Here is a 57,450-nt window from a genome sequence, read left to right as displayed (position 1 = left end):
TTTAAAATATGTTCCAAAAGGATTTTTGCATCAACAGTTGAAAGCATCCTGCTCGTCCCCCTAGTCAAATATGATTATATAATATTCAAAATTGACTAAAAATTCAATACAAATAAAAAGGACGGTACTTTTTCCTCAGAAAAAAAGAGCCCCAATTGGGAGCTCCTTATAGATCGCGATGATTAAATTCACGGCATTTAGATTCAATATCGTCAATAATTCTGATTAAACGGTCAATATCATCAACCTCTGTCTCCTCTGGCTCAATCGCATCCAGAAGATCGAGAAACATATTTAAACGCTGTTTTAAAAAATCGACTTGGCTGTTTTTATCTGCAATCGGACTGCCCAAAACGTTCTCTCCTTTCGTTACGATACCATCCTACCGAAAAATTTAGTGCGGTGCAACATCTGGCGGCAAAGGAAACTGAAAAATGAATGAAACTTGGACTGTTTGTTCGCAAAAACTTGCGCCCCTTTTTTAAAAAAACAAGTCAGCCAAAAAGGCTGACTTTGTTACCTTGGACGTTCTGTTGCGACAAAACCGAATGATACATGATCCTGGATTGGAATCCAGGCACCTACACCTTGAGATGTCACATTTTTAATGATGATCATTTTTTTGTTTCCTTTTAACATGAGGAACACTTCACCGTAAGTTACTTTCCCTTTTTCGTTGATTGCTGGAGCGTAACCATATAAATAGCCTAAACGCTTCGCAGGTATATTATATTTGTGATCTTTTTTTGTTCCGCCGCCAATGACTGTTTCAAAAGCAAGAGGCAAACCTGATTTATCCATCGCTTTTAAAAGCATCATTTTTTTAACTTCTTCCGCATTTGGTACTTTCGCAGTTAATCCGCCTCGGACGATTTTTTGTGTTTCTTGAACATAATGAATCTGGTATGGGGCATTTCCACCCCGGTTATCATAATAATTCGTGTTAATTTTTTGATACTCCCAATTTGGAGATGTTTCCGATGACTCATAATTCAGCGGCCACTGGCCAAGGTATATAATAGCCCTGTAACCGATAGCAAAAGGAGTACTATTGATTGTCGTTTCATTTAACATGCGAATAAGGTCTGGATTTTCTATTTTTACCTTTGATGAATTAATTAGCTCCTGTGTCAGCTCGCTTGGCTGCAAGGTTGGCATATCCTGCGCAGGATTTGGATACGTATTTTCCTTGGTAATCTGCAGCACAGAATTTGGTATAGCAATTCCCTTTTTCTCAGGTTCCTGCTGTTTTGCCGGCTCTGCCTGTTTCTTTGTTGTATCAGCTTTTGACTCCGCCCAGGCAGTTTGCTGAATAGGTAATAATAAAATTAGACCTAATAGGAAAATGGACATGTATCTTTTCATGCTGTCGGTCTCCTTTCAACTCACAATCTTTGCTGTTTGTTTATAGTTTTTTCGGAGTTCAGCTTTATTATCCATTCCCTGTCATAAATTCATACCTTAAAATCTGTTTACAAAATGTTCCTAAAGACCTAGCTTTTGTAATATTATTTTAAAACTCAGAATATTTACAAATGTCCATAATCGTTGTATAATAATTTTACTTTAAGAAAAAGGAGGGCCGTTAAGTCAATTCGCTTACAAAATTAAAACAGGAGGATAAAATTATTATTGGAAAGTCATCAATCAAAAAAGCAAGGTTTAGCACTAAATAGTAAAGGTTGGTGATGCGTAAGAAAGCGAGTAGATTTATAATCATCTAATATGGAACGGATAAATACTTATGATATTAAAAAAACGACCCTGACAATCGCTATCAGAGTCGTTTTTTTATTTTTGGCATAGAAAGTGATGCGCCTATAGTTGAAATCAACGGCAATATTGAACAAATCCATTTTTATAAAAGGTAAAAACCAATTCCCATAATGAGATAGGCTGCAAGCAGTGTGCCCCCCTCAAACCAGTTCGTTTCCCCATCATTAGAAAGAATTATCATCAGGAGCGCAGCCGTCACCATTGTAACCAATTCAGGCATGGTAAAGACCAAAGGCATCGATATTGGGAAAAACAGCGAAACGAGAACGAGCAGGGGCGCAACAAACATCGCTACCTGAAGCGTTGATCCGACCGCGATCTCAACCGTAATATCCAGTTTGTTTTTATAGGCCATGATAATTGCCGAAGCATGTTCGGCCGCATTACCGACGATTGCTACAATTACTACCCCGATAAAGAGCTCTGACCAGCCAAAGGTTTCACCGACTGTTTCAAATGTATGCACTAAATGCTCTGATACATAGGCAACGGCAATGGTTGCAACGAAAAGAACAATAACCGATTTCCATTTTCCCCATTCCGGTTCTTCCTCTTCATGGTTTGATTCCTTGGACTCATTTGTAATATAGACACCTCGGTGAGTGACCAGCTTAAACAACAATGCTGCCAAATATAAAGTAATTAAGATGATGGAGATCCCGACACTAAAAGTTAATGTATCCTTTTCAGACATCGTCATGGAGAAAATCTCCGGAATGACAAAAGCGACGATAATGCTAAACATAAGGAGACCAGAATTATGTCTGGCATCATACACATTAAATGTCTGCCGCTTATACTTAAGTCCCCCAATAAAAAAAGACAGTCCTGCTACTAACAGCAGGTTTCCAAGCACAGATCCAGTCAACGAGGCCAATACAACCCCAATTAATCCTTCTTTTAGTGCAAAAATGGATATAATAAGTTCAACCGCATTTCCAAATGTCGCATTCAGCAGCCCGCCGATTCTTGGTCCTGCAATAATAGCTAGACTTTCCGTTGCTCTGCCCATAATGCCGGCAAGCGAGATGATCGTTAGACAGTAGATAATGAACAGGATAATGCTTGACCAGTGAAGCAATGTCCCAATCACTGAAACTGGCACACCGATAAACGCGAGTATCGTTAAGATTTTATTCATAGCCTCAGTTCTTCCTTTCTAAAAAAATGTCACGATTTCCCTCCCAGTTTTGTTTTTCCTATTCTTCCCGATTTCCAAAAAATCATGATTTATCTTGCCAAGAATCAATATTCCAGATACCATCATTTTGAAAGCAAACATCGAGAGGTAATAAAATGTCAAAAGAACGCTTACGATTTTGGATATTAGTCAGCATTGTTGCTATTTCGGGATTCAGTCAGGGAATGCTTCTCCCCTTGATTGCCATTATTTTTGAAAATGAAGGAATTTCCTCAAGCTTGAATGGCTTAAACGCAACAGGCCTATATATTGGGATTTTACTGATTTCGCCTTTTATGGAATATCCTTTAAGAAAATATGGATATAAACCTGTAATTATTTTGGGCGGGCTGCTTGTTGTCGTTTCACTCATCCTATTTCCTTTATGGAAATCTTTCTGGTTTTGGTTTGTCTTGCGGATGCTGATCGGTATTGGCGATCATGCGCTGCATTTTGGGACACAAACATGGATAACCTCTTTTTCGCCGGATCATAAAAGAGGAAGAAACATCTCTCTTTACGGTTTATTCTTTGGTGTCGGGTTTGCAGTTGGACCGCAAATGGCTTCACTTATCAAATTTAGTGAAGCACTGCCATTTATTGTATCCTCATTTCTGTGTTTAATTGCCTGGCTATTTTTATTTTCTTTAAAAAATGAATTTCCAGAGCAGACGGCTGAGGTGAATTCTTTTAAGGAGACAATGAAGCGATTTAAGGATGCTTCCAAATATGCATGGGTGGCGTTTTTGCCTCCTCTGGGCTACGGATTCTTGGAATCATCTTTAAATGGAAGCTTTCCGGTATACGGATTGCGTATCGGCCTTGATGTACCGAGCGTATCCCTGCTCTTAACCTCATTTGCTGTAGGGGGAATTATTTTTCAATTACCGCTTGGGGTGTTAAGTGATAAGTATGGAAGACGCAATATTATGATGGTCATTTTGTTTGCCGGTTTTACCGCTTTCACCGCAGCGAGCTTTTTAGAGGAAACTTTGCTAGCCCTTACCATTTGCATCTTTTTTGCCGGAATGGTGGTCGGATCGACTTTTTCCCTTGGCATAAGCTATATGGCCGATCTTACGCCTAAAAATCTCCTGCCAACTGGCAATCTGCTTTGCGGAATAGCCTTCAGCATCGGAAGCCTAGCCGGCCCATACCTTGGCGGAATCTTTATTCATTACTTCAAATCCATCAGCTTTTTCAACATCATTAGCTTCATGCTGCTAATGATCTTTCTAATCGTCGTCATATTTGGCCAAAAAGAAACCGTCTCTAAACAAAGCGGCTCCTCCGCCTCGGTTTAAAGAGTACTTGGCGACCTTTAACGCTTTACCGCATCGGGGGCCTGTCCCCCATTGCTTTAACACATTACACTATCGGGGGCCTGTCCCCCGGTGCTTTAAAGTGATGATGTGTGGCGGATTTTTGACAATCAGAATTTTCCAAGGAAAACGGCGAACATTTTCCTTTTCATTCAATATGTTATATAGTAAACTAAAGTTACATTAAAATATTTCTAAATTGGTATTTTTTATGCTGTCGCCTATATGGCGGCAGCTTTCGTCGTTTTTTGGGGTAATGATTGTGATTATTTTTCTCAATTAGAAAGAAACAAATGAAAACCAATATCAATTGAGGGAGGGAAAGAAAAATGAATACAGAAGTAAAAGCTTTAGCCAAAAGTCCAATTACTGAAAAAGAAGATTCTCTTATCGAGAAAATTAAGCCGCATGCTGAACTAATTGCTGCCTTACTCAGCGGTGTGCTGATTGCTGCCGGCTGGCTTCTAGATAAGACTGATTTTGGATCTGCCTCCGTAGTTGCATATCTACTAGCCTTTGTGATCGGCGGTTTTGCCAAAGCCAAAGAGGGTATTGAAGAAACCATTGCCAATAAAGAATTAAATGTAGAAATGCTGATGATCTTTGCAGCTATTGGTTCTGCAATTATCGGTTACTGGACAGAAGGCGCGATTCTCATCTTTATTTTCGCAGTAAGCGGTGCCCTTGAAACCTATACAATGAACAAAAGCCATAAGGAGATTTCTGCTTTAATGGAGATCCAGCCTGAAGAGGCATTAAGAATAACCAATGGTTTGGAAGAAAAAGTTCATGTTTCTCTGCTTTCTATCGGTGATCTTATCCTAGTAAAGCCCGGGGAACGCGTGCCTTCTGATGGAAAAATTATAAAAGGACACACAACGATAGATGAAGCAGCGATTACAGGTGAATCACTGCCTGTTTCCAAAGACAGCGGGGATAATGTTTTTGCCAGTACGGTTAATCTGAACGGGTCGATCACTGTAGAAATTACAAAGCCGAACAGTGAGACCCTATTCCAGAAAATTATCCAGCTGGTGCAATCTGCACAAAGCGAGAAGTCCCCTTCACAGCTTTTTATCGAAAAATTTGAAGGGACGTATGTAAAGATCGTTTTAGCTGTTGTTGCTTTAATGATGTTCGCTCCCCACTTCCTTTTGGGCTGGACATGGACAGAAACGTTTTATCGTGCGATGATTCTACTCGTTGTTGCGTCGCCCTGTGCACTTGTCGCATCAATTATGCCAGCCACTTTATCTGCCATATCAAGTGGCGCACGGCACGGGATTCTTTTTAAAGGCGGGGTACATTTAGAAAACCTAAGTCATCTGAAAGCAATTGCCTTTGATAAAACAGGAACGCTGACAAAAGGAAAACCTGAAGTTACGGATTTCATTGTCGCTAGCGGTCTAAATACTGACGAAGTTCTCTTAAAAGCTGCATCAATTGAAAGCCACTCTGGTCATCCATTGGCAAACGCGATTGTCAAATATGCAAAAGAACATTTGCAGCAATCGCTTATCAGTCCTGAAAGCATTGAAGATGTAACTGGATGGGGTGTCCAGGCAACGATTGATCAGGATGAGTGGAAAATTGGTAAAGCAAAGTTTGTTGGTACAGATGCTGCTATGAACTTTTCAGACGGTGCCGCAGGAAAAATGGCAAGCGAAGGAAAGACGGTAGTTTTTGTGCAGAAAAACGCGGAGATTGCCGCAATCATCGCCCTTAAAGATGTGGTTCGCGAGGAAACCAAGCAGGCAATCGATCAGCTGAAAACTCAGGGAATCTACACAATCATGCTGACCGGCGACAGCAAAAATACCGGAATGGCGATTGCTAAAGAATCCCATGTTGATGATTATATTGCCGAGTGCCTGCCGGAGAACAAGGTCGACCATCTTAAGGATTTACAAAAAACCTACGGTACAGTAGGAATGGTTGGTGACGGCATCAACGACGCTCCCGCTCTTGCCACCGCAAATGTGGGGATTGCGATGGGCGAAGGAACAGACGTTGCCCTCGAAACAGCTGATGTTGTCTTGATGAAAAACGATCTGCCGCGGATTGCAGAAGCCATTAATCTGTCTAAGCGAATGAATCGGATTGTTAAGCAGAATATTGTATTTTCTCTTACAGTCATTTCGCTTCTAATCGCTTCAAACTTCCTGCAGTTTGTCGATTTGCCGTTCGGTGTGATTGCGCACGAAGGCAGTACGATTTTAGTTATTTTGAATAGCTTACGGCTGTTAAGATCGCAGAATTAACTTATGAGTCCTTCATCTCTTTTTGGTGAGGGACTTTTTTGGATTAGGTTAACTGCATGGGCTTAGCCTTCATATCATCAATGTAGGACATTCTCTACTGATTTTTGCTCCAACTTGGCCTTCATAACCCCGATGAAGGACTTTCTCTATGAATTTTTGCTTCCAACTTGGCCTTAATGACCCCGATGAAGGACTTTCTCTTCGAAATTTTCCCCCAACTTGGCCTTCATAATCCCGATGCAGGACTTTCTCTACTGATTTTTGCTTCAAATTAGCCTTCATGACCGCAATAAAGGTCTCCCCCGCCAAATTCCCAGCATCATTTAATCCAAATAATACAAAAAACCCCGGGTTCAACCCCGGGGCCCCCATTTAATGATATCCATTCTGTCCATTTGCAGAGCCGGATGTTTTTTGCTTAGGTTTGTTTTTCCCTTTTTGCTTTGTACCGCCATCTTTTTTGACCATTGATATAAGCCTCCTTTTCAAAAGACCAATATTTTTCCCCTTGTCATATTCTTTGATCTAATCCTTTTTTTATCCCGACAAAAAAAGGAAAGCCTCGCTATTCGAAGCAATCCTCCTTTTTCACTTTGCTGAATGCAGCATTGATTTCGCCGCCTATGATGATTATGATCCCTGTCAGATAAAACCAGATCATGAGAATGATAATAGCCCCAATGCTCCCGTAGGTTGCGGAATAATTACTGAAATTGGTCACATAAAAGGAAAAAGCCAAAGATGACAGCTCCCAGCCCACCGTGGCAAAAATCGCCCCGGGAACAACGCTGACGCATTTAAGCTTTTTGTTCGGCGCGATCCAGTACAGACCAGTGAAAACAATGAACAAAATAATCGAACTGAGCAGCCAGCGAAGGGTGTTCCAAATGGTCAAAAATTCATCAGAAAGACCTAATTTCGCAAATAAATAGATCCCAATTAGCCGCCCAAATACAGGTAAGAGCAGTGCCATCACAAAAACAAAAATCATAGCAAAGGTAAATAGTATCGCCATGCCTCTGGCCACTATAAATGACCGGCTTTCCTTCACATCGTACGCCTTATTAAACGCACGAACGATAGCATTGATGCCATTTGAAGCAGACCACATCGTGGCGATAATACCGAACGAAAGCAAATGGCCATTTTTCTGTGAGAGCTGCAGCAAATTCGCTTCAATTAATTCAATACTGTCCTCTGGGGCGAAATCACGTATAACCGCCAAAATATCTTCCGTTGTAATCGGCAGATAGGGCAGCAAAGCCACTAAAAATAGAAGTAATGGAAAAAGCGAGAGCAAGAAGTAGTAAGCCAGCTGCGCCGCGAGGCCAAACAGTTCATCTTCCAAAACCCTTTTCCATAATTGCTTAAGCAAATTTGAAAAGGCCTGCGCCATTCCAACACCTCACATTTAGATTGATTATTTTTCTTCTATAAAAGCTTCCTTCGTATCCTCAACAAGCCCGGCAACATATGGAGTCGTCTCTTTCAGCTCGTCCACTTTTTCTGCAATGAAGGAAACTTCTTCACTTACCTGTTCAATCGCTGTTTTAATTTGGTTCGACATTTCTTTAGCCCGATCAATGGCTTCACCAGGATTCTTTACGTAATGAGTAACCTCTTTCGTTGCCTTTTTACATCCTGAAGCTACTGTTTCTCTTGTGTCTTTATCAAGCAGGCTCAGTGCGCCACCAGCCAAAGCACCGTATAGTACGCCTTTCCAAAATAATGATTTCCCCATGTTTTTTCCACTCGCTTTCCTATATATTATGGTTTGACCTGAGCTCTTTTAACAGCCCCTCACAGCCTTTTTTCACAAGCTCATATGTTTCATCAAAATCCCCTGTAAAATATGGGTCAGGCACATCTTTACTTTCATCATCAGCAAAATCTAGAAGCTTAACAACTTTGGTGTTTGTCTCCCCTTTTCGCCAATTTTCTAAATTTTGGATATTCGATGCATCCATCCCCACTATGTATTGAAACCTTTGAAAATCATCTGCTGAAACTTGCCGGGCCTTTAATCCCTCTGCACCAATGTTATATCTTTTTAAAATTTGTCTAGTCCCTTCGTGCGGCGGACTGCCGACATGCCAATTTCCCGTACCGGCCGAATCAACAGTGATTTCACTTTCCAAGCCTTCCCGTTTTACAAGGTCACGAAACACCGCTTCGGCCATCGGTGACCGGCAGATGTTTCCTAGGCATACAAAAAGAACATTAATCATATATAAAATTCCTCCTTGCCACCATTTTCTTTCAAAATGATATCTTCTGCAACCTTTAACCATAAACCTTTTAAATATGGTTGACAATCTGTGAATAACATGGAAAGATGGGGATACTAGAGAACTGACGGTACATATTTAAGAGGGGGAATTCGGGTGGATTTAGCACAAAAGTCTGTTGAAAATGTTGAATATATGATTGAAAAAATTAAAGAAAAACTAAAAGTATTAAACTTTGGAGCAATCAAACCGTCCCATTTTGATGAAGAAATGTACGAGGAGTTAAAGGATATTTACGATCTTGTCATGAAAAAAAACTCCTTCAGCCCGAATGAAATGCAGGCAATTGCCGAGGAACTGGGCAATCTTAGGAAGAATAAGTAAGCAGACGCAGCCTCTTTTTGGGGGCTGTTTTGTTTTTGTATAAGAATAATTCATTATAAAATTGGACAAACCGGTAATAATTCCAAAAGACAATTTTTCTAGAAAGAGTTACAATAGTATAGTTGTGAGTCGGACGCCTCAGATTTTGCCAAAAATATCTGAGTGCAATCTCCGAGACGGAACTGATAAATGGAGGCACCAAATATGAGAGAAATAAGTGTTGATCAATTCATTCATACGGAAAAGGCTATTCCGGTTGATGTTCGGTCACCTGGCGAGTTTGAAGAATTTCATATTCCGGGTGCAGTCAACGTACCATTATTTACGAATGATGAACGCGCCCTTATTGGGACGATTTATAAACAGGAAGGTTCAGATGTAGCGAAATGGCGGGCAATGGAGATTGTCTCTGCAAAAATCCCAGACATGCTCGGCAAAATTAGGGATTTAATGCAGGATGGCGGACATCCAGTTATTTACTGCTGGCGCGGCGGCATGCGCAGTAAATCGGTTGCTACCTTTTTATCATTCGCAGGCCTTTCAGCCACACGATTAACCGGAGGGTATCGCGCCTACCGGCAGTATATATTAGAAGCAATACCCAATCTTGTTCCGCAAAAGGCGATTTCCATTCATGGAATGACGGGCGTTGGAAAAACAGAAGTGCTTCATAAGCTAGCGGAAAAAGGCATGGCGGTTATCGACCTGGAAGGAATGGCTGCACACCGCGGATCCATCTTCGGTTACTACGGGCAATACCTGGGCCACAGTCAGAAAACCTTCGATGCCCTGCTTTTTGACACTTTACTAAAAATAAAGGACAAACCGTTTTTCTTTATCGAAGCAGAAAGCAAGCGAATCGGAAAGGTTGTTCAGCCGGACGTCCTTCTTGACTTGAAGCAAGATGGAATCAACATCAACCTGCAGGCTTCGCTAAAAACGCGCATTGAGCGAATTCACCGCGACTATGTTGAGCCATATTTAAACGAGGATTGGTTTCTTGACACCATTAAGGAACGGTATGCCTTTATCAGGAAGCGCATGAAAGACAAAGAGGCTATTCAAGCATTAGATGATTCATTAGAAAATCAAGATTTTAGACTCTTTATAAAGGTTTTATTAGAATCCTACTATGATCCGCGATATGCCCACAAACAGCTGGAATATGAAAAGCCATTCCATCATATTGAAGCAGATGATGTGGATGCAGCAACCGAGGAAATCATTAAGCTTGTGGAATCAAAAAGTGCTCTTGCAAACTAAGCGGAGCACTTTTTTATATAAATTGGTTTCAAATCGTACAAAACGGGTAAATAAGGAAATATACTGAACATTTTACATATTATGTTCGTAATATGGAACTTCGTACTGTTTTTTGATATAATAGGAATAATTATTAATAGTAAGGTGTGTGAGATTGGATGATCGGTGAGCGTGTAAAAACTTTGCGTAAAGAAAAGAAAATGTCGTTATCCGAGCTTGCAGAACGGGCTGGCGTAGCCAAATCCTATTTAAGTTCATTAGAACGGAACCTGCAAACAAACCCTTCAATACAATTTCTTGAAAAAATCGCTGGCGTCTTAAATGTACCCGTTGATCATTTAATACACGAGCAGCCAAATAAAGACGAGCTAGATTCAGAGTGGATCAACATTGTCCAGGAAGCAATGAATTCAGGGGTATCAAAAGACCAGTTCCGCGAATTTCTAGAATTTAATAAATGGAGAATTGATCAGAAGAAATAAAACAGGAGCCTATCAATGCTTCTGTTTTTTTATTGTAAAAATAAAAGCATTTCTTTTAGAGACCCCCCTCATAAGAAACACTTCTCATTTCTTATATTTATTTAACTCGTTTTAATGCTAAATTCATTAATCGTACTTTTTAAAAGAAATTCCCTTATTTCGTCTTTTTCAATTCCCATATTCTTTGCTTCGATGATTAACTGGACCCATTCGCTGTCAAGTCCTTCATTTTGTCCATTAAGATTATTCAACCTATTCCCTCCCAAAATACCATTCGTATCCCAGGCAGTCCAGCCATCTTAGTATGTATCTCCTGTACTCCAGAAAATTGCGGTGTATGTATGTAGGACAATTTTCCGATCCAGCTTTCTCTTATACCTTAGATCTGTGACTTTGCGTCCCCATTTTTCAGTGGGTTTGCCATTTTCTGTGTCCTTAAAAACAAGCATAGTATTTTTTGCATAGTTGTATTTTACTAGCTTGCTTACGTTTGAATGTGTTACTTTTTGTCAAATAAATCTATGTTTTAAACCCAAATTTCCCCGATTAATCGACAATTTCCAACATATGGTTGTCATAAAGGTCAAAATTCATTGATTAAATAATGAAAATTATTATAAAAACCTATAAGGTGCCAGAAAAATAGGGAAACAAGTCGTCTATTTTATCAAGGATTACGCAATATACTGAAAAATCCATACCCCATGCAGAAAAATGACAGAGGTATAAAGTACCGAAGCTGCCAAGGATATAACTCTTATAGGCCTATTCGATGGAACCCGGTTAAAAACGACAAATCCTAACAACAAACAAGACAAGCATAGTTTAAAAACAAGAAAAATCACAGGATGTACATCGTAGAGAGAATGCATAAGCGGATTGAATTCGGTTATGATGGATGATTGGAGTCCCCAGAAGGTAACTGCACCATCAAACAAGTTCAAGAAAGCCAGATAAAGGAAAATGATTTTCACGAAAGTCCTCCATTATCAATCGGTTACTGAAATAAGGTAACTCAAAAAAAGTATCCCCGCCCAGGAATTACTATGATTTTTCACTAGCCTCCTCTCCCTGCCCATTATAAAAAAATTTGCGAATTTCCTCTTTTTCAATTCCTTGTTTTTTCGCTTCTAATATAAGCCGCATCCATTCCTTATCTAATTCCTTTGCGATGACCTTTGTCTCCAACCGTCCCATCCCCTTTTGAAAATGTCCACAAGCATAGTGATTTGATTTGTTCTTTATAGCAATCTATCTTCCTTTGAAACGGAATAGCATTTACATGAATTCTCTCAAGTGTCATTGCATCGAGGAAGGGATATTTCGTTAAATCGTTTCCGCATACAGGACAATGCCAGGCCCCATATTCACTGCTGCCGAATGATGGCCGTTGACATTTATCGCAGTTTTTTTGATACATTTTTTCACCACCCTGATTAGGTTGTTCTTTTAAAAGAACTATTAAGATGAGTATAGTCCAAATGTTCTGTTATGATAAAAATCGAAATTCTCACATTCGTTCTTTATATTGAACGTTTTTCATTCATTTACTCTTAATTCCTCTCATTTTCTTAATATTATGTATTATTTATAAAATTTATATAATAAAAGGCTTGGATTTTTTATGTAAACACTTTCAAAAAATCAAGTGAACATTTTTTGAACATTAGTCTAGACAAACTGATCGAAAGTGCATATAATTAGCTAGGTAACTAATTTAAATATAGGTGATTTAATGGAAAGCAACCAAACACAGCTTCTTCACTCCCTCAACCAGTTTTCCAGGCATTTTTCTAAGGCTCTCAACGAAGCACTTATCCCGCTCGGCCTCTATTCTGCTCAATGGACAATCATTTATCTCATAAAAACAAATGGATCCTCTACACAAAAAACGCTAGCACAGTATTTAGGCGTTGAAGCACCGACAATGACAAGAACGATTGCCCGTCTTGAAAAATCAGGGTGGATTACAAAACTGGTCGGTGCTGATAAACGGGAAAAGCAGATCGTTCTAACAGAAGCTGCCATGAATAAATATGAAGAATGGCATCAGGCAGTCAGAGCATGCGAGTCGAGAGTTCTAAAAACGATTGAGGATGAAGAAATTCATTCAATGCTATTATTTATTGAAAAAATGAAGGAAAATTTATAGGAGGAACAGCATGAAGAAACAACCATTATGGACGAAAGACTTTCTAAGTATCTCGTTCACCAGCTTTTTTCTTTTTATTGGGTTTTATATCTTACTGACAACATTGCCCATCTATGTAATGGATGATTTACATGGAGATGAAACACAAGTCGGACTCATCGTTTCCATGTTCTTGATTGCCGCAGTTCTTTGCCGGCCATTTACTGGCAAATGGCTTGATGAATATGGGCGAAAGAAAATCTTGCTGGCTGCTTTAATTATTTTTGCCGTTGCATCCTTACTTTATTTTTGGACGGATTCGATTCCGCTGCTGCTTGCTTTGCGCTTTGTTCACGGAATCGGTTTTGGCATGGCAACAACGGCCACCGGTGCGATTGTCGCAGATATTATTCCTGATGAGCGAAAAGGTGAGGGCCTCGGCTATTACGGAATGTTTATGAACATGGCTATGGTTATCGGTCCTTTCGCCGGCTTGACAATCATTCAATACATGGGCTTTGATATTATTTTCGGATTATGTACGGTCCTTGGCTTTTTAGCCGTTTTATTATCTATCATTGTTCGCGTGCCGAAAAGATCTGGTCATGGTGTTAAAAAACCAGCTCAAAAGCTTTCATTTTCCACCCTTTTTGAAAAAAATGCGATACCTATTTCAATTGTTGCGGGAATTCTTGCTCTTGGCTATGCAGGGCTGCTTTCCTTTATTTCTGTTTATGCGAAAGAACTCGGGCTTCTTACGGCTGCCAGCTTCTTCTTCGTCGTTTATGCTGTGTTTATTTTAATCTCCCGTCCATTTACCGGACGCTGGTTTGACATTCACGGAGAAAATAAAATTATCTACCCAGGGATTATTTTGTTTGCTGTTGGCTTATTACTCTTAAGTCAAGCGCATAACACCTTTGTATTCTTACTTGCGGGGGCTTTAATCGGACTAGGCTTTGGAACCATTCAGCCCTGCCTGCAAACCATTGCCATCCAAAGATCGGACTCATCAAAAAGAGGTTTGGCTACTTCAACCTACTTCACTTTCTTTGATACTGGCATCGGACTTGGCTCTTATGTGCTGGGAGTCATCGTGATTTATACAGGATTTTCATCCCTTTATATGATTCTTGCAGGGATCGTTGCCATATGTTTATTATTTTATTATTTATTGCATGGCAGAAAATCGGCTGCTGTCCGCCAAGTGAAGGAAAAAACGATATAAGCTGCTTAGAGAGGATCCATTTTTGGGTCCTCTTTTTTACTGTTAAGGGAGATTGACGGATGTATAGCGAATAGCGAAATTGGATTATTCACCAAGCTAAAATCTGCAGAGCTAACAGCTAATACATAAACTCGATTTTTGTCAACAACAAATTCCGAAAATTCAGTGAAATTTATTTGTCTATTTTGTGAATTTCAGCATATAATATTAGTAATATTCATACAGTGACAAATTTTTAAAGGAGGGGTTAGATTGACAATTTTCCATGTTATTAATTTTGCCATTCCGATTGGTGCTGCCGTCTTTTTAGGCTATAAGCTAGATCGTATGTGCAAACCTGAAGCGGCTAAAGAAAAAGAAGAATAATATTTTTTCATGGGGGCTGCTGATTTCAGCGGTTTTTTATTTTGTATAGATGTGAACCTTCTGAACAAATAACGCAGTGAACAGATTTGCCATCACTATTAGATAAAGAAAAAACTAAACCCAAAAAGGTTTAGTCAGCTGTTCTTGGCATGATTAAAATTTCAACTCTGCGGTTCTTCGCTCTTCCCTCAACAGTACCATTTGAGGCAATGGGCTGGAATTCACCAAATCCTTTGGCGCTAAACCATCTGGGATCCAGCTTTTCATTTTGCAGTAAAATTTTCATAAATTCAATGGCACGCATGACACTCAATTCCCAGTTTGAATCAAATGGTGCATTGCCAATCGGCACATTGTCCGTGTGGCCGCTAATGATAATGTTCCTTGGCGGATCCATGATCATTAGCTCGCTGATTTCTTCTGCAACTTTTCTATCCTGCGGTCTCACCTCAGCGCTCCCCGGAGCAAATAAAACATTATCCCTTATAGAAACTAACAGTCCTTCGTCTGTTAAAGAGGTTTGCAGCTTATTTGTCAGGTCTTTTTCCTCAATATATGTGTTGACCTTCTGCTGAATGGACGCCAGCTCATGTTGCTCCTCATCCTTGAGCAAAACAGGCTTATTTTGCAGAGTTTCTTTTTCGTCTTTATCTTCTATCACATCTGAAGATTGCATTTGCCCCTCTGGAATAGGACTTGGAAAATCAAAAATCCCTGTTCCACCGGAGAACGCACTATTTAAAGCACGTGACATGGCTTCAAACTTCTGTGCATCAATCGAGCTTGAAGAAAATAAGACGATAAATAATGCAAGAAGCAGTGTTAATAAATCGGCATATGGAAGAAGCCATGATTCGTTAGGATGCTCTTCATCCTTTTTCTTTTTTCTTCTACTCATCCAATGTCACGCTGCCTTTCTCTAGAAAAGTTCTTTTCTCTCTGGAAGGCAAATACGAAGCCAGCTTTTGCTCAATAACTCTTGGTGCCTCACCCTCAAGCACAGATAGTATCCCTTCGATCATCATTGTTTTGATCTTTGCTTCTTGTTTTGACTTTCTGCGCAGCTTGTTGGCAAAAGGGTGCCAAAGAACATAGCCGGTGAATATTCCGAGCATCGTTGCAACGAATGCAGCACTAATGGCATGTCCCAATGTTTGTGTGTCATTGATATTTCCTAGTGCAGCAATTAATCCAACAACCGCTCCAAGCACCCCAAGTGATGGTGCATACGTGCCAGCCTGTGAAAAAATTTGTGCTCCTGCCTCATGCCGTTCTTCCATTGCATCAATTTCCTCATTTAGAACGTCACGTATATAATCAGCACTTTGTCCATCCACAGCTAATGAAAGGCCATTTTTTAAAAATGGATCATTAATTTCATTTGTCTTCACTTCAAGTGCTAAAAGCCCTTCCTTTCGAGCAATCTGGGCCCACTCGGAAATGGTCTGTATAAGCTCTGTTGGATTCATATGATTTTGCTCTTTAAAAAGGACACCAAACAGCTTAGGCACTTTTTTGATTTCACTTGTAGGAAAGGCAATCGTCACTGTAGCAATCGTTCCTAATACTATAATTAACAGGGCAGCTGGGTTTATGATTACGATTGGGCTAACCCCTTTTAAAACCATCCCCACTCCGATAGCAATAACCCCTATAATGAGACCAATAATCGACGTTTTATCCATATGTATTCACCTTTCACTAAAAGATCCTATACTAGTTATTTCGACATATTTCCCAGAAAATGAAGAGCCTTTTACAAATATTGATAAGAAAACTCGACAATTTGAGATAATTTCATCACCAACTCAAAAAGACAGGGAGTCTCCCTGCCTTCTTTGTTCATAATTTCTTCAAAAAGTTGACGTTTATCATTTTTATTAAAACCAAAAAGGTCTTCTACAAAAATCACTTCTACGTCTTCTACAAAAATCACTTCTACGTCTTCTGCAGAAGTCAGTTCTGCGACGTCTGCTGTCGCTTCTGCGGTCGCTTCTTCGATTTTCTCTCACATTAACCCTATTTGCACGAATATCCACTTCATCGGCATTAATTTGTACTCTTCTTCTGCCAGTTGGCTGGTTCATGTTCATGTTGTCCATCATCTTCCCCCCTTTCTGTTTCGCTGATATAGAATATGTTCAAGCTTTAATTTGGAGTGGACAAACAACTAAAACAAACCACCCATTTTTCAAATACGATCAAAACTCCTATGATTCCAGAGTTAAAGAGTGTATTGCACAAAGAGCCGTCACAACAATCATTTTCTTCTACTAATTGAAACCCAGCTTTTTTAATTCATTTTTCATATAGTTATTTCTATCTTTAATGAATTGACAAATGAAGGCTGGTTCTGTATCGAATTGTTCAATAAAATCTTTTTTATATGGATCTTTTAAAACATATGGACGGAGAAGTTGATGCAATTCCAGTATCTTTGGTTCCATAAATTCGACTGTAAATTGATTATTGAGGATTTGAAGGAGGTATTTATAATATAAGTTTCTAAACGAAGGGACATCGAGCATTCTTGCTGATAATGTATTGAATCCATCTAGCCTAACATAGTCATAATCCATAATTTCACCATGGACATCTCTTCCCCAAGTTGCATCATAATCCCATGGTAGAATCTCGAATAAACCTGCGTCTCCATTTCTGCATAAGGCATAGTTTTGAACAAAACCATCAAAATTCTGGGTACAAACAACACCTGCTAGCCAACGCAAATACGTATCAACATTAATGTAATTTCCTATCTCTTGTTCAAATTCTTCCCTTAAGAGTGTATTTACTTTAAAAATAAATTCTTGCAAGAACAAGCATTCTTCATCCAATCCATACTTTATTTCATATCCCATTTCTAATGATTTCTTGGGAGCATCATCATATTCACTCATTAATGAAAAATTCGCGTCTCCATCAACTGCATAAAAAATCGATTGAACAGGAATGTCTCTTTTCTTGAAAAAATATTCGTCTACTGACTCTAATTGCAGATAAACACCTTCTTGTTTTCCATTTAAAACAAGAAATATATGTTCTGCGGAAGGTGCCATTACACCAATATCAGAGAAGAAATCAAAAGAAAGTTTATTTCTTATTAAAGAATGATCTTTATATTCTGCATTTAAGTGCAACTCTTTTGCCCCATTCCAAGTCTTCGGTTTATAGAAATGAATATGATACGATTTCTTATTGAACTCCCGAACATAATAACCTCTGTACATCACATCAATGTCGTACCTTTTATTTTGAATGTTTAATTTCCCAGTAACAGATTCGTTAGACCAAATATTTTTCTTTAACTTGATAAGACTATTAGGATTAATAAATAGATTATAAATAGGTATTTCGGCCATTTTCAAAACAGATCACTCCTAACTAAACCATTATTAAATCGTATGAAAAATCTTTGAGGAGTGACAATCCCTATTCGTCCATTTTTTATAAAAATACGCATTTGTGTAAGTCCCTCCCCATTGATGAGCCATATCCTATTACAAAGAAAAAAAGTGATTTAGTTAAATAGACAATTCGTCTATATTTAATTGCAATGATTTATTAATCTATAAGGAGGACTTACTTTGAGGGGCTACAGTGAAGATGATATCCGCCGTGCAGTTGATGAAGTAATTGCTGCGGGAATGGAAAGATTCCTATATCAAGAACCATTTGCTTCAGAAAGTTCAAGTCAATCTAAATATAGGAATTCTGAAAGAAAATAGACAAAAATTAAAAAGGCATTTGGGAATAAGAGAATTCCCAATGCCTTTTGTCATCAATCTGAGAGCCTTCCGTTCCCAGAAAGGCTCCAACTTTATTTAAAACAGCTTCTTATTAATTTTTTCCTCGTAATTTTTAAAAACGGCAGAGTTAGTTTTTTGCCCTCTTTTCGCCATGACACTATTATAACGCAGCATTTTTTCATTTAGTTTTCTGCGAAGCTCTTCTTTATCATCAGGGTTTTCGGCTTTTCGGATTAAGTCCTCAATGGTCATCATTTCGTGCTTTAGCTTGCTGTCTTCGTCCGTGTAACCTGCGTTTTTCATGATTCGAAAGGCCATGCGCAGATCCTCTGGGACAGATGCTAAATCATCTGCAGGAAGAGGTTTTCCATAACCAGGCAAATTCTGAAATTCTTTATCCTTATAAGCCTTTTTAATGCGCTCTTCAGCAATTATCCAAAAAAGGTCCATTGTTTGCCCCCTTTATCCTTCATTCCTCTATTATAGCATGCTTACATATCAATTTTATTTCGGGGGAAGCTACAGGAAGAAATAAGAAAGGGGTGTAGAATTATGGGCCGTGGCAGAAGTTTTAATAATAAAAATAAGAACCATCCTGGGGAATTCCCCGAAAACTCATTCATTACTAACAAAACAACAGAAGCCCAAGAGGACGAAGAATTTCTTGTTGTCCAGGAGGCCTTCAAAAATCGGATTGAAGGTCATAACGGAACCGAATTTAGAGATAAATAATATTTTATCGCTGTAAAGCGCCGGGGGCCTGTCCCCCGGCGTATTAACGCTTTAAACCATTGGTGGACACCATGGGGGGACAGGCCCCTAATGGTTTAACGTACTAAAGCACACCTAGTGTCAATTTTTTATTATTTCATCGATTTCAAGTTGTTTTAACCAAGCAGCACTGGCGGCTATATCCTTTGAATAGATGCGGTCTTTTTTGATAGACGGAACAATCTTCCTAGCTTCCCTATAAAATTTCCTTGTCTTCATTGCCATTTTCTCAACTCCCTTATACTCCACAGCCTGCAAAGCACAGATCAGTTCAATTGCCAGAACATGAATAAGATTTTGGATGATTTGATAGGCATGCCTTGCCGCTATGGTACCCATGCTGACATGGTCCTCTTGATTTGCCGAAGAAGGGATGGAATCCACGCTTGCCGGATGAGCTAGGGTTTTATTTTCTGATACCAGTGATGCCGCACTATATTGAAGAATCATTGCCCCAGATTGCAATCCAGGCTCCGGGCTTAAAAAAGGCGGCAAATCATTCAGCTGCGGATTGACAAGCCGTTCAATTCTCCGTTCAGAAATATTCGCCAGTTCAGCTGCAGCTATTTTCATAAAATCCATGGCAAGTGCAATCGGCTGTCCGTGAAAATTCCCTCCAGAGATGACATCTTCACCAAAGATAAGCGGATTATCCGTAGCCGCATTCATTTCAATCTCAAGCTTTTCCTTCACATAATCGAGTGCCTGCCATGAAGCCCCGTGAACTTGAGGGATGCAGCGAAGAGAATAGGCGTCCTGAACGTGCACCTCACCTTGCCTTGTGACTAGCCTGCTCCCAGCTAAATATCCTCTAATCCTTCGTGCTGTGTCTGCCTGCTGTCTATACCCGCGGGCCAAATGAATCCTTTCATCAAAAGCATCAATAATTCCATTTAAGCCCTCCATCGTTATCGCAGCAATCACTTCACTTTGCCAAGCAGCTTTTTCCGCCTCGAGGTACGCGACTGTCCCCATCGCAGTCATCGCCTGTGTCCCGTTAATAAGTGCCAGCCCTTCCTTTGCCTCCAGCACCAGCGGACTTAAGCCAACTTCGACAAGAACTTCCTTTGCTGGCCTTATGTTTCCTTGAAAAAACACTTCTCCCTCGCCAATTAGCACCAATGCTAAATGAGACAGCGGCGCCAAATCCCCGCTTGCACCAAGCGATCCCTGCTCGGGAATGGCCGGGTGGATGACCCGATTAACCAATTCGACTAAACGCTCTATTATCAAGGGCCTTACCCCGGAAAATCCCTTTAATAAAGCATTAGCCCGTAATAGAAGCATGGCACGGGAAACTGATTCTGAAAAGTACTCGCCAACCCCGCAGGCGTGCGAGCGAATCAAATTTAACTGCAGCTCCTTGACATCTTTTTGATTGATAAGCACATCACTAAATTTTCCAAAGCCAGTATTAATGCCGTAGACCACTTTTTCTTCGGCAACGATTTCTTTCACCGTTTCATGACTTTCCTTCACTTTAGCCATGCTTTTTTCTGAAACACTCACCTTCTCCTTTTGAAAAATAACCCTTTGCATTTCGTCTAAGGTTAATGTATGCCCTGTTAGAATGACCAACGCTTATCGCCTCCTTACTCCTTACTTCATTAGCAGGACAAAGAAAATAGGCTGTGTTTCAAACATAAGTTTGAAACACAGCCTTATTGTCCAATCGATCTATTATTAATGGCATCATTATCATCAGTCCCATCGCAAATCTTATTGTTATCTTATGCTGGGCATCTGTCTATTGTTCGTTATTTTTTACATATTTTAGCAAATCAGACCGCTAATGCAGTACTGGAAACAAGAGAACGTATGCCTCCCTATGTTATACTTACAATAAGAAATCTATCTAAGGGAGTTTTATATGAAATCATTAGTTTTAGCTGAAAAGCCAAGCGTAGCGCGGGAAATTGCCCGTGTGCTTGGCTGTACGCAATCACATAAAAGTTATATTGAAGGAAATCAGTATGTTGTGACATGGGCGCTCGGCCATTTGGTTGAGCTGAAGATGCCTGAGCATTACGACAATCGCTATAAGACTTGGAATTTGGAGGATTTGCCGATTATCCCAAAGGAAATGGGACTAAAGGTCATGAAGCAAACAAGCCACCAATACAAAGCCATTGAGGGTCTTGTCAAGCGAAAGGATATTAAAGATATTATTATCGCGACCGATGCCGGACGTGAAGGTGAGCTAGTGGCCCGCTGGATTCTCGAAAAAATGCATTCACGCAAGAAAATTTTGCGCTTATGGATTTCATCTGTCACCGACCGGGCAATCCGCGATGGCTTTAAACAGCTGAAGCCCGGAAATCAATTTGATAACCTCTATCAATCTGCCGTTTGCCGTGCAGAAGCTGACTGGCTGATTGGTCTCAACGTAACTAGGGCTCTGACAACCAAATACAAGGATCCCCTTTCAGCCGGCCGCGTGCAAACGCCGACCTTGTCTTTAATCATGGATCGTGAAAAACAAATTCAAACCTTCGTTCCAAAGGAATATTGGACGATTCGAGCGCAAATAGGTCCATTACAGACAGATTGGGAAAAAAATAATGAAAAACGAATTTTTTCAAAAGAAACAGCCGATAGAATCCTGAAAAAAGCCGAAAATCAAAAAGCAGTTCTTCAATCGGTAAACCGGAAAGAAAAGTCAGATCAGCAACCGCTTCCGTATGATTTAACCGAGCTGCAGAGAGATGCAAACAAGCGCTTTGGCTTTTCTGCAAAGAAAACATCCAATGTTTTGCAAAAGCTTTACGAACAGCACAAACTTGTCACCTATCCAAGAACGGATTCCCGCTACTTAACAAGGGATATGGAGGCAACCATGCTTGACCGTCTAAGCGGCATGGCATCCGCATATAAAGACGAGGTTCGCCCTCTTCTTGCTAATAAAGGAAAAGTTATTGCGAAAAGGGTCTTTAATAATGAAAAAGTTACAGACCACCATGCGATTATTCCAACAGAAGAACGCGTTCATTTAGGTGACTTATCCACAGATGAACGAAAGCTATATGATTTGATTGCCCGCCGATTTCTGGCCATTTTTCACCAGCCTTATAAATATGAAACGATTCATGCTGTTTTCGATGTGAATGGCGAAATTTTTACAGCAAAAGAAACCGCGGTAATTGACTTAGGCTATCGGGCGGTTTCCGGTCAGAGTGATGAAGAAAAAACCAGTCATGGCCTGAAAAACCTTAATCAGGGAAAAACATTCACTGTTCAATCCGTAGAGGCAATGAACAAATTTACTGAGCCGCCGCTTCGCTATTCAGAGGCAGATGTATTAACTCAAATGGAAAAGTACGGACTGGGGACACCAGCAACAAGAGCGGATATTATCGAAAGACTGCTTGGAACGGAAGCAGTTGAACGGCAAAATGGAAGACTGTATCCTACTCGAAAAGGCAAGCAGCTTATGGATCTTGTCAATGATAGTCTAAAATCACCGGAACTGACAGCAAAGTGGGAACAAGAGCTGGAACAAATTGCCCGCGGCCAAGCCGATCCGAAGAAGTTTTTACAAAACATTCGCAAACAGACAGAAAATCTTGTTTCTGAAATTAAAAAGAGCGACCAAACTTACCGTGCACATAACCTGACTGGATCCAAATGTCCGGAATGCGGTTCGTTCTTAAAAGAAAGAAACACAAAGGAAGGCAAAATATTAGTCTGTTCCGGTCTGAACTGCAGCTTCCGCAAGCGAAAGGATCCGAAACTATCTAATCGCCGATGCCCGCAATGCCATAAAAAGATGGAAATCCATCAAGGCAAGGCCGGAACCTACTTCCAATGCCGGGGATGTAATGTTGTCGAAAAAGCAGCTGATAAGAAAAAGGCTGTTAACAAACGTGAAGAGAGAAAACTCGTCCAAAAATACACCAAAAATGATGAGAACTTTGGAACAAGTCTTGGAGATCTTCTGAAAGCAGCACTAGAAGATAAGGAATAGCTATTTGGAGAGCAGCTTACAGGCTGCTCTTTTTTCTTTTTCGGATTATTGTCGGCCTTAATCATTGTGTTTGTCGAATTTTTTCGAAAAGAAAGTAGAAGAAACCATCCATGTTTTGTAGTATGATACTTGTTAGTCTGAAAAATGGAGTAATCATCATGAGAATTAGAGATTGGGATTCAAATTTAAAGGTTCGCTTATTTGGGGAAGCAGCAATGAATATTACGTTCTGGATGTTTTTCCCTTTCCTCGCGATTTATTTTGCCGGCGAGTTTGGCAAGGACAAAGCGGGGCTGCTGCTGGTTTTTTCCCAGGTTTTTTCCGTTATTGCCAATTTAATGGGCGGATATTTCGCCGACCGCTATGGCCGCAAAAGGATGATGGTCCTTTCAGCTTTTGGTCAGGGAATTTGCTTTTTAGTCTTTGCTATCGCAAATTCACCTTGGCTTGATTCGCCATGGCTGGCGTTTTTTGCCTTTTCACTTGTCGGAGTCTTTAGCTCGTTTTATTGGCCGGCGAGTCAGGCGATGGTTGCCGATGTCGTCGACGAAAAAGATCGAAGCCATGTGTTTGCGATCTTCTACACTTCTATCAATATTGCGGTTGTCATCGGGCCGATTCTTGGCGCGATTTTTTATGCCAATTACCGATTCCAGCTTCTAATATTTGCTGGATTCATCTGTATGGTGCTGGCTGGAATCCTGAATAAAATGACAAGAGAAACCGTGCCAGCCCAGCTTAATATCGCCAAGGAACGTGTGAAATGGTATTCTGTCCTGGCCAGTCAGGTAAAGGATTATGGCATAATTTTTAAAGATAAGGTGTTTCTCCTCTTTATCATCGCAGGGGTTCTAGCCGCGCAGACTTTTATGCAGCTTGATCTGCTAATCCCTGTCTATACAAACGAATTTGTCCATAATCAAACGCTGATAAGGCTTGGAGATTGGACGTTCACGGTTCGAGGAGAGCAGGCCTTTGGCATTCTTTTATCAGAAAACGGCTTACTTGTTGCTTTATTCACGGTTGTTGTGACTAAATGGATGATGAAGTTTAAGGAAACGAATGTTTTTATTCTTTCCTCTCTAACCTATGCAGCCGCGATTCTGATATTGGGGCATACCGCGTGGATTTGGGGACTAATCTTTGCGATGGCGATTTTCACACTTGGTGAATTAATGGCAGCGGGCCTTCAGCAAAGCTATGTTTCAAAAATTGCCCCCGAGCATATGCGCGGTCAATATTTTGCGGCAGCCAGTTTGCGTTTTACGTTTGGGAAAATGCTTGCTCCTATTTCCATTCCATTAACCGTCTGGGTGGGATATGATTGGACGTTCATCATTCTTGCTGTTCTTTCCGTATTTAGTGCCATTTTGTACTGGGTCATGTCATCGATTTCGGAAAAAGCAAATGAACTGACAATGAAAAAGGGCTCAGTATAAAATTTCCTTTTTAAATCAAAAAAAGATAAAATAGAAAAGAAGATTTTGGTAAAGGAGAATAATGATGAGCGAATTTCAAAAGAATTTAGAGAAGTATGCTGATCTTGCTGTTAAGGTTGGCGTCAACATTCAAAACGGTCAGACACTTGTTGTCAACACAACCCTTGATTCTGCCGAATTAGTGCGCCTGATTGTAAAAAAGGCCTATGAAGCTGGTGCATTTAACGTTATTGTCAACTGGACTGATGATGTGGTCTCACGCACGAAATATGATCTAGCTCCAGACGAAGCATTTAATGAATATCCCCAATGGCGCGCTAAAGAAGTTGAAGACCTGGCGAAAAATGGAGCCGCTTTCATGTCGATTGTTTCTGCAAGCCCGGACCTTTTTAAGGGAGTGAACCCGCAGAGAATTGCTACTTTCCAAAAGGCGGCAGGCAAAGCATTAGCTAATTACAGAAAAATGATGATGTCCGATAAAGTTAGCTGGACAGTAATCGCTGCGCCATCACCTGCTTGGGCAGACAAGGTATTCCCGGATGCATCTGCCGAGGAAAGAGTGTCATTGCTTTGGGATGCCATTTTTAAAGCCATCCGCATTGACGCAGCAGACCCTGTGGATGCATGGAAAAAGCATGATGATACCCTTCATGAAAAAGTTGATTATTTAAATGAAAAACGCTATAAAAAGCTTCACTACCGTGCACCAGGAACAGATTTAACCATTGAACTTCCTGAAAAGCACTTATGGTGCGGTGCTGGCAGCATTAATGAAAAAAGCCATGAATTTATGGCCAATATGCCCACAGAAGAAGTGTTTACAGCTCCTTTAAAAACGGGCGTGAACGGTACGGTCTCCAGTACGAAACCACTAAGCTATGGGGGCAATATTATCAATAACTTCTCACTTACTTTTGAGAACGGACGCATTATAGATGTAAAGGCGGAAGAAGGAGAAGAAATTTTAAAACACTTAGTGGAAACAGACGATGGTTCCCATTATCTTGGTGAGGTCGCTCTTGTGCCATTTAGTTCGCCAATTTCCCAGTCCAATCTGCTTTTCTATAATACTTTGTTTGATGAAAATGCATCAAACCACCTGGCTATCGGAAGTGCCTATCCTTCTGTCTAGACGGAGGCAAGACCATGTCAAGCGAGGAATTAAAAGAAGCTGGACTGAACGAAAGCCTGACACACGTTGATTTCATGATTGGATCTAATCAAATGGATATCGACGGCATTACTGCTGATGGGAATGAAGAACCTATCTTCCGCAAGGGCGAGTGGGCATTTTAATATGATAGACCCAAAAAAATCATGCGATGAATTCTCGCATGATTTTTTTCTTTTACACCTTCTGAGCTGCTCGAAACCTGGTTGCGAAAAGACTTAATCTCTTTCGATTGAACTTATTATCCTTCCGAAAGATTCGAAACTTCCTTTTGAAGGTTTTGCTTCCCTTCCGAATAACTCGGAACTTCCTTTCGAAAAGTAATACACACCTTCTGAAAGATTCGGAATTCCCTTTCGAATGCCCCCCCTCTGAACTGTTCAAAAGCTGGTTGCGAAAGTTTTATATAAAAATAAGAGCCAATTATTCGGCTCTTAACAAGGCTATATATTTTTCTGAAGGCAGATAGCTGTGACCTTCCCTTCTGCATTTCCATCAATTTTAATAATATATTTATCTGCCATATAGATCAGCTGCTGACCGGCATCATTAGGCAAAGAAATGATTTTGGCAGGTTTACCAAATAATTTTTCAATTTCAGCCAGAGTTGTTTTTACCCGCTCACCAGGAATAGAAACAGCTTTAATAATTTCTGTATCCTCTTCGTAATAAAAAGTAATATCTGGATACATAATGTACGGGCTGTTGTTATATATACCCTTTTCCATATAGTCGGGATTAGCCTTTTTGATGTTCTCAATATTTGTGCCTATTGGGTACGGATTTCCTAATGGAATTCCCTGTTTGGCTTTTTCTATAACATCCTTGCTCAGCTGAAGATTTTTAAAAGGAAAATAATGCTCCTTTTTCTCGCTCCAGAGATTGTACCAATACTCGCCAGATTTGACTCCATTGATTTCTTTATCATCCAGCACGGTTTCGTCTGCTTTCATTAAGGTGTAGGTTTGGGCGTCAAACTTCCACGTTGTAAATTTCCAAGTCCCCTCCCCCATGTCATAGGCAGTCTGAATATATTCCTGATCAATAACTTTCATTTCATTATCAGAAATTGGCCCAAAGGCACTATCAGAATGAAGCTGAACAACTTCACCATTTTTTATCGTGAATAAATAGGGATTATAATTTCCGTGCTCATCAGATTGCAGGATAGCAAGAATCGTATGATCCCCCATATTTAAGGAATAGGCCTGCTTAAGCGGCAGTTGGAAAGTAAACGGTCCTAGGTCTTCAAGAGCTCCTTGTTTATACGCGTTTGCGGAATCATTTTCTGCAAGGTAAAAAGCATAATGCCCTTTGTAAGCTGGCTTTTTCCCGGATTCCTTAGAATTTGCAATATTTTGTTCATCCTCTGCATAGACAAACACTTTAAATTTAAAGGTTCCCTCTTTTGCCTCGAATTGGAATAGCGATTTATCTTTTAACCAATCTGTTTCCTTTTCTATCTTACCCTCTTTTGCGACAGCTGCTTCACTTAATAACAGCTGGCTGCTTTGTTCATCAATGGACTTTTCCGATTTACTCAGTGTATGCACTTCATTCTCACATGCTGCCAGCAAACCAGTCAGCAGCACAGCTGAAAAAATATATTTTAAAAGTTTCATTGTCATCTCCTAGAAAACGTTCATTACATGGTTGTTATGTATTAGGATCATAATAAATATATATGTTAGAAGTGTAACAAATTGATGACAATCTTACAAATCTCGTAATATAACAATTTTTTGAAAGATTTCGAGGAAATAGGTAATACCTCCCGCCTGCAGGGGGTATTGATAGTCTTTCTCTGCTGGAAAAACCTTTGGGAAGCGCCTTCATTCGAAAAATGAAGGACTTTCGCGGTAAAATTTTCATTAATTGGGTTTTATCTTTGAAAGTCCAATCAAAAAGAAAAGTCTTTCACAGACAATGCGAAAGACTTTTCCTGCTCATATGGAATGGAGCATTTTTTTTCCCGTCAACAAACTCACTGCGACAAATACAATGAGTGAAAAACTGACTGGAAGAACGACCGTGTGCATGCCAAACGGATCTGGAAAATAGGTATATATAATGATATAAGAGCCTGTCCCAACAAGCATCGAAGCGACCGCGCCAAACTTATTGCCTTTTGCCCAATATAGGCCAAGAACAACTGGCCAGATAAAGGCAGCCTCCAGTCCGCCAAAAGAGAACAGGTTCAGCCATATAATGAGGTCTGGCGGACTCAGGGCCATTAAAAATACGAGAATTCCCAAAATCGTAGTTACTCCAAAGCTCATTTTCTTAATGACGCTCTCTGAGGCATCTGGTTTTATATAGTTAATATAAACATCCTTAACTACAGCCGAGCTGACAAGCAGCAGCAATGAGTCTACCGTAGACATGATGGCGGCCATCGGTGCCGCCAAAACAATTCCCGCTAGCCACGGCGGCAGAACCTCAAGAGCAATCATCGGCATTACCTTGTCTCCTATTTCAATGCCAGGCAATATGGGACGGGCAAACACACCAATTAGATGCATGCCAAGCATGATAAAGCCAACAACAATCGTTCCGATAATAATCGCCCTATGCATGGCTTTTGAATTTTTATAAGACATCGCCCTGACCGTCACCTGCGGCAGGCCAACAACACCGACACCCACCAATACCCAGAAAGAGGAAACATACAACGGGGTAAGTCCTCCATCAAATCCGTAAGGGCGGATCAGATTGGGATTTTCCGCAGCCAGGTCCTGAATAATATTTGGAATTCCTCCGCCCGCGATAATGACTGCGATAAGCAGAATAAGCGTCCCAATAAACATGACCGCTCCCTGGATCGCATCAGTGACAGCTACAGCGCGAAATCCGCCGATAATAACATAAAACATAACTGATACAACAAATACAAATAAGGCCGAAGTATAGCTTAATCCTGTCAAGGACTCAATGAGCCTTGCCCCACCCACCCATTGGGCGGCCATGGATGAGAAAAGAAAAACAATGATGCTGATTGCCGATAACAGCACAACCCACTTGCTCTGGTACCGTTCTTTTAAAAAATCAATAAGGGTTACCGCCTGGTATTGCCGGGCGATGATGGCAAACTTTTTCCCAAGGACCATGAGAACAAAATATCCTGTTACCACCTGGGACATAGCCAGAAGCACCCAGCCAAGACCCTGGGTATAGGCTGCCCCTGGTCCGCCAATAAAGCTGCTTGCACTCCCATAGGTTGCCATCATGGTCATCGCTAAAATGAAACCGCCGAGCTCTCTTCCGCCAAGAAAATATTCCTGCAAAAACGAATTGGACTTATTCATATTCCTGCTGGCCCAAAGCCCTGCAATAAAAATAAGGATTAAAAACACAATTAATGGTGTGACAACTTCCCACTTCATTTCTTTGGCGCTCCCCCTTTCATCTCTTCATCAAAGGGGACTTCCCTGAAGAAAAATTTCACTGCAAATATGACTAGAATGCACATGATAACAAAGCCGGCTACACAGCTGTAAAAAAACCATGCAGGCAAGCCAAATATGTACTGGTACTCATCGGCCGGCTTGGAGCCCATGCCATAGGCAAAGCCAAACCACCAGATGAAATTGATCAGAACGAGACCAACACCGATCCATGCCTCTTTTTCAGCAATCTTAAACCGCGGGTCCTTCTGATTGGTCTTCTTATCCATTTCAACCTCCTGCTAAACACACATGACCTATGCTGAATTAAATAAAAAACTTACCCTTAGTATTCTATCCGAACACCAAAAATTTGCATAGGGGAGCATAAGAAGGTTACCTAAAAATAAAGCACTCACATGCAATTTCATATCTTAAGCTTAAGTACATAAAAAAGAAGCAGGAAACCTCCCTGCTTCACCGCACTAACGCACTGGGGGTCAGGCCCCCAGTAGTTTAAAGCACTAACGCGTCGGGGGACTGTCCCCCACTAGTTTAAAGTGCTGCAGTATTAATTGTTTTTGCTGCTGTTTCTTTTTTGCAAAGTTTAACAAATAAGTATACAAGCGGTGTGTCGAGAAGTGCGACGGTAAATTTAAAGGCGTATTGTGTTAGAATCAGGCCGAACAGCGCGCTGATTGGCATGGTTCCGTAGAAGGCTACAAAGATAAAGACAGTTGTGTCAATCAGCTGACTTGTAACCGTTGAAAGGTTATTTCGCAGCCATAATTTCTTACTGCCATGCTTTTCCTTTAATTTATGGAAGACAAATACGTCTAGGTTCTGACTTATGAAATAAGACAGCAAGCTTGCAATAGTGACACGAAAGCTTCCGCTTAAGATCGTTTCAAATTCTGACTGCGCCTCAAAAAATGGTGCCGCCGGCAGCTGGATGGCCGCATAAATAAAAATTCCGGCAAAAATCTGCGTGATAAATCCAGCAAGAACGGTTTTTCGAGCCGCTTCCTTTCCATATACTTCACCAATAATATCTGTAATTGGGTACGTAAAAACATAAACAATAACGGCTGCCGGGAGCATCGCCCAGCCTCCTAAACTAAAAAGCTTCACAGCTAAGATATTAGATAAAATGAGCAGTCCCGTAAAAGCTGCATTTAAATATAATAGCATTCCCATTCATTCCTCCCCTCAAATTCGGGACAAAGGGCCTATGACGTTCGCGCGGGACAAGGTGCCTGTCCCTCTGTCCTTTTATCGGTTGTCGACGGTTTCTGGGTAGAGATCGTGGTTCATTAGGCGGTTCTCTGCCATTTTTTCATACTTTGTGCCTGGCTTACCGTAATTGCAGTAAGGGTCGATGGAGATTCCTCCTCTTGGGGTAAATTTCCCCCATACCTCAATATATCGCGGATCCATTAGCTCGATGAGGTCATTCATGATGATGTTCATGCAATCCTCATGGAAATCACCATGGTTCCGAAAACTAAATAAATAAAGCTTTAAAGACTTGCTTTCAACCATTTTTTTATCAGGGATATAGCTGATGTAAATCGTTGCAAAATCTGGCTGTCCCGTGATAGGACAAAGACTTGTAAATTCCGGGCAGTTGAATTTCACAAAATAATCACGGTACGGATGCTTATTGTCAAACGACTCCAAAATCTCCGGTGAGTACTCAAACAAATACTTCGTCCCTTGATTGCCCAATAAGGTAATATCCTTAAGCTCCTCTTCTTTTCTTCCAGACATAAAAAAATCCTCCTTTATATGACCGCGCCAATAAAAGAGGTTCACTAAAAGCTCCATAAAAATATAAAAACCATATCCTCTTTGGATATGGTTGATTATTTTTAATCAAAGCCATAGTTTTTTATAGAGGGTGAAGCTATGAACCTCTCCCGCTGGACACGGGAAGTTATGAAGTTTTTCAGGTAGACTAAAACACAGTCTCGTGTACCTGCCGAAAAACATAATAGTGGATAAACAACTTTCTGTCAATAGGACGTTTAAGAGGAATAGACCTTTCCACTATTTACATAGTATAATTAGCAGGATATTTTTAAAGAAAGGTGTTATTACTATATGTGGAATGAATTTAAAAAATTCGCACTCAAAGGAAATGTACTAGATCTTGCTGTCGGGGTAATTATCGGGGCTGCGTTCGGAAAAATTGTTTCCTCTCTTGTTGAAGACATCATCATGCCTCTTGTTGGTCTTCTTGTTGGGGGAATTGATTTAAAAGAATTAGCTTTTACGGTTGGGTCAGCTGAAGTCAAATACGGGATGTTTGTACAAAATGTGGTTGACTTCCTAATTGTGGCCTTCTCAATCTTTATGTTTGTCCGTCTAGTCAATAAATGGTTTAAAAAGAAAGAGGAACCGAAACGTGAAGCACCAAAGGTAGATACAAAAGAGGCTTTGTTAACAGAAATCAGAGATTTATTAAAAGAAAGATAATTTTTTATGAAACTCTTTTTATGGACAAACGTATATTTAGGTAAGAAATATGATGAGGTGAATTAAATGTACTATCAACAAACAGCTAATAATAGTTATATGCCGTCAGTATTAAGAGCATTTGCCCTATCGCTTGCTGTTGCTTTCGCGGGTACAATGGCGGGTGTATTTGTGCCGCCGGCGTTGTTTTTGCCGCTGATTATCTTAGAATTCGTTATGTTAATCTTTGCGTTCTTTATTCGCAGGAAAAAAGCGATGTCCTATACCTTTTTATACGCATTTACATTTATATCCGGTGTAACGACCTACCCAATTGTTTCTCATTATTTAACAGCCATCGGGCCAAATCCAGTGCTGCTTGCACTCGCGACAACCACAACTGTATTTACCGGCTTAGCAATTTATGCATCAACAACAAAGCGTGACTTAAGCTTTTTGGGCGGCATGCTAATGGCAGCATTGCTGGCTCTCATTGCGATATCTATTTTTAATATCTTCTGGCCGTTAAGCTCCACAGGCATGCTTGCCTTTTCATTCATTGGTGTACTGGTATTCAGCGGATACATTTTATTCGATTTCAATCGGATGAAGCACCACGGAGTTTCCGCAGAAGAGGTTCCGCTTATGGCACTAAACCTATACCTGGACTTTATCAACCTGTTCATCAGCATCCTTCGTATCTTCGGGATTCTTGGAAGCAGGGACTAATCTAGACTAGCACCAAAAAGCAGGGGAATTCATTCCCCTGCTTTTTTGCATTCGCCACATTCGGATCACCTTGCCGCTTTAACGCTTTACTCCTGCGGGGGCCTGTCCCCCGATGCTTTAACGCTTTACTCTCGCGGGGGCCTGTCCCCCGGCGCTTTAAAGCACTCCAGAAAAGAGTCTGGCGAAGGATTCTTTGGTTCGTTCGGCGAAGCCTCTTTTGTAGTATTGGACTGAGTTGATTTTTTCGCTTTCTTTCATGTCTTCTTCGTAGTGAGCAACGAGGTCGCGGATGGAGCTTGTACCATACAATAGTACATTGACCTCAAAGTTCAGGTGGAAGCTGCGCATGTCCATATTGGCCGTTCCCAATGAGGCGAGGTTCCCATCAATAATAATAACCTTTTGATGCAGGAATCCCTTTTTATAAGAATATATCTCTGCTCCGTATCGCAGCAGCTCGGAAAAATAAGACCGGCTTGCGTATTGTGTCAGGAAACCGTCATTGACTTCCGGAACCATGATTTTAACCTCAATCCCTTTTGCAGCCGCTACCCTTAATGCCGTTCGAATGGCTTCATCTGGAACCAGATATGGAGTTGCAATCCAAATCGACTTCATAGCTGACGAAATCATCGAAAAGTAAAAATCGCTCATAATCCCCTGCTGTGTATCCGGACCGCTTACAACCACCTGCACAGCCCCATCAAGCACGCCGTCATCCACCTTAGGCTTATTGTCTGTATATCTTTGAATCATTTTCTCATTGCTCACATACTCCCAATCAAGCAAAAACACCATATGTAAAGTATAAACCGCTTCCCCCAAAAGGAGCATATGGGTATCCCGCCAAAAACCGACCTTTTTATCCCTTCCAAGGTACTCTATGCCAACATTCAGCCCGCCAACAAAACCAATCTCCCCATCAATAACAATGATCTTTCGATGGTTTCGAAAATTAATTTTCTGATTGAAAAATCCATACTTTAAAGGCGAAAACATCTGAACCTTAATACCGGCCCCTTCCATGGCCTTAAGGTCATTAGGATCCATCTTTCTGCTTCCAACGGCATCTGCCATGAACAGCACCTCAACGCCTTCAAGCGCTTTTTCAATTAAAATTGAAATCAATTCCTTGCCAAGTTCATCTGTGCGATAAATATAATATTCCATATGGATAAAGGTTTTGGCTTCTTTCAGCCTTCTTTTGATTTCCGAAAAAGTTTCCTCGCCATTTTTTAAAATTGCCGCACGGGATTCCGTACTGATCGGTGTTGGCGATGCGTTTTGGGCAAATTTAACAAACATATGCTGGTTATCCTGCAAAAAAGAAAGATCATCAGGGATATCCTTCTGAAGCAGCTTCCTCCATTCGTCCCTGTTGTATTTGCGCTTGCTTTTAAACAGATATCCTTTTAAGTAAAGCTGACCGGAAAATAAGTAAAACAAATAGCCAAACACTGGGAAAAATACGAGGACATATATCCATAACAATGTCGCTTGCGGTGAGCGATTTTCTAGCATTAATGAAAAAATGCTGACAGCGAGTGTTGAAAAGTATAACAGAGTAAGCCCATACTTAACGGGAGGACTTACTGGATAAAACAAAAGCAGAATTAAAGAAGTAATTAATATAAAGGCAATAACAAATTCTCCCCGGCGCTTTCTCATTTTATCGCTCTCCATGTCTAGTTGTCGTAAGCATATCCTTTCCAAATTGCTCATTTTTCATTTGGCTATATTAAATTAGGCCGTTGTTTTCCTCTCCAGGCGCTTAAAATTACATTAAACTTTAACACAGCTTTCATTTAGAAAGGCCCCTTTCTTACTTTCATTCCTTTTTTTACGCCATGTAAAACCTTATCCTATTATCAAATTAGCCTCTAATTTGTTAAGATAGGGAAGATGTAATTTTTAAAGATAAAACGAACACAGGAATCTTGGGTGTTTGGAAGGAGTATTTAGATGAGCAAGTCAAAACTTTGCAAAGAATCATTTGTTGTAAAAACAAGTATTGTGCTTCCGCCGGATACAAATGCACACGGAACCCTGTTTGGCGGAAAACTGATGGCCTATATTGATGATGCTGCAGGGATTTCTGCGATGCGCCATTCACGCTGCAACGTAGTAACGGCATCCACAGACTCGGTTGATTTCCTGCATCCAATCTACCAGGGAAATGCCGTTTGTCTGGAATCATTTGTTACATACACAGGAAGAACCTCTATGGAGGTGTTTGTAAAAGTAACGGCTGAGGATTTAATAACAGGGGAACGAAATATATGCGCAATGTCCTTCATTACAATGGTAGCTATTGATGAAAATGGCAAGCCAACAGCAGTTCCCCAGGTGATTCCAGAAACAGATGAGGAAAAAAATCTCCATGAATCAGCAAAAGAGCGGGCAGAAATCCGTAAAAAAAGAAAAATTGACAGTGAACACCGGGCAAAAACATTTGGATATTAAATAAAAGCTGCAAGGCGGCTTTGAGATTCTTAGTTGAAAACTATAAAAGGAGGGGCCTTTATGCTCCTCCTGTTTTCATTCAAAAATGTATCTCCTTTTGCGGTGAAAGAAAAATACTGACGCCAATCTTTTTACAGATGGTTAAATAATGCATAAGGAACAGGACAACCGCGCCAGCATTCATCCCGATAATGATTCCGTCCATTTGAAAGCTGTGCATGGAACCAAGGAGATACATAACCGCAAACGAAACCACGGTTGACCAGACAAAATGATAAAACGCTTCTTTCATTAGGCCAAGGCCTATCAAGAAAGCCTGCATCGGAATGATAAAATAATGCAGCAGGAAAAATGGCCAGAGCAATTGTAAGTAAAGCGCCGCATCATACGAGTGGAAAAAATTCATTGTGATTGGTTTAGCGAAGAAGTAGAAAAAAGTGACCGCTGGAATCCCATAAATGAGCGTAATGACCAGCACCTGCTGAAGAAGCTTTTGCAGTTTGTCTATATTCTTTTCCGCGTAGGCTTCAGAAACCGTTGGAATCAGCATGATTAGAAAAGAATGGGCAATAAAGGCTGGGAAAAACCCAATCGTCATCGCAATTCCCGCAAGCATTCCAAAATGCTCTGTAGCAACGGCACCGCTCACACCTGCCTGTAAAAGGGCAGCCTTAATCAGGAATGGCTCGACTGCATGTGTCAACGCATGAAAAACCCGTAAAGCCGTCGTAGGAATCGAAACCGCAAGCAGGTTCTTCCTTACCGATTTCCCGCTTAACTTCTCGCCGGGCTCACGCTTTGCCTGCTGGTATTGAATGATAAACATATGAAGCAAATATAGAAAAACAACAACCTCACTGCCTATGAAACTGCAAAAGGCAATAAACACAGCTGTACCTGTTTCAAACTGAAAAAATTGAAACAGAAAGACTAATAGCAGAAGCTGAAAAACTTTTCTCAATAAATTGTAAGTGGCAATCTTCCCCATCTGCTGCTTGCCCATAAAATATCCTCTTGTTATCGAGGAAAATGAGACAATCGGAATAAACGCTACAACAACCCATCGCAAATAAGGGTGGTATTGATCAAATACTGTAATAAATGGCATGATAAACATAGCAATTGGCAGCAGAACGGCTGTGAAAAGAATAGTCCATTTAATCACGTGATTTAGCATGCTTTGATGGTACTTGCTGTCCTTTTCTGCAATAAACTTGGAAATCGAAACAGGGAGCTCAAAGCTCGCCAGCAGAACGATTAAAAAAATGGTTGGAAGAATAGACATATACATGCCAAGCCCTCTTTCCCCCAGTTCCCGTGCCAGCACCATATTGACCAAAAACTCGATGCACTCGCCGGCAAAAGCGGCAACAGCAAGTAGCAGTGTTCCCCTAAAAAATTTATTCATTGTAACTCTCCTTATACTTTGCCAATACAAGCTCTATATAAGATATGAGACAAGTTCTAATAATATTTAGCTGATTTCTTAAAAATGAAGGATTTTCCCTAAACCAGCAAAAGCGATCTTTTTATGGATAAATTTAACACCCAGAATCAATATTAATAGGTGAAAATAAAATTGGAAGAGGACCGTATTCATATGAGTTTATCAGAATTAACCATTGACCTGATTGCCGGCTTCTTTTTCTTATTTATTATCGTAAAATTTGTCGGAAGAAAAATTATTAACCAAATTTCCCCTTTTACATTTACTGCGTCCATTGTGTTAAGTGAAATACTTGGAAATGCCATTTATGAGAAGAGAGTTGGTACTTTATATATTATTTACGCCATGAGCCTGTGGGGTGCTCTATTATTCATCGTTGAATATCTGGATCGAAAGTTTTTATTTTTTCGCGGGATTGTTCAAGGAAAGCCGATTGCTCTTATTAAAAACGGTGTAGTTGACCGGGAGGCACTGAAAAAGAGCCGGATGAATCTCAATCAGCTGCAAAGCCTGCTCCGCCAAAGCGAAACTTTTTCTATCCGTGAGGTTGCCTTTTGCTACTTAGAGGGAAATGGCTCAATTAGTATTCTTAAAAAGTCTCCCTATCAGAAAACGACACAGGAAGACTTTAATATGACACCGAGTGCTGTATATGTTCCAGTTACTCTTATTCGCGATGGAGTAGTACTGTGGGATGAAGTGAAGGATTTCGGAAAAGATGAAGCATGGCTAAACCAGCAGCTCTCCTCACAAGGAATCTTTAGCTATGAAGAAATTTTTATTGCTGAATGGCTTGAAGGTGACGGAATGTTTGTTCAAACCCTTAAACAATAAAGGACAGAGGGGTACATCCCTCTGCCGCTTTACTGCCTAACCATTTTAATTTTTGCTGCTTCAGAGAGCTTCGATACCCCTGATAGAGCAAGCGAGACTTCGGCTTCTTGAATAAATCTTTCAAGAAACTTTTCAACCCCCTCTTGTCCGCGGGCGGCCAGCGCATAATAGAAAGGCCTTCCAATCAGAACACCATCTGCACCTAAAGCCAGCGCCTTCACTGCATCAATTCCGCGGCGAATACCGCTATCTAGTAAAACAGGGATTTGGCCCTGCACAGCCTCAACAATGGCCGGCAGCGCATCAATAGAAGCAATAACTCCATCCAGCTGCCGTCCTCCATGGTTGGAAACAATGATGCCGTCCGCTCCATTTTCGACAGCTTCTCTTGCATCTTCAGGGTGGAGGATGCCTTTGATTAAAATGGGCAAATTCGTGCGTTCCTTAAGTTCTCTGACATTCTTCCAATCCAGAGCCGGGTGATGCAGGCAATCGACAATTCCCTCAATAATCGAGTCAAAATCATTGTCAGGCAAGGACTTCATAAATACAGGATCCTGTTCAAAGTTCGCCATGCCAAAGCCTTGGGAAAGCGGTGAAAACTTATTTCGAAGATCTCCTTCTCTCCAGCCGAGCATAACCGTATCAACAGTTAGAACAACAGCTTCATAGCCAGCCTGTTCTGCTCTTTCAACCATGCTGAAGGAAATGTCTTTACTGCGTCCGGACCAGTATAGCTGAAACCATTTTGAGCTATTTGGGGCAGCGAAGGCAATATCTTCTATCGAGTAGCTGGAAACCGTACTGACAATCAATGGAACGTTCATATTTGCCGCCGCTCTTGCTGTTGCCAGCTCCCCCTCTTCATTTGCCAGCCTTTGCATGCCAATGGGAGAAAGAAAGAATGGGTTGTCATAAGTTCGGCCAAATAAGGATAACTTCATATCCACTTGAGAAACATCATTCAGCATTCTTGGAATCATAGCCCATTTTTTAAAGGCTTGAGCATTTCTCGAAGCTGTCTCTTCTCCGCCTGCTCCTGTGCTGACGTAACCAAATCCGCCGCTGCTCATTTTCTGAGAAGCTTCCTGCTTCCATTCCTCAAAGGTTAATGGGACATCTGGCTCTGCGCTGATTCTTTCCATTAAGCGGTCACGATTTTCAACTTTCATGTTCATCTCTTCCTTCTTTTTATATATAAAAAAGGGAAGAATCCGCTGCCATTCTGCAAATTTATGCAAAGCTGGCGCGGATCTTCACTCATACTTTAGAAAACAAATAAATGGGCAATCACAACAATGACAGGCAAGGTAATAATAGTTCTTTCAAGGAAAATAATAAATAATTCCAAGAAGTTAACTGGAATGTTTGATCGTAAAATCAGGATCCCAATTTCAGACATATAAATTAATTGGGTTAAAGAAAGACCTGCAACTATAAAACGAGTCAGTTCACTTTCAATTCCGCTTCCGATAACCGGCGGCAAGAACATATCGGCAAATCCAACAAGCATCGTTTTGGCGGCAGCCCCTGCTTCAGGCACCTGCATAAGCTCTAATAGCGGTACAAAAGGATAAGAGATAATTTGGAAAAATGGCGTATATTCAGCAACAATTAATGCTGCAGCACCTAGACTCATTACTAGCGGGATTAGCCCCATCCAAATATCTAATACAGTTTCTACTCCATTGGCAAATAATTTCTTTCCGTTAGGCGCATTTTTTGCTTTTTCTAACGCTTGATGCCAGCCCCACTGCAAATTAGATACGCCTTCTGGAATGGTCTCATCGATTTGCTGCCCAACAGGTTCATAATAGGTATTAGCCTTTCTTGATAAAGGAGGGATTCTAGGCATAATGACGGCAGCAACTACACAGGCAACGGATACAGTTAAGTAAAAAGGAATAAATAAATGTCCAAGACCGACAACATTAGCAACTACTAAGCTAAAGGCTATAGAGGCAATTGAAAAAGTCGTAGCAATAACAGCAGCTTCTCTTTTTGTATAATAGCCTTCATCATACTGCTTGGTTGTAACTAATACCCCTACTGTTCCCGCTCCCATCCATGATGCTAAACAGTCAATGGAAGAACGTCCCGGAAGTGTAAATAATGGACGCATAAATTTCTGCACTAGCGCACCGATAAATTCCATTAATCCGAATTCAACTAATAATGGCAAAAGAATGCCCGCGAATAAAAACCAGGTTAATAATACAGGGGATAAATCATAAAGAACCACTCCTCCTGTATTTCGGGACCAAATAAACTCAGGACCTGCCTCTAATAAGGTCATCAAACCGACAGCAAATCCAATCAAACGCATAATTAAGCCAAATGGGCCTGTATGAAAGATCCCTTTTAGAAAACGGCTATCCATGATAAAGCTTGGCTTTGCTATTGTTGTCACCACTGTCATCAAAGCGGATATTCCGAGCATAATGACAATAAATGCCGGTAAATAATCATTAAACGTATTTTTCACCAATGTTGCGAGTATCCCTACACCTATTGTCACTTCTCCGTTGTATTTTACGGGAAGGAGAAACAACAGGGCTCCGATTAAAGACGGGATAATAAACTTCCACTGTGCCGCTGTATCAGCTTTCGGGTTTATTCTTGTTTCAGCTTTCATATTTTTCGCCTCCTATTTTTGAAAAAGTTCCGTTTCGTACTCTGTCAGTGCTTCATCTAATGCAGCTAATCCCTGATCAATCTGCTGTTTATTGACAACAAGCGGGGGAATCATGCGGATTACCTCGCCTGAGTTGCCGCATAAATAGAAGAGAACGCCCTTTTCCAAGGAGGCATTTAATAGTTTCATAACGCCATCCCCGTTAGGCTTGTGAGTTTTTGGATCAATAATTTCAATCCCAATCATTAAACCGACACCTCTTACGCTGCCAATAACCGGATGCTTATCCTGCATCTTTTTCAATATTTCCATTGCGTATTTTCCCATTTGCTTCGTATTTTCAAGGAGATTTTCCTCTTTAAAGACCTCTAATGATGCCAATGCGGCAGAGCAAGCAAGCGGGTTGCCGCCAAATGTAGTTCCGTGGGAACCAAGCGGCCATTTAAGCATCAGTTCTTTAGATGCGACCGTTGCACTCAGCGGAAGACCTGCTGCAATTCCTTTGGCAATCGCCATAATATCTGGAGTTACATCAAATGTCTGTGCAGCAAACCATTCCCCTGTACGGCCAAAGCCTGTCTGCACCTCATCAAAAATAAGAAGAATGTCATGGCGGTCACAGATTTCTCTGATCTTCTTCAGCCAATTTTTTGGAGGAATGATATATCCGCCTTCACCCATCACGGGTTCAATAATCATGCAGGCAACCTCTTCAGGGTCTACCTGATGCTTAAAAAGAGATTCTGCATCACGTTCAAGCTTTTCCGGGAAGTACTCTTCTGGATCTAATCCATCCGGGCAATCCATTGGGTTAGCATATGGCAATTGATAGGTCAGCCATGATGGCTGCAGATATTTGCGGTACTTGCTTTTTGATGTTGTGACACTTAGTGCCCCAATGGAACGGCCATGGAAACAGCCGGTAAACGAAACAACGTAAGGTCTCTTTGTTACATATTTTGCTAGTTTGATAGCTCCCTCGATAGCTTCTGTCCCGCTGTTGGCAAAAAAGAAATTATCCAGATTGCCGGGCATAATTTTGCCTAGTTCTTCGGCCAATCGAAGGATAGATTCATAGATAATGACACCGGACGGTCCATGAACGAGATGATCTACACCTGCTTTAATAGCCTCGACCACCTTAGGATGACGGTGCCCAACATTTTCTACAGCAATTCCAGATGTAAAATCAAGATATTCCTTGCCATCCACGCCGTAATAATAGCAGCCCTCCGCCTTTACAACAGGGAGATTGGGATGGTCCTTTGCCATGCTTGGTGCTAAGAAGTCTGAAATATTATTTACTAAATGGTCCCATTTTTGTTCGCTCATTTTTATACCTCCAGGTTCATTTCCAGCTGTCTGATTTCCGCCAATATGCTTAACTACTCGTATTTTTTTAATTTCCTGACAACGGAAGGCTGACTGATGCCTAACTCCTTTGCCATTTCTGTTGTTGTTTTATACTTTTCCTTTGCCTCAAGGATGACTTTTCGTTCAACCTCTTCAAGAATTTGCGGGAGGGTTTGTCCTTTAAAAAGGTCCAGGTCTTCTTTTTTCGGCAGATGCCGGTATTCTTTTGGAAGGGCGTCTTTTTTTATAACAACTGCGCTGCTGTTTGCTATTAGCTGTTCAACTAATCCTTCCAGTTCCTTTACCTTTCCGTCCCATTCAAAATGGAGAAGATGACCGATGAGTTCGTCATCTAATTGATGCACGCGCCCTGCCTGCTTGGAATACTTTTGCACAAAGTAGTGAATCAAGGCCAAGATATCTTTTCCTTCTCTCGTTGAAGGATTTACGCTTTCAGACACAGCCGTCTTTTTTCTCAGCGCTGCTAGCTCTTCTTTCACACTTTGCATCTCATCTTCGAGATTGCCTAAATATTCTTTTATCAGGAGAAGCTCAGAAATATCATAGGAATAGCTGACAACTTGTTCGATTTCACCCGCTTCATTGAAAACAGGAATGCCCGTGATAAGGATCTTTTTCCCGGATAAGGCCGTCTGTACAAGAATGACCTTTTTCCTCCTGTGCAAAACAATCGGGGTGATGGCCGGCTGAAATATTCCTTCCTTTTGAAGATCATAAACTGATTTACCAAGAAGGCTTTCAGGTCTAATGCCATAATGAGTTCCACTGCCTTTGCTGGCCTTAATGATTCTTCCTTCCGAATTGGTTACGATAATATCTTCTTCAATGGATTGGATAACTTCTTCCTCATTGTTCCAATCTAAAAATATACCATTCATTTTTATTCACCTATCCATTATTCATTTTTGAATAGCTGATCTGCACCATTTTCATCAATACCAGTATTTCTAATAATTCAGTTATAAATAATTATTCATCGATGGATATTATTATACATATACCTATCATTTTTGAATAGTACTTTTCTGAAAAAATTTATAAAAATTCAAGTTTATGCATATAAAAACAAAAAAAGAACCTTTTACACAGGTTCTTCCGGATTATCTTCTATTTAATTAACCAGTGAATGCTTGAAGGCATAGATGACAGCCTGGGTACGGTCTTGGACTTGGAGTTTGCTGAGGATATTGCTGACGTGTGTTTTGACTGTTTTTAAAGCAATGAATAGTTCGTCGGCGATTTCCTGATTGGTTTTTCCCTGGGCCATGAGAAGCAGAATCTCCATTTCCCTTCCTGTCAGTTCTTCGTGTAGCAGCTGCTGTTTTTTCTGCCTCATCTTTACCATCATTTTCCCCGTAACCTCCGGCTCAAGGACTGTTTGGCCATGGTAAGTGGATCTGACAGCATCAGCAATTTCGCTGGCCTTAGAGGTTTTCAGCATATAGCTGGTTGCACCGGCTTCCAATGCAGGATACACTTTATCATCATCAAGAAAGCTTGTGACAATGATAATTTTCGCTTCTGGCCATTGCTGAATAATGTTACTCGTTGCTTCAATGCCATCCATTTCCTTCATTACAAGATCCATTAGGATAATATCCGGCCTTAATTCCAGTGCAAGATCAATAGCCGTTCTTCCGTTATCGGCCTCGCCAACAACCTCAATATCCGGCTGTGCAGACAAATAGGAAGAGACCCCTATTCTTACCATCTCATGATCATCGACAAATAAAACCTTAATCATTCATTTCACCCCCAGACTCCATAATAGGCACCTTCACCTCAAGACGAGTTCCCTTATCCTTAAGACTGATAATTTTCAATGTGCCCCCAACCTCAATAGCGCGCTCATACATATTTTGCAATCCATAGGAACCTGCTTTTGCCTCTTCGACGTTAAAGCCAACTCCATCATCGATGACACGTAAAATGACAAATTGATCTCTTTGGATCAATAGAACCTCCAAGCCTGATGCTTTTGCATGCCGCAGGGTATTCGAAACAGATTCTTGAAGAATGCGGAACAAATGGTCCTCAATCCCCTTATCAAGCGGGAATTCTTCTACTTTCCATTTTATCTCGATGGTAACCTTTTGTGATAATTCAATTAATAGCTCACGAATTCCTTCCTGAATCGTCTTTCCTTTTAAAGCAGCCGGCCTTAAATGGAGAAGAAGCGCTCTCATTTCCAGCTGCGATTGATGAATCATCTCTTCGACCATCTTCAGCTGCTTGGTTTCCCGTTCTTCCCGATCATGCCTTGTCTCATTAATAGCCGACATAAGCATCGATGCGGCAAAAAGCTGCTGGCTAACCGAATCATGCAGTTCCCTTGCCAGCCGGTTTCGTTCTTGTGAAATAATCTCTTGCATCCGGTTATCAAGGTCCTCAGCTTTTTCGGTTGCCAATTTTTGCGAAATCTTTGCCTGCTCAGCGATTTGCTTCTGGATTTTACTGACCCGTTTGATAATCGATTGAAGCTCGGAATCTCCATCCATTAATTTTGTAAGTTCAACATGCCTGCCTTCTTCCATTTCATATAGCCAATTGTCTATCGACTGTATTTGCTTTTTCCAATAAAGTCCTGATATTAGGCCGAATAAAACTCCAATAACAATGCTTGAAGCAGGCAGAAAGATAATGATCGGAATGTCCATAATATCTGTATTCCATAATTCCATCCAATCCATTAACGGGAAACGAAAAATAAAAACCAGAATAAAAATAGCGCAGACAAGCATTGATATGAACGCGCCCCAAACGATCTGCCGCTGAACAGTGCTCATACCCTTTTCACCTCTAAGTCGCCAACAAGCAGTGAGGTGATAATTTTAATCCTCTGCTCTGCCTGATCAAAACCCGGGGTTTGCACCTGGGTATTCTGATTAAATATTTTTCCTTCCTGAACATCCAAAATTTCAGCGGATCCTGCAATGGCCGAATGGTTTACGCTAAGCTCAACGTCATAAGGAATATAGACCTTCACATTTCCGATAATGTTGCGAATAAATATAACTGTTTCTCCTTTTGGCAGCACGGTATAGCTTAAATCGACAAGCGTATCCCCGACTCCCGTCTGGATATTAATATCTCCCCACTCATACACCTGCTCTGGTGTCTTTCTTCTGCCAAAAAGCTGATTAGTGAAAATTGGCTTTTTACTGATGACCGTTTCTTTTTCCAGCTTAACGGCCGGCTCCTTAACAGTTACACGAATATGCTCCGGCTTACGCTTTGATTGAGCATATTGGATGATGAGGTGAACAATAATAGCAAATAATAAAAACTTCAGCGTGATCATATTAAAGATGCTGATGATTAAAAGAATAATTCCAAGCCAAAATAGGATTTTCCCTATACTTTTTGGCATCCACTTTCTGCCTATATAAATCATGCCAGCTTCTACAAGAAGGGAGAATATTAACCCTTGGTTAAAAAAGGCAATTTCTAAAAAAAGTACAACACTTCCAAAAATAAGAATCCAGCTTGTATATTCGCTTTTTACTTTATTTTCCATGCAGCCTTCCTCCTCTCCCTTCTTTTGCTGCCAAAAAGGCGCATGACCTGCGCCTTTTTAGAATAACATGTTTGACCAAGGAAATTAATTAGTTTCCAAACTTTTCATTTCTTTTTCTAATTGAGCAATCTTTGCATCAATTGTACTGCGATAGTAGGAACTATTTACTTGATTTTCAACGCGATCTAAATAGGATTCAATTTCCTGAAATCGTGAATATGGCTGATTGGCATCTTGCTCGTCAAGTACCTTGTTCATTTTTACCTGAGCACGTGTGATATTTTCACGGCCCATTAACTCCATGCGGCGAAGATGCATATCCTTTAGCTTGTGCTTCATTTCTTCGTATTTTTGTTCAAGCTCTGTCAGCTGCTGTGCTGTATGATTTAATGTTTGCTTTAAGCGGGCTGCCCGCTCCTCAAAATAAACCTGCTCCTGGGAAGCAAATGTATACAGTTCGTTTTCTCCAGCCTTTGAAGCAACTTCAGCTTGAGATTTTCTTTTTGCCGCAAGCTCTGCAGCCTGCTGATACTCACGCGAAAACTCTTCTTTCAATACATACTGTCGCTCTAGCAGCTTACGCACCTTTTCTGTTTCTGCTTCAGACTCACGCAAGTATTGGTTTAGCAGCGCAATCGGATTCTTCTTCTCCTTGCGGTCCAATGCCTCATTCAAATCTGCCATAATCAAATCCTTCATGCGAACAAATAAATTTGTCATTGCAATCTCTCCTTTAATACGTTAATACATTGGGGGACAGGCCCCCAATGCTGTAAAGCGTTAAAATCATTTGGGTTTTCCCCATTTGCCTGTAATTACTTTTGATTTAATTCAGACCATTGTTTTTCAAAGTTGGCAAATGGATCGCTCTCTTTAAAATTACTTGTTTTTGCTGTATTCCATTTTGTAATCACAAGGTACAGAATATAGGCAGCAACAAGGCCAAATATCGCTGGGATGTTTGATGCAGCTCCCGTTAGAATGCAAAGCCCTATAATTCCCCAGATCCCTTTTGTCCAGATGGATTGTGCTTTTAGGAACTGTTTGAACACTAGATATAATAGAGCCGCACAGATGGCTAAACCGATGAGTGAACCTAAGTTTGCCAAAAGAACAATGGCTGCTATACCTCCTGCTGCAAGTAAACCAAATTTTTTCATATTCCGTTTCCTCCTTTCTTGATTCCATCTTACCTATTTTCTAGATTTTCAATAACGAGCCTGAGCTTTATTTTCAACTAGGGCTTAAGACGTATCGCAGGAAAGGCGCAAGACATAGAGAAAAACGCTATATGCCTTTACATGAAATGCCGGGGGTTAACCATACTAAGGTTGAGGTTAATGGCGGAAGGCTTTCTATATAGGGGATAATTTTCTGTTGTAAATGACCGGATTTCTTTTGCTGGCCGAAGTTTGGCATAAATCAATCGGAGGTGAAATTCATGGGATTTGCCTGGCTATGTGGACTTCTATTGTTCGTTCAGCCTTATTCAGCTGATGATTTATTATTTATTGAACATGACGGTGAAGAGCTTGCAGCCATTCACCGGGAAGACTATGTCCTCCCCTTCCCTGGTATTCCATTAATGAATCCAGATAAATATCAAGCTCTTTTGAAAACCTTGGATAAACAGATTTATCAGCCTCCGGAGAATGCGTACATCAATAATTCCGGACAGGTGATAAGCGAAAAAACAGGCCACCAGTTATATCACAAGGCTTTTACTGACCTTTTTTATACTTATTTTTATAAAAATAAGAGTTCCAGAATAGAAGTCCCGATCCTTCCGGTTCACCCGCGGGTTGACAGGGATCTGCTCTTGCACATAGGGGTAAAGAAAATTGGCCAATATGTGACCTATTACAATTCAGGAAATAAAGCGCGTTCCCATAATATTTCTCTTGCCGCCCAGGCTATTAATAATCATGTAATTTTTCCGGGAGAGACTTTTTCCTTTAATCGGGTGGTCGGAAAGAGAACGAGAGATCGCGGATACATGAAGGCTCCGGTCATTGTCAGGGGTGAACTGGCTGAGGATATTGGTGGAGGCATTTGCCAGGTGTCATCCACACTCTTTAATGCTGCCGATCATGCAGGTGTGAAGGTGATTGAGCGCTATTCCCACTCAAGACGAGTGCCCTATGTTCCTCCAGGCCGCGATGCAACAGTCAGCTGGTATGGTCCTGATTTCACCTTTAAAAACGATTACAGCTTCCCGCTCCTTATTCGTGCAAGAGCCATTGGCGGCCGGATGATCATTCGCATCTTCTCATCTGATGAAATCGAATACGAACCACGCCCCGTTCCAGGTGCATCCCGCCAGCTGCCAAAAGAAATCCCGAGCCGCGACGCTAACGACTAGCATCCACTTTACCATATCAACGCTTTAAACACCCGGGGGTCAAACACCCGGGGGTCAGGCCCCCGGGGCTTTAACGCGTTAATTATGTGGGGGTCAGGCCCCCAACGCTTTAACGCATTAAATAAGGGCCTATCCACAGCGTGATGCTGTGGATAGGCCCTCGGTTTTAGATTAGTTTGCGGTGGCTTACGATGACACCGTCTTCGTCTGCGTAAACGTAGTCGCCGGGTTTCCAGTCGATGCCTCCGAATGTAACGATGATGTCCCTTTCACCTTTGCCATCCTTACTGCTGCGTTTTGGGTTGCTTCCCAAAGCAAAGATTCCTGTTTCAAGTTGCAGGAGGTCTGCCGTATCGCGGACGCAGCCGTTAATGATCACACCCGCAAGCTTTCTAGTTACTGCAATTTCTCCCAAACGGTCACCTAAAAGAGCACACCTTCTAGAACCGCCTCCATCAACGACTAGAATGTTCCCTTCAGGAATCGTTTCTAAAGCCTCTTTCACTAACACATTATCTTCAAATACTCTAACAGTTGAAATCTGTCCATAGAAGCGCTTTTGATTTCCATAGGATTGAAACGGCTGTTCACAGATATCTAATTCCTTTCCAAATTCATCACATAAATCTGCAGTTTTAAAATCCATTCTAACCCTCCATTCCTCTTCCTTTAATTATTTAATTCCTTGTAAGCATGAGGAATCCTTTTTTAATAGTCAAATTTTTCATCTTTGTCGCATATATATTTTAAGAAAAGCACAATTCCCGCTATAGCCTTTGAGCACCTGCCGAAACCGAACGTAATCGTTATAAGGGAGGTACATGTATGGTATTGTTATCAATAATCACAGTGGGACTGACAATCTGCTTAGGGATTCTGGGTTTGCTGTTTTACTATTTTATCCGGGTTGGTGTAAATCCCGAGGATGTATATAACATCGATCCAGTTCCAGAGGATACTTTTTCAGATGAACATTCAGATGAACATAAGGAATAAAGCAAAGGGCCGCTTTCATAGCAGCCCTTTGTTTGTGAAAACAATGCTATTCATACATACAAAACATACCTATTGGAAAAATTATGTTTGAAGCAAACCAATAGGAGGAATAAACATGCCGTCAAATCATAGTATGCCCCAATATCCTGAATCATATTGGAGAGAAGTTCCACAAGCCTCATTTGAAAAGCTTTCCGAGCATACCTCGGCTGATGTTGTCATTGTCGGCGGGGGGATTACCGGTATCACAGCAGGATATCTTCTTGTTAAAGAAGGCTTAAAGGTTATCATTTTAGAAGCTGGCAGTATTTTAACAGGTACAACTGGCCACACAACAGCAAAGTTAACGGCCCAGCATGGCTTAATCTATGATGAATACATTAATCATTTTGGTTTGGAAAAGGCCAAGCTCTACTATCAATCGCAAAGCAAGGCTATTGATTTAGTCCGTCATTTGGTGAAGGAACACAATATTGATTGTGACTTTAGCGAGGAAAACGCCATTATTTACTCCACAACGGACGAGTATGCCAAAAAACTTGAAATGGAAGCGAAAGCTTATCAAAAACTTGGAATTGACAGCGCTCTGGAGGATAGCATCCCGTTTAACATCCAAACAAAAAATGCTTTGATTATGAAAAATCAAGTCCAATTTCATCCGCTGAAGTATCTGAAAGAGCTCGTTTCGGCATTTGTAAAAGCCGGCGGTATTATTTACGAAAATACCACAGCCGCAGATATTGGCGAAGGCGATCAGCCTGTAGTCATCACCAGAGACGGACATCGAGTAAAAGGGAAACATGTCATCGTTGCCTCCCATTATCCGTTTGTCGATGTGATGGGCTTTTATTTTGCTAGAATGTACCCAAGCCGCTCCTATGTTCTTGGAATAAAATCAGAAAAGGATTTTCCGGGCGGAATGTATATCAGTGCTGAAACACCAACACGTTCTTTAAGATCCACCCCATATAATGACGGAGAACTAATACTGGTAGGCGGCGAAAGCCATAAGACTGGCCAAGGCATTAACATGATGGAACACTATGAGGCATTAACTGCCTTTGCCGATGAGGTCTTCGGTATTTCGGAATTTCCATACCGCTGGTCTGCACAAGATTTAATTACCTTGGATAAGCTGCCATATATCGGGCCAATTACAGGTACAAAACGAAATATTTACGTAGCCACCGGCTTCCGTAAGTGGGGAATGACAAACAGTAATGTTGCAGCGAACCTTTTAAAAGATATGATTATGGAAAAAGAAAATCCATACAGCGAGCTCTATGATCCATCCCGTTTCCAAGCTGACCCAAGTCTTAAAAAAGTTATCTCCATTAATACAGATGTCGCAAGCCATTTAATTAAAGGGAAGCTTGAGGTTGTGACGCGGGAGCCAAATGATCTGAAAGAGGATGAAGGTTCAGTCGTCATGGTTAAAGGGAAGAGAGCCGGCGCCTATAAGGATAAGGATGGTAAACTTCATATAGTGGATACCACATGTACCCATATGGGCTGTGAAACAGAATGGAATGCCGGAGAAAGAACATGGGACTGCCCTTGCCATGGTTCGCGCTACACATATGACGGCGAAGTTTTAAATGGACCAACTAAACTCCCATTAAAGAAAATTGACCTTGATTAAAAACAAAAAAATCCTCTTTCATAATGAAGAGGATTTTTTTTGCGGGAGCTAATCCTGAAAACGGTTCTTTTCCGGATTTTCCTGCCCCGTTGTAAACTCAACTAATTCAGAGCTTGTCCGATTGCCTTTTTTCGCATTCTTATTTCTTTCTGCATTGGCATTCCCTTGTTTTTTTCTGCCCATACCTCAAACTCCTTTTTATGTTTTCAAAAGGTAGTATGGACGATTTTGGCTGCATTATTCAGCATCAATTCTTCAGTTGCTCTGGGCTTACGATTTTTCCGCCGCGCATAACCTTTTTCTCTGCCTTAATGCCAAGCTGATTAGCAAATCTTTTCAGATCGCGCTCTTCCCTTTCCGTTACAATAGATATCACGGTTCCTTCTGCGCCGAAGCGGCCAGTTCTGCCTGATCGATGCACATACTGCTTCGGGTCTCTTGGAAAATCGTAATGAACCACATGGGTGACATCTTTGATATCTAAGCCCCTGGCAGCTACATCTGTTGCTAAAAGCATATTGGTTTTGCCTGTTCGAAAATCTCTAAGCGAAGCTTGGCGGTCCATTTTATTTAAGTCACTATGCAAAAGGCTTGATGGAATTTTGTTGTAAGTTAATTTTTCGGAAATCACTGTCAGGCTGCCGATATCTTTAATAAAAACCAAAGCCTTTAAATCATCAAGTCTTGAGATCTTTTCAAGCATTTTAATTTTTTCCCGCTGTTCAGCAACAAAATAGATATGATCTACCTTTGCCGCCTGAATCGTTTCATCCTTTTCAAGCCTTATCACTTCAGGATTATTGGAAAAATCCATGGCTAACTGTTCAGCTTCCTTCGTCAGGGTTGCTGAAATAAGAATGACTTGGCGCTCGCTTAAGGCTGACTTCACAATATTGCGGGCGATATCAAAATGCTCCTGCGTCAAAAGCTGGTCTGCCTCATCTAGCACGATTGTTTTGACCTCATGCATTTTCAGTTTCTTCTGCTTTATGAGTTCAAGCATTCTTCCTGGAGTGCCAAGCACAACATGTGGATGCTTTTTTAATTTTTCCAGCTGCCGTTTCACATTGGCTCCGCCAATAAAAGATGCAGAGCGAATCCCGCTCCCCTCAGACCATTTTTGAACTTCCTCCAGGATTTGCATCACCAGTTCTTGAGATGGCGCCAAAATGACTGCCTGTATGGCCTTCTTTTCTGGATCAACCTTTTCAAGTAACGGAAGCAAATAGGCGAGTGTCTTTCCCGTTCCTGTAGGTGACTGTGCAACAAGGTCTCTTCCTTCAAGAATATGCGGGATTGCATTTATTTGAATGGATGTGGGCTGCTGAAAACCTTGCTTACTCCATGCTTCCTGTAAAAATGGCTTCAGCTGGCTGATAAGAGATTGTATCATATTTGTCTCCTTTTTTTTGCTTTATGTATTTATTATTATTATGAATCAGAAATCATCATTTAAGTATCGCTATTCATCGTAGCGTAAGTGAGAATGGATGTCTAGTTTCAGTCTTTAAGGCATAAAAAAGATGCTTAGCCCATGCCAAGCATCTTTTTCAATACTTTATTCTACGCAGTCTTTGTCAGCTTTTCTTGCTTTTCCTTTTTACGGACTTCGTTGAAGATTTTTGTTTCAGCCACAACAACACCAGACAGGAAGAGCAGACCGATTAAGTTCGGAATAGCCATTAATGCGTTAAAGATATCTGAAATCGTCCAAACTAAGCCTAGACTTGCTCCTGCTCCAAGAAGAACAGTAGTTGTATAAATCACTCGGTAGACAAAAATAGAACGAGTTCCGAATAAATATTCAAAACACTTTTCTCCATAATATGCCCAGCCCAGTACTGTGGAATAAGCGAAAAAGATTAACCCTAGAGTAACTACCCAGCCGCCAACACCTGGAAGCAGAAGGTCAAAAGTTTTGGTTGTTAACGCTGCACCTGTTTCACCGCCGGTATATAGACCTCCCATAACGAGTGTGATACCTGTAATGGAACAAACGACAACTGTATCTAAAAATGTACCCGTCATAGAAATAAGTGCCTGACGGCCAGGATAGTCCGTTTTTGCCGCAGCAGCTGCAATCGGCGCGGACCCCATCCCTGCTTCGTTTGAGAAAACACCGCGGGCAACCCCGTAGCGAATAACAGCCCCGATAGCTCCACCGGCAACAGCTTGTCCAGTAAACGCATCAGAGAAAATTAATCCGATAGCCGCTGGAAGCTCAGAAATATTTATTAAAATAATAACCAAACCGCCTAGAACATAAAAAATAGCCATAAAAGGAACAAAGAAGGATGTAACTTTTCCGATACTTTTAATCCCGCCAATAAGAACAAGTCCAGTTCCAATTGTTAAAACAATACCAGTAATCCAAGGATTAATACCAAAGCTTGACTCAACTGCCGCAGCAACAGAGTTAGATTGAACCGAACTTCCGATACCGAAAGCAGCAATTGCTCCAAAAAAGGCAAATAAGATGGCAAGCCACTTCCAGCCTAATCCTCTTTCAATATAATACATCGGGCCCCCGGCCATTTGTCCATTTTTTCCGACAGTCCGATACTTAACAGCCAATATGGCTTCAGCGTACTTGGTTGCCATTCCAACAAGAGCTGTAATCCACATCCAGAAAACGGCACCAGGCCCTCCAAGAACAACAGCTGTGGCGACACCTGCAATGTTCCCTGTCCCAATAGTCGCTGCCAATGCTGTCATCAGGGATTGGAAGTGAGAAATATCCCCTTCTGACTTTTTATCCTGATTTTTGGAGAATGCGAGTTTAAGCGCATAAGGCAGGTTGCTAAACTGCATGAACCCAAGACGAATAGATAGGAATAGACCTGTTCCAACTATCAATATAAGCACAGGCGGACCCCAGACAAAGTCCGATATTTTTGTTAGTATTTCGCTGAATGACATGTACATTTCCCCCTGACTTTTTTATGTCTTTCAAAGTTATCCATATAATTCTGAATATTGATGATATTAGGAATTATAAATTATAGTAGAAAATAATACAATATTTTTTTAATATTTTATTATGAAATTTCCCACCATATAAATTTTTCCCACTTTTCAAGCAACATTATCTTTATAGAAATTATACCCAAGCAACTGATATATAACAATATAAAAATATGAAATTTTGTTATATATCATATTTAAAACCTAAATTTCTCTAGGAAAATATCCCATTTTGCATTTCGCTTCATATTTTCCCTAACTTCGCTATACTATATTTAGGGAACCGAAATAACAAATGGAAAGAAGTGTATATGAAAGGATGAGTCCTGAAGCCAAACGTAATTTAGGCATCATGTGGTTTGCAAATTTCTTTGTTGCTGGCAGTATGACAATGGTTTTGCCATTTATATCTCTATATATTGAATCATTCGGCAATTTTTCATCGACCTATGTCCAGCATTGGTCAGGCTGGATCTTTGCCATTACCTTTGTAACGGCCTTTGTCTTTTCGCCAATATGGGGCCGAATCGGTGACCTGTACGGGCGAAAAAAGATTCTTATCCTCTCCGGTATAGGCATGGGGCTCTCTATTTTCCTTATGGGTTACTGTACATCTGTTTGGCAGCTGTTTTTGCTTCGTCTGTTTATGGGGATATTTACAGGATTTGTCCCAATGTCCCAAGCCTTTATTTCTACACAGACACCAAAGGAAATAGCCGGAAAGGTTATGGGAACACTGCAAACAGGAAGCATTACAGGTTCACTCCTTGGACCTCTGCTTGGAGGTGCCTTAGCTGATACATTTGGCTATGCTGATACCTTTAAATGGACCTCCATCTCCATTTTTATTTCTGCCTTTCTCGTGTTATTTACAAAAGAAATGATCTATCAATCGAGCGGAGATAAGCAGAAAAATTATTCTAGTAAAGAAGTAATCCTTCATATTATTCATCATCCAATACTATTAACCGTTTTGCTCATTTCTGCACTTATTCAAATGGCGCATTTCAGCATTCAGCCCATTTTATCTTTATATGTAAGCGAGCTGCATGGTACAGAAAACCTTGCTTTATTCGCAGGAATTGCTTTTTCCATCGGCGGTCTTGGCAACCTGTTTATGGCAAGGAAATGGGGAAAGTTAGGGGATCGATATGGATATGTTAAATTGCTTATTCTTTTATTATTCCTGGCTGGGCTTTTCTATCTGCCAGGAGGATTTGTAAGCAGCTACTGGCAGCTTGTCCTCATTCGTTTTACTCTCGGTGTAACGATAGGAGGAATTATCCCCTTGCGGATTGCCTATATTCGCCAGGAGGCTCCACTTACCATGCAGGGTGAGGTCCTTGGCTATAATACTAGCCTTCGATTCTTCGGAAACATCATCGGTCCTGCGATGGGCGGTTTGATTTCCGGCTACTTTGGCTTTTCGGCTGTCTTTGTATCAACTAGTATCCTCTTGATCCTAAGCGGTGCTATTTTATTGGCGGCCGTTCATCGCCACCAGCAAACTTCTGGTATTAACCTGGATAAAGAACGAATGCCCCTTCGATAAGAATCGGTGGGGTTCTTTTTTTACACTTTTGAAAATGGTAAGGTAAGGAAAAGAAACTGTATGGAGGGTTAATATGGAAAACAGGCAGTACATTGGCTTTATTGGCACATATACAAAAGGCGAAAGCGAAGGAATTTATTCCTTTCAATTAGACGCTGAAGCTGGAAAAATCACTGATGTCCGCACAGCAGCAGAAATAGAAAACCCTACTTATTTATCAATAACCCCTGATGGTGGAAACCTTTACTCTGTCGCAAAAGATGGTGTGATGGGAGGGACAGCTTCATTCAGTATCGTAAATGGACAATTGCATGAAATCAATCGCCAAATGTCGGAAGGTGCTCCACCATGTTATGTGTTTGCTGATAAGACCTCACAGCATGTTTTTAGCGCAAATTATCATAAAGGAACGGTGGAGGTGTATCCGATCAATCCGGAAAATGGATCACTTCAGCCTCCTTCATCTATTATTGAGCACAAAGGTTCCGGTCCTGATGAACGGCAGGAAAAGCCGCACACCCATTATGCAGCGCCAGCCCCAGATGGAAGATATATTATTGCTATAGATCTTGGAATTGATCAAATCATTACCTATGAACTAAACCAGGGAGACCTTATGGAAAAAAGCAGTCTTTCTGTAAAACCCGGCAGCGGGCCAAGACACCTAGCCTTTCATCCAAACGGTCAATACGCATTCGTGATGACTGAATTCAGTTCTGAGGTCATTGCCCTTTCATATGATCCTGGAGAGGGCAACTTTAAGCAGCTGTATTCCGTCTCAACTCTGCCAGATAACTTCAGTGAAAATAATCAAGGAAGTGCGATTCACATTTCTTCTGATGGAAGGTTTCTTTATGCCGGGAACCGCGGACATGACAGTATTGCGGTCTTTGGTATTCATTCAGGTACTGCCGAGCTGACATTTATCGAACACACATCCACCGAAGGAAACTGGCCAAGAGACTTTGTGCTGGATCCGACTGAAAAGTTTCTCATTGCTGCCAACCAAAATTCAAGCAATCTTGTTTTATTTTCGCGGAACTCTGATACTGGTAAGCTGACTTTATTGCAATCGGACATCATGGTTCCTGATCCTGTTTGTGTGAAGTTTTTGTAATGGCTATATTTTTTAAAAAAAGCCCGCTAAAATCAGAGAAATTTATTCCTGATTTCGGCGGGCTTTAGCCAAATGAAATTATCTAGTAATCACAATTGGTTCCCCTTTTGTGACAACGATGGTATGCTCGCACTGAGCAACATAGCTTTTCTCCGGTGTCACGAATGTCCATCCGTCATTAAGCTCAATAACATTTTCCCCGCCAGTTGAGATAAACGGTTCAAACGCAATAACCATTCCGTCCTTAAGCAATTGTGAGTCCCATGGATCAAAATAGTTCAAAATATGATCAGGTTTTTCATGCAAAGAGCGCCCGACCCCATGTCCAGTTAAATTTTTGATCACTGTATAGCCTTTTTGGTTGGCCGTGCGGTTGACTACTTTTCCGAGCATGCTGAGCTTAGCTCCTGCTTTTACCTTTTTCAATCCTTCTTCAAACGCTAGAACAGCTGTATCACATAGGTCTTTTAGTTCCTGATTTTTTGTCCCCACAACAACAGATAATCCTGTATCAGCAAAATATCCGTTCTTCGACCCTGATACATCTATGTTGATAAGATCACCATCCTGCAGGACTCTTTTTCCTGGAATTCCATGGGCTACCTCTTCATTTACACTCAGACAAGTGTATCCGGGAAAGTCATATTCACCTTTCGGGCCTGAAATGGCACCATGCTTTTCAAAAAGCTCTCCAGCATAGTCATCTAATTCCTTTGTTGTCACACCAGGCTTCGCGCGAGCAATTAATTCATCGCGAATTTCTGCAACAATTTTTCCTATTTCCTTCAGACCTGCTAATTCCTCTTCATTTTTTACTATCATAACTAACTGTCCCTTCAATCGATGTTTTTTCTTCTCCTCTTATATTTTACTTAAAAATTTTATAAAAAACACCCCAATCGCTTGAGGTGTTCTAATGTTAGAATTATCAGCTAATGCTAAAAGCAATCTTTCCAAACTGATCAGCATTTTCCATTCTCTTAAATGCCTCTTCGAATTGCTCCAGCGGGAAAACTTTATCAAGAACCGGTCTGATTTGATGCTTCTGGGCAAATTCAAGCATTTCTTTATATTCCTCAGCACTTCCCATTGTAGAACCAAGAAGATTCTGCTGGCTGTAGAAAAAGGTGCGCAGATTAATATTAGCAACATCGCCTGCAGATGCCCCAAAGGTAACGAGTGTACCGCCCAGACGAAGCACTGACAGTGACTTGTTAATTGTCGCAGCACCGACAGAATCAATCACAAGATCCATTCTCACACCATCAAGCGCTGCTCTCCAGTCCTCACTGCTGCTGTCGATTGCTTTCATTGCCCCGAGCGCTATGGCTCTATTGCGCTTTTCTTCCGAACGTGAGCTAACATAAACTTCCGCTCCAGCAGCTTTAGCAAATTGCAATAAAAAAGTGGCGACGCCGCTGCCAACCCCAGGGATAAACACTTTCATGCCTGGCTTTACTTTCCCTTTTGTGAATAAAGCCCTAAAAGCGGTTAAGCCAGCTAATGAAATGACACCAGCTTCTTCCCATGTTAAATATGGCGGCTTCTGCACCGCATTTTCTGATGGAATGATGATGTATTGTGCAAATGTACCGTGAAACGGCAGTCCGACAATTTCAAATCCTGGAGGCGGGGCGTCACTTTTTTCCTTCCAACCAAGACCTGCATTGATGATTACTTCATCGCCAACTTGAACATTCTCAACACCTTCCCCAACGGCATCAACAATCCCTGCTCCATCTGAACCAATGACTAGCGGCGGATCCGTTGGCTTATGACGGTTAAGGACGAACAAATCACGGTGGTTCATACCAGCCGTTTTTAGTTTAACCCTTACCTCGCCTGCCTTCGGCTCGGCTTCCTTTATTACACCGTATGACAGACCGGCAAACCCTGCTTGCGTTGCATGAATTAACGCCTTCATCAAAACACTCCTTTTAACATTTCATTACCTATATGATACTTTGTTGTTTTGAATTTTTAAAATAAAAAGGTTTGTTTGTAATCCCGCGGCAGCTATCCGAAGGTTAAATTGCTTTAGACTATTTACGTTATATTTAATTTTCAACTGTCCGAGCTGGTGCAGCTTTAGACTTTTTTACTGTGATCCTGCACCGGCAGTCCGAAGATTGCCTGACTTCGGACGGCTTCCCACTTAATTTCACGTCCGCTGTCCAAAGCTGGTGCAGCTTTAGACTTTTTTTACTGTGATCCTGCACCGGCTGTCCGAAGATTGCCTGACTTCGGACGGCTTCCCACCTTA

The 57,450-nt window shown here is 41.0% G+C and carries 59 protein-coding genes, 1 pseudogene and 2 riboswitches (1 of these 62 cut by a window edge); of the genes and pseudogenes, 21 read left to right on the top strand and 39 right to left on the bottom strand.

All coding sequences use genetic code 11. From position 1 onward, the window contains the following. The 4 genes from AC1Q59_RS10300 to cax form a co-directional block, all read right to left on the bottom strand. Positions 1–47: the start of a sigma-54 interaction domain-containing protein gene (locus AC1Q59_RS10300; protein WP_492365723.1), read on the bottom strand. It extends 1,309 nt beyond the left edge of the window; 47 of the gene's 1,356 nt are visible here — the first part of the coding sequence; the start codon lies at positions 45–47; its stop codon lies beyond the left edge, outside the window. Positions 48–166: 119 nt separating this feature from the next. Further along, on the bottom strand, positions 167–352 hold the full coding sequence (locus AC1Q59_RS10295; protein ID WP_492365722.1) for an SE1561 family protein: 186 nt from the start codon (positions 350–352) through the stop codon (positions 167–169). Between the two features lie 164 nt (positions 353–516). Next, positions 517–1,365, bottom strand: coding sequence for a YfkD family protein (locus tag AC1Q59_RS10290; protein ID WP_492365721.1), 849 nt, complete (start codon positions 1,363–1,365; stop codon positions 517–519). Between the two features lie 493 nt (positions 1,366–1,858). Further along, the gene (gene cax / locus AC1Q59_RS10285; protein ID WP_492365720.1) at positions 1,859–2,917 is read right to left on the bottom strand and encodes a calcium/proton exchanger; all 1,059 of its coding nucleotides are present in this window, start codon (positions 2,915–2,917) and stop codon (positions 1,859–1,861) included. Positions 2,918–3,072: 155 nt separating this feature from the next. Between cax and AC1Q59_RS10280 the strand changes: the two genes are divergently transcribed. Both AC1Q59_RS10280 and AC1Q59_RS10275 read left to right on the top strand, forming a co-directional pair. Continuing rightward, positions 3,073–4,260 carry an MFS transporter gene (locus AC1Q59_RS10280; protein WP_492365719.1) on the top strand — a complete coding sequence of 396 codons (1,188 nt, stop codon included), beginning with the start codon at positions 3,073–3,075 and terminating at the stop codon, positions 4,258–4,260. A 347-nt stretch (positions 4,261–4,607) separates the two neighbouring features. Next, complete coding sequence (locus tag AC1Q59_RS10275; protein WP_492365718.1) at positions 4,608–6,539, top strand: heavy metal translocating P-type ATPase; 1,932 nt, start codon at positions 4,608–4,610, stop codon at positions 6,537–6,539. Between the two features lie 565 nt (positions 6,540–7,104). Here the strand turns inward: AC1Q59_RS10275 and AC1Q59_RS10270 are convergent. From AC1Q59_RS10270 to AC1Q59_RS10260, 3 genes are read right to left on the bottom strand one after another with little or no spacing between them, the layout of a single operon-like run. Then, positions 7,105–7,935, bottom strand: coding sequence for a YihY/virulence factor BrkB family protein (locus AC1Q59_RS10270; protein WP_492365717.1), 831 nt, complete (start codon positions 7,933–7,935; stop codon positions 7,105–7,107). Between the two features lie 24 nt (positions 7,936–7,959). Further along, positions 7,960–8,280: a YtxH domain-containing protein gene (locus AC1Q59_RS10265; protein WP_492365716.1), complete on the bottom strand. Its 321-nt coding sequence runs from the start codon at positions 8,278–8,280 to the stop codon at positions 7,960–7,962. 19 nt (positions 8,281–8,299) lie between these two features. Continuing rightward, a complete protein-coding gene (locus AC1Q59_RS10260) occupies positions 8,300–8,767 on the bottom strand; it encodes a low molecular weight protein-tyrosine-phosphatase (RefSeq protein WP_492365715.1) in 468 nt (155 codons plus the stop codon). A 156-nt stretch (positions 8,768–8,923) separates the two neighbouring features. On the opposite strand from AC1Q59_RS10260, the gene AC1Q59_RS10255 reads away from it, so the two are divergent. The 3 genes from AC1Q59_RS10255 (at position 8,924) to AC1Q59_RS10245 (ending at position 10,896) form a co-directional block, all read left to right on the top strand. Beyond that, positions 8,924–9,151 carry a DUF1128 domain-containing protein gene (locus AC1Q59_RS10255; protein ID WP_492365714.1) on the top strand — a complete coding sequence of 76 codons (228 nt, stop codon included), beginning with the start codon at positions 8,924–8,926 and terminating at the stop codon, positions 9,149–9,151. Positions 9,152–9,355: 204 nt separating this feature from the next. Further along, on the top strand, positions 9,356–10,414 hold the full coding sequence (gene mnmH, locus AC1Q59_RS10250; protein WP_492365713.1) for a tRNA 2-selenouridine(34) synthase MnmH: 1,059 nt from the start codon (positions 9,356–9,358) through the stop codon (positions 10,412–10,414). Between the two features lie 158 nt (positions 10,415–10,572). After that, positions 10,573–10,896, top strand: a complete 324-nt coding sequence (locus AC1Q59_RS10245; protein WP_492365712.1) for a helix-turn-helix domain-containing protein — start codon at positions 10,573–10,575, stop codon at positions 10,894–10,896. A gap of 101 nt (positions 10,897–10,997) precedes the next feature. On the opposite strand, the gene AC1Q59_RS10240 is transcribed toward AC1Q59_RS10245, so the two are convergent. From AC1Q59_RS10240 to AC1Q59_RS10230, 3 genes are all read right to left on the bottom strand, one after another. Next, complete coding sequence (locus AC1Q59_RS10240) at positions 10,998–11,147, bottom strand: anti-repressor SinI family protein (RefSeq protein WP_492365711.1); 150 nt, start codon at positions 11,145–11,147, stop codon at positions 10,998–11,000. 101 nt (positions 11,148–11,248) lie between these two features. Then, a riboswitch (cyclic di-GMP riboswitch) is annotated at positions 11,249–11,328 on the bottom strand. A 242-nt stretch (positions 11,329–11,570) separates the two neighbouring features. Then, complete coding sequence (locus AC1Q59_RS10235) at positions 11,571–11,870, bottom strand: DUF5658 family protein (protein WP_492365710.1); 300 nt, start codon at positions 11,868–11,870, stop codon at positions 11,571–11,573. Positions 11,871–11,940: 70 nt separating this feature from the next. Further along, on the bottom strand, positions 11,941–12,084 hold the full coding sequence (locus AC1Q59_RS10230; protein WP_492365709.1) for an anti-repressor SinI family protein: 144 nt from the start codon (positions 12,082–12,084) through the stop codon (positions 11,941–11,943). Positions 12,085–12,631: 547 nt separating this feature from the next. Here AC1Q59_RS10230 and AC1Q59_RS10225 point away from each other — a divergent pair. Both AC1Q59_RS10225 and AC1Q59_RS10220 read left to right on the top strand, forming a co-directional pair. After that, complete coding sequence (locus AC1Q59_RS10225) at positions 12,632–13,048, top strand: MarR family winged helix-turn-helix transcriptional regulator (RefSeq protein WP_492365708.1); 417 nt, start codon at positions 12,632–12,634, stop codon at positions 13,046–13,048. 10 nt (positions 13,049–13,058) lie between these two features. Further along, positions 13,059–14,255: an MFS transporter gene (locus AC1Q59_RS10220; RefSeq protein WP_492365707.1), complete on the top strand. Its 1,197-nt coding sequence runs from the start codon at positions 13,059–13,061 to the stop codon at positions 14,253–14,255. A gap of 496 nt (positions 14,256–14,751) precedes the next feature. Here AC1Q59_RS10220 and motB read toward each other — a convergent pair whose 3' ends face one another. From motB to AC1Q59_RS10200, 4 genes are all read right to left on the bottom strand, one after another. Further along, complete coding sequence (motB, locus tag AC1Q59_RS10215; RefSeq protein ID WP_492365706.1) at positions 14,752–15,519, bottom strand: flagellar motor protein MotB; 768 nt, start codon at positions 15,517–15,519, stop codon at positions 14,752–14,754. Further along, on the bottom strand, positions 15,512–16,306 hold the full coding sequence (gene motA / locus AC1Q59_RS10210; protein WP_492365705.1) for a flagellar motor stator protein MotA: 795 nt from the start codon (positions 16,304–16,306) through the stop codon (positions 15,512–15,514). Before motA ends, motB begins: the two co-directional genes overlap by 8 nt. Before the next feature lie 71 nt (positions 16,307–16,377). Beyond that, the gene (locus AC1Q59_RS10205; protein WP_492365704.1) at positions 16,378–16,557 is read right to left on the bottom strand and encodes a hypothetical protein; all 180 of its coding nucleotides are present in this window, start codon (positions 16,555–16,557) and stop codon (positions 16,378–16,380) included. A 337-nt stretch (positions 16,558–16,894) separates the two neighbouring features. Beyond that, positions 16,895–17,983, bottom strand: coding sequence for a CotH kinase family protein (locus AC1Q59_RS10200; RefSeq protein WP_492365746.1), 1,089 nt, complete (start codon positions 17,981–17,983; stop codon positions 16,895–16,897). A gap of 225 nt (positions 17,984–18,208) precedes the next feature. Between AC1Q59_RS10200 and AC1Q59_RS10195 the strand changes: the two genes are divergently transcribed. After that, positions 18,209–18,349, top strand: coding sequence for a CotG/ExsB N-terminal domain-containing protein (locus AC1Q59_RS10195; RefSeq protein ID WP_492365703.1), 141 nt, complete (start codon positions 18,209–18,211; stop codon positions 18,347–18,349). A gap of 96 nt (positions 18,350–18,445) precedes the next feature. Here the strand turns inward: AC1Q59_RS10195 and AC1Q59_RS10190 are convergent, their stop codons facing one another. Beyond that, positions 18,446–18,820 (bottom strand): DnaJ family domain-containing protein, encoded by a 375-nt coding sequence (locus tag AC1Q59_RS10190; RefSeq protein ID WP_492365702.1) that lies wholly within the window; start codon positions 18,818–18,820, stop codon positions 18,446–18,448. A gap of 102 nt (positions 18,821–18,922) precedes the next feature. Between AC1Q59_RS10190 and AC1Q59_RS10185 the strand changes: the two genes are divergently transcribed. After that, positions 18,923–19,102 carry a hypothetical protein gene (locus tag AC1Q59_RS10185; protein WP_492365701.1) on the top strand — a complete coding sequence of 60 codons (180 nt, stop codon included), beginning with the start codon at positions 18,923–18,925 and terminating at the stop codon, positions 19,100–19,102. Positions 19,103–19,222: 120 nt separating this feature from the next. Here the strand turns inward: AC1Q59_RS10185 and hutH are convergent, their stop codons facing one another. Continuing rightward, positions 19,223–20,719, bottom strand: coding sequence for a histidine ammonia-lyase (gene hutH / locus AC1Q59_RS10180; RefSeq protein WP_492365700.1), 1,497 nt, complete (start codon positions 20,717–20,719; stop codon positions 19,223–19,225). Positions 20,720–21,011: 292 nt separating this feature from the next. On the opposite strand from hutH, the gene AC1Q59_RS10175 reads away from it, so the two are divergent. The 3 genes and pseudogenes from AC1Q59_RS10175 (at position 21,012) to AC1Q59_RS10165 (ending at position 25,840) form a co-directional block, all read left to right on the top strand. After that, a complete protein-coding gene (locus AC1Q59_RS10175) occupies positions 21,012–23,105 on the top strand; it encodes a DNA topoisomerase III (RefSeq protein ID WP_492365699.1) in 2,094 nt (697 codons plus the stop codon). Positions 23,106–23,263: 158 nt separating this feature from the next. After that, the gene (locus AC1Q59_RS10170) at positions 23,264–24,544 is read left to right on the top strand and encodes an MDR family MFS transporter (protein ID WP_492365698.1); all 1,281 of its coding nucleotides are present in this window, start codon (positions 23,264–23,266) and stop codon (positions 24,542–24,544) included. Positions 24,545–24,608: 64 nt separating this feature from the next. Continuing rightward, a pseudogene (locus AC1Q59_RS10165) lies at positions 24,609–25,840 on the top strand (aminopeptidase). A gap of 318 nt (positions 25,841–26,158) precedes the next feature. Here the strand turns inward: AC1Q59_RS10165 and AC1Q59_RS10160 are convergent. The 5 genes from AC1Q59_RS10160 to queF all read right to left on the bottom strand — a co-directional run bounded on the left by AC1Q59_RS10160 (position 26,159) and on the right by queF (position 30,868). After that, on the bottom strand, positions 26,159–27,337 hold the full coding sequence (locus AC1Q59_RS10160; protein ID WP_492365697.1) for a DUF4309 domain-containing protein: 1,179 nt from the start codon (positions 27,335–27,337) through the stop codon (positions 26,159–26,161). Between the two features lie 324 nt (positions 27,338–27,661). After that, positions 27,662–29,098: a sodium/pantothenate symporter gene (gene panF / locus AC1Q59_RS10155; RefSeq protein ID WP_492365696.1), complete on the bottom strand. Its 1,437-nt coding sequence runs from the start codon at positions 29,096–29,098 to the stop codon at positions 27,662–27,664. Beyond that, complete coding sequence (locus AC1Q59_RS10150) at positions 29,095–29,388, bottom strand: YhdT family protein (protein WP_492365695.1); 294 nt, start codon at positions 29,386–29,388, stop codon at positions 29,095–29,097. Before AC1Q59_RS10150 ends, panF begins: the two co-directional genes overlap by 4 nt. 265 nt (positions 29,389–29,653) lie before the next feature. Further along, on the bottom strand, positions 29,654–30,289 hold the full coding sequence (locus AC1Q59_RS10145) for a queuosine precursor transporter (protein ID WP_492365745.1): 636 nt from the start codon (positions 30,287–30,289) through the stop codon (positions 29,654–29,656). Positions 30,290–30,370: 81 nt separating this feature from the next. Continuing rightward, on the bottom strand, positions 30,371–30,868 hold the full coding sequence (gene queF, locus AC1Q59_RS10140; protein WP_492365694.1) for a preQ(1) synthase: 498 nt from the start codon (positions 30,866–30,868) through the stop codon (positions 30,371–30,373). A gap of 107 nt (positions 30,869–30,975) precedes the next feature. After that, a riboswitch (PreQ1 riboswitch) is annotated at positions 30,976–31,021 on the bottom strand. Between the two features lie 180 nt (positions 31,022–31,201). Here queF and mscL point away from each other — a divergent pair. Both mscL and AC1Q59_RS10130 read left to right on the top strand, forming a co-directional pair. Then, positions 31,202–31,576 (top strand): large conductance mechanosensitive channel protein MscL, encoded by a 375-nt coding sequence (mscL, locus tag AC1Q59_RS10135; protein WP_492365693.1) that lies wholly within the window; start codon positions 31,202–31,204, stop codon positions 31,574–31,576. 66 nt (positions 31,577–31,642) lie between these two features. Then, entirely contained in the window at positions 31,643–32,284 is a 642-nt protein-coding gene (locus AC1Q59_RS10130) for a Bax inhibitor-1/YccA family protein (RefSeq protein WP_492365692.1), read from the top strand. Positions 32,285–32,440: 156 nt separating this feature from the next. Here AC1Q59_RS10130 and cls read toward each other — a convergent pair whose 3' ends face one another. Continuing rightward, entirely contained in the window at positions 32,441–33,952 is a 1,512-nt protein-coding gene (gene cls / locus AC1Q59_RS10125) for a cardiolipin synthase (protein ID WP_492365691.1), read from the bottom strand. A 294-nt stretch (positions 33,953–34,246) separates the two neighbouring features. Between cls and AC1Q59_RS10120 the strand changes: the two genes are divergently transcribed. After that, positions 34,247–34,747: an acyl-CoA thioesterase gene (locus tag AC1Q59_RS10120; protein ID WP_492365690.1), complete on the top strand. Its 501-nt coding sequence runs from the start codon at positions 34,247–34,249 to the stop codon at positions 34,745–34,747. Between the two features lie 79 nt (positions 34,748–34,826). On the opposite strand, the gene AC1Q59_RS10115 is transcribed toward AC1Q59_RS10120, so the two are convergent. Beyond that, positions 34,827–36,155 (bottom strand): polysaccharide biosynthesis protein, encoded by a 1,329-nt coding sequence (locus AC1Q59_RS10115; RefSeq protein ID WP_492365689.1) that lies wholly within the window; start codon positions 36,153–36,155, stop codon positions 34,827–34,829. 192 nt (positions 36,156–36,347) lie between these two features. On the opposite strand from AC1Q59_RS10115, the gene AC1Q59_RS10110 reads away from it, so the two are divergent. After that, positions 36,348–37,028, top strand: a complete 681-nt coding sequence (locus tag AC1Q59_RS10110) for a DUF421 domain-containing protein (protein ID WP_492365744.1) — start codon at positions 36,348–36,350, stop codon at positions 37,026–37,028. 29 nt (positions 37,029–37,057) lie between these two features. Here AC1Q59_RS10110 and AC1Q59_RS10105 read toward each other — a convergent pair whose 3' ends face one another. The 9 genes from AC1Q59_RS10105 to AC1Q59_RS10065 all read right to left on the bottom strand — a co-directional run bounded on the left by AC1Q59_RS10105 (position 37,058) and on the right by AC1Q59_RS10065 (position 45,714). Then, a complete protein-coding gene (locus AC1Q59_RS10105) occupies positions 37,058–38,200 on the bottom strand; it encodes an alpha-hydroxy-acid oxidizing protein (RefSeq protein WP_492365688.1) in 1,143 nt (380 codons plus the stop codon). Positions 38,201–38,295: 95 nt separating this feature from the next. Further along, a complete protein-coding gene (locus AC1Q59_RS10100; protein WP_492365687.1) occupies positions 38,296–39,663 on the bottom strand; it encodes a YjiH family protein in 1,368 nt (455 codons plus the stop codon). A gap of 12 nt (positions 39,664–39,675) precedes the next feature. Further along, the gene (locus tag AC1Q59_RS10095; RefSeq protein WP_492365686.1) at positions 39,676–40,995 is read right to left on the bottom strand and encodes an aspartate aminotransferase family protein; all 1,320 of its coding nucleotides are present in this window, start codon (positions 40,993–40,995) and stop codon (positions 39,676–39,678) included. Positions 40,996–41,048: 53 nt separating this feature from the next. Beyond that, positions 41,049–41,915: an AAA-type ATPase lid domain-containing protein gene (locus tag AC1Q59_RS10090; RefSeq protein ID WP_492365685.1), complete on the bottom strand. Its 867-nt coding sequence runs from the start codon at positions 41,913–41,915 to the stop codon at positions 41,049–41,051. A 233-nt stretch (positions 41,916–42,148) separates the two neighbouring features. Then, positions 42,149–42,781: a response regulator transcription factor gene (locus tag AC1Q59_RS10085; protein ID WP_492365684.1), complete on the bottom strand. Its 633-nt coding sequence runs from the start codon at positions 42,779–42,781 to the stop codon at positions 42,149–42,151. After that, complete coding sequence (locus tag AC1Q59_RS10080) at positions 42,774–43,823, bottom strand: sensor histidine kinase (protein WP_492365683.1); 1,050 nt, start codon at positions 43,821–43,823, stop codon at positions 42,774–42,776. Before AC1Q59_RS10080 ends, AC1Q59_RS10085 begins: the two co-directional genes overlap by 8 nt. Beyond that, on the bottom strand, positions 43,820–44,554 hold the full coding sequence (liaF, locus tag AC1Q59_RS10075; protein ID WP_492365682.1) for a cell wall-active antibiotics response protein LiaF: 735 nt from the start codon (positions 44,552–44,554) through the stop codon (positions 43,820–43,822). Before liaF ends, AC1Q59_RS10080 begins: the two co-directional genes overlap by 4 nt. 84 nt (positions 44,555–44,638) lie before the next feature. Then, complete coding sequence (locus AC1Q59_RS10070) at positions 44,639–45,274, bottom strand: PspA/IM30 family protein (protein ID WP_492365681.1); 636 nt, start codon at positions 45,272–45,274, stop codon at positions 44,639–44,641. Positions 45,275–45,369: 95 nt separating this feature from the next. Further along, complete coding sequence (locus AC1Q59_RS10065) at positions 45,370–45,714, bottom strand: lmo0954 family membrane protein (protein WP_492365680.1); 345 nt, start codon at positions 45,712–45,714, stop codon at positions 45,370–45,372. Positions 45,715–45,995: 281 nt separating this feature from the next. Here AC1Q59_RS10065 and AC1Q59_RS10060 point away from each other — a divergent pair, with 281 nt between their 5' ends. Beyond that, positions 45,996–46,916 carry a VanW family protein gene (locus AC1Q59_RS10060; protein WP_492365679.1) on the top strand — a complete coding sequence of 307 codons (921 nt, stop codon included), beginning with the start codon at positions 45,996–45,998 and terminating at the stop codon, positions 46,914–46,916. A gap of 166 nt (positions 46,917–47,082) precedes the next feature. Here AC1Q59_RS10060 and rraA read toward each other — a convergent pair whose 3' ends face one another. Continuing rightward, positions 47,083–47,562 (bottom strand): ribonuclease E activity regulator RraA, encoded by a 480-nt coding sequence (gene rraA, locus AC1Q59_RS10055; protein ID WP_492365678.1) that lies wholly within the window; start codon positions 47,560–47,562, stop codon positions 47,083–47,085. A 179-nt stretch (positions 47,563–47,741) separates the two neighbouring features. Between rraA and AC1Q59_RS10050 the strand changes: the two genes are divergently transcribed. After that, on the top strand, positions 47,742–47,912 hold the full coding sequence (locus AC1Q59_RS10050; RefSeq protein ID WP_492365677.1) for a hypothetical protein: 171 nt from the start codon (positions 47,742–47,744) through the stop codon (positions 47,910–47,912). A 115-nt stretch (positions 47,913–48,027) separates the two neighbouring features. Continuing rightward, complete coding sequence (locus tag AC1Q59_RS10045; RefSeq protein WP_492365676.1) at positions 48,028–49,554, top strand: FAD-dependent oxidoreductase; 1,527 nt, start codon at positions 48,028–48,030, stop codon at positions 49,552–49,554. Between the two features lie 48 nt (positions 49,555–49,602). On the opposite strand, the gene AC1Q59_RS10040 is transcribed toward AC1Q59_RS10045, so the two are convergent. The 3 genes from AC1Q59_RS10040 to AC1Q59_RS10030 all read right to left on the bottom strand — a co-directional run bounded on the left by AC1Q59_RS10040 (position 49,603) and on the right by AC1Q59_RS10030 (position 52,473). Then, positions 49,603–49,737 carry a hypothetical protein gene (locus AC1Q59_RS10040; RefSeq protein WP_492365675.1) on the bottom strand — a complete coding sequence of 45 codons (135 nt, stop codon included), beginning with the start codon at positions 49,735–49,737 and terminating at the stop codon, positions 49,603–49,605. A gap of 64 nt (positions 49,738–49,801) precedes the next feature. Further along, a complete protein-coding gene (locus tag AC1Q59_RS10035) occupies positions 49,802–50,947 on the bottom strand; it encodes a DEAD/DEAH box helicase (protein ID WP_492365674.1) in 1,146 nt (381 codons plus the stop codon). 170 nt (positions 50,948–51,117) lie between these two features. After that, on the bottom strand, positions 51,118–52,473 hold the full coding sequence (locus AC1Q59_RS10030) for an alanine/glycine:cation symporter family protein (RefSeq protein ID WP_492365673.1): 1,356 nt from the start codon (positions 52,471–52,473) through the stop codon (positions 51,118–51,120). 364 nt (positions 52,474–52,837) lie between these two features. On the opposite strand from AC1Q59_RS10030, the gene AC1Q59_RS10025 reads away from it, so the two are divergent. After that, the gene (locus AC1Q59_RS10025; RefSeq protein ID WP_492365743.1) at positions 52,838–54,070 is read left to right on the top strand and encodes an MFS transporter; all 1,233 of its coding nucleotides are present in this window, start codon (positions 52,838–52,840) and stop codon (positions 54,068–54,070) included. 73 nt (positions 54,071–54,143) lie between these two features. Further along, positions 54,144–55,187, top strand: a complete 1,044-nt coding sequence (locus AC1Q59_RS10020; protein ID WP_492365672.1) for a lactonase family protein — start codon at positions 54,144–54,146, stop codon at positions 55,185–55,187. A 78-nt stretch (positions 55,188–55,265) separates the two neighbouring features. On the opposite strand, the gene map is transcribed toward AC1Q59_RS10020, so the two are convergent. The 3 genes from map to AC1Q59_RS10005 form a co-directional block, all read right to left on the bottom strand. Further along, positions 55,266–56,009, bottom strand: a complete 744-nt coding sequence (map, locus tag AC1Q59_RS10015) for a type I methionyl aminopeptidase (protein ID WP_492365671.1) — start codon at positions 56,007–56,009, stop codon at positions 55,266–55,268. Positions 56,010–56,115: 106 nt separating this feature from the next. Continuing rightward, positions 56,116–57,111, bottom strand: coding sequence for a zinc-binding dehydrogenase (locus tag AC1Q59_RS10010; protein WP_492365670.1), 996 nt, complete (start codon positions 57,109–57,111; stop codon positions 56,116–56,118). Positions 57,112–57,244: 133 nt separating this feature from the next. After that, the coding region (locus tag AC1Q59_RS10005) for a hypothetical protein (RefSeq protein ID WP_492365669.1) at positions 57,245–57,450 on the bottom strand (206 nt) is incomplete at its 5' end.

Source organism: Cytobacillus sp. MT66, assembly GCF_058792595.1.
The sequence above is the reverse complement of the archived record's forward strand: the minus strand, read 5'-3'. Positions and strand labels throughout refer to the sequence as shown.

Bases quoted from the DNA above. Each gene is read 5' to 3' on its own strand.
- AC1Q59_RS10085 (WP_492365684.1), bottom strand. From the start codon at position 42,781: ATGATTAAGGTTTTATTTGTCGATGATCATGAGATGGTAAGAATAGGG.
- AC1Q59_RS10190 (WP_492365702.1), bottom strand. From the start codon at position 18,820: ATGGACCTTTTTTGGATAATTGCTGAAGAGCGCATTAAAAAGGCTTAT.
- AC1Q59_RS10105 (WP_492365688.1), bottom strand. From the start codon at position 38,200: ATGAAAGTTGAAAATCGTGACCGCTTAATGGAAAGAATCAGCGCAGAG.
- panF (WP_492365696.1), bottom strand. From the start codon at position 29,098: ATGAAGTGGGAAGTTGTCACACCATTAATTGTGTTTTTAATCCTTATT.
- AC1Q59_RS10115 (WP_492365689.1), bottom strand. From the start codon at position 36,155: ATGAATAAATTTTTTAGGGGAACACTGCTACTTGCTGTTGCCGCTTTT.
- AC1Q59_RS10040 (WP_492365675.1), bottom strand. From the start codon at position 49,737: ATGGGCAGAAAAAAACAAGGGAATGCCAATGCAGAAAGAAATAAGAAT.
- AC1Q59_RS10175 (WP_492365699.1), top strand. From the start codon at position 21,012: ATGAAATCATTAGTTTTAGCTGAAAAGCCAAGCGTAGCGCGGGAAATT.
- cls (WP_492365691.1), bottom strand. From the start codon at position 33,952: ATGAGAAAGCGCCGGGGAGAATTTGTTATTGCCTTTATATTAATTACT.
- AC1Q59_RS10245 (WP_492365712.1), top strand. From the start codon at position 10,573: ATGATCGGTGAGCGTGTAAAAACTTTGCGTAAAGAAAAGAAAATGTCG.
- AC1Q59_RS10270 (WP_492365717.1), bottom strand. From the start codon at position 7,935: ATGGCGCAGGCCTTTTCAAATTTGCTTAAGCAATTATGGAAAAGGGTT.
- AC1Q59_RS10200 (WP_492365746.1), bottom strand. From the start codon at position 17,983: ATGGCCGAAATACCTATTTATAATCTATTTATTAATCCTAATAGTCTT.
- AC1Q59_RS10100 (WP_492365687.1), bottom strand. From the start codon at position 39,663: ATGAAAGCTGAAACAAGAATAAACCCGAAAGCTGATACAGCGGCACAG.
- AC1Q59_RS10050 (WP_492365677.1), top strand. From the start codon at position 47,742: ATGGTATTGTTATCAATAATCACAGTGGGACTGACAATCTGCTTAGGG.
- AC1Q59_RS10065 (WP_492365680.1), bottom strand. From the start codon at position 45,714: ATGAAAAAATTTGGTTTACTTGCAGCAGGAGGTATAGCAGCCATTGTT.
- AC1Q59_RS10020 (WP_492365672.1), top strand. From the start codon at position 54,144: ATGGAAAACAGGCAGTACATTGGCTTTATTGGCACATATACAAAAGGC.
- AC1Q59_RS10120 (WP_492365690.1), top strand. From the start codon at position 34,247: ATGAGCAAGTCAAAACTTTGCAAAGAATCATTTGTTGTAAAAACAAGT.
- AC1Q59_RS10025 (WP_492365743.1), top strand. From the start codon at position 52,838: ATGAGTCCTGAAGCCAAACGTAATTTAGGCATCATGTGGTTTGCAAAT.
- AC1Q59_RS10090 (WP_492365685.1), bottom strand. From the start codon at position 41,915: ATGAATGGTATATTTTTAGATTGGAACAATGAGGAAGAAGTTATCCAA.
- mscL (WP_492365693.1), top strand. From the start codon at position 31,202: ATGTGGAATGAATTTAAAAAATTCGCACTCAAAGGAAATGTACTAGAT.
- AC1Q59_RS10070 (WP_492365681.1), bottom strand. From the start codon at position 45,274: ATGACAAATTTATTTGTTCGCATGAAGGATTTGATTATGGCAGATTTG.
- AC1Q59_RS10095 (WP_492365686.1), bottom strand. From the start codon at position 40,995: ATGAGCGAACAAAAATGGGACCATTTAGTAAATAATATTTCAGACTTC.
- AC1Q59_RS10220 (WP_492365707.1), top strand. From the start codon at position 13,059: ATGAAGAAACAACCATTATGGACGAAAGACTTTCTAAGTATCTCGTTC.
- AC1Q59_RS10145 (WP_492365745.1), bottom strand. From the start codon at position 30,289: ATGCTATTATATTTAAATGCAGCTTTTACGGGACTGCTCATTTTATCT.
- motA (WP_492365705.1), bottom strand. From the start codon at position 16,306: ATGGATAAAACGTCGATTATTGGTCTCATTATAGGGGTTATTGCTATC.
- AC1Q59_RS10280 (WP_492365719.1), top strand. From the start codon at position 3,073: ATGTCAAAAGAACGCTTACGATTTTGGATATTAGTCAGCATTGTTGCT.
- AC1Q59_RS10290 (WP_492365721.1), bottom strand. From the start codon at position 1,365: ATGAAAAGATACATGTCCATTTTCCTATTAGGTCTAATTTTATTATTA.
- queF (WP_492365694.1), bottom strand. From the start codon at position 30,868: ATGTCTGGAAGAAAAGAAGAGGAGCTTAAGGATATTACCTTATTGGGC.
- AC1Q59_RS10010 (WP_492365670.1), bottom strand. From the start codon at position 57,111: ATGAAGGCGTTAATTCATGCAACGCAAGCAGGGTTTGCCGGTCTGTCA.
- map (WP_492365671.1), bottom strand. From the start codon at position 56,009: ATGATAGTAAAAAATGAAGAGGAATTAGCAGGTCTGAAGGAAATAGGA.
- AC1Q59_RS10030 (WP_492365673.1), bottom strand. From the start codon at position 52,473: ATGTCATTCAGCGAAATACTAACAAAAATATCGGACTTTGTCTGGGGT.
- AC1Q59_RS10035 (WP_492365674.1), bottom strand. From the start codon at position 50,947: ATGATACAATCTCTTATCAGCCAGCTGAAGCCATTTTTACAGGAAGCA.
- AC1Q59_RS10225 (WP_492365708.1), top strand. From the start codon at position 12,632: ATGGAAAGCAACCAAACACAGCTTCTTCACTCCCTCAACCAGTTTTCC.
- AC1Q59_RS10275 (WP_492365718.1), top strand. From the start codon at position 4,608: ATGAATACAGAAGTAAAAGCTTTAGCCAAAAGTCCAATTACTGAAAAA.
- AC1Q59_RS10170 (WP_492365698.1), top strand. From the start codon at position 23,264: ATGAGAATTAGAGATTGGGATTCAAATTTAAAGGTTCGCTTATTTGGG.
- AC1Q59_RS10185 (WP_492365701.1), top strand. From the start codon at position 18,923: ATGGGCCGTGGCAGAAGTTTTAATAATAAAAATAAGAACCATCCTGGG.
- motB (WP_492365706.1), bottom strand. From the start codon at position 15,519: ATGAGTAGAAGAAAAAAGAAAAAGGATGAAGAGCATCCTAACGAATCA.
- liaF (WP_492365682.1), bottom strand. From the start codon at position 44,554: ATGGAAAATAAAGTAAAAAGCGAATATACAAGCTGGATTCTTATTTTT.
- AC1Q59_RS10045 (WP_492365676.1), top strand. From the start codon at position 48,028: ATGCCGTCAAATCATAGTATGCCCCAATATCCTGAATCATATTGGAGA.
- AC1Q59_RS10110 (WP_492365744.1), top strand. From the start codon at position 36,348: ATGAGTTTATCAGAATTAACCATTGACCTGATTGCCGGCTTCTTTTTC.
- AC1Q59_RS10265 (WP_492365716.1), bottom strand. From the start codon at position 8,280: ATGGGGAAATCATTATTTTGGAAAGGCGTACTATACGGTGCTTTGGCT.
- AC1Q59_RS10060 (WP_492365679.1), top strand. From the start codon at position 45,996: ATGGGATTTGCCTGGCTATGTGGACTTCTATTGTTCGTTCAGCCTTAT.
- AC1Q59_RS10260 (WP_492365715.1), bottom strand. From the start codon at position 8,767: ATGATTAATGTTCTTTTTGTATGCCTAGGAAACATCTGCCGGTCACCG.
- AC1Q59_RS10130 (WP_492365692.1), top strand. From the start codon at position 31,643: ATGTACTATCAACAAACAGCTAATAATAGTTATATGCCGTCAGTATTA.
- mnmH (WP_492365713.1), top strand. From the start codon at position 9,356: ATGAGAGAAATAAGTGTTGATCAATTCATTCATACGGAAAAGGCTATT.
- cax (WP_492365720.1), bottom strand. From the start codon at position 2,917: ATGAATAAAATCTTAACGATACTCGCGTTTATCGGTGTGCCAGTTTCA.
- AC1Q59_RS10150 (WP_492365695.1), bottom strand. From the start codon at position 29,388: ATGGATAAGAAGACCAATCAGAAGGACCCGCGGTTTAAGATTGCTGAA.
- AC1Q59_RS10080 (WP_492365683.1), bottom strand. From the start codon at position 43,823: ATGAGCACTGTTCAGCGGCAGATCGTTTGGGGCGCGTTCATATCAATG.
- AC1Q59_RS10160 (WP_492365697.1), bottom strand. From the start codon at position 27,337: ATGAAACTTTTAAAATATATTTTTTCAGCTGTGCTGCTGACTGGTTTG.
- rraA (WP_492365678.1), bottom strand. From the start codon at position 47,562: ATGGATTTTAAAACTGCAGATTTATGTGATGAATTTGGAAAGGAATTA.